Below are 57,671 nucleotides of genomic sequence, written 5' to 3'. Positions count from 1 at the left end.
CTCGACGGCGAGCACGACGACCCAGAAGAACCAGTAGAGCCAGCCGATGCTGAAGCCGGCCCAGCGGCCGAGCGCGCGGTCGGCGTAGGCGGAGAAGGAGCCGGAGGACGGCCGGGCGGCGGCCATCTCGCCGAGCATCCGCATCACGAAGACGACCATGGCGCCGACGAGAGCGTACGAGAGCAGGATCGCGGGACCGGCGGCGGCGATGCCGGAGCCGGAGCCGACGAAGAGACCGGCACCGATGACGCCGCCGATGGCGATCATCGACAGGTGGCGGTTCTTGAGACCGGCCTTGAGACCGTCGGAGGAGTGCGGTGCCCCGGGGGTACCGGTCTCCTCGCCGTCCTTCGTCAGGGTCGGTTGCGTGTTCATGAACGCTTCCTTGCGTGTGGGGGGCGCTCGGGTCGCGAGCCCGAGCATTGAACACCGGGAACGGGGGTGATCGGAAGACCTCATTCCGGATCGTTGCCTGGACCACTTCGCGAGAGTCGAAGGTCCGTACCAGGCCGGGTGAAGGTCCCGACCCCGCTGCCTGCTACCCGGCCCCGGACATGCCACACTCGGTTTCATGCGCGTCTACATCGGTTCCGACCACGCCGGCTTTGAACTCAAGAACCACCTCGTCGAGTGGCTCACGGCACACGGCCACGAGCCCGTCGACTGCGGTCCCCACATCTACGACGCCCTGGACGACTACCCGCCGTTCTGCCTGCGTGCCGCCGAGAAGACGGCCGCGGACCCGGACAGCCTGGGCGTCGTCATCGGTGGTTCGGGCAACGGCGAGCAGATCGCCGCGAACAAGGTGAAGGGGGTGCGCGCCGCCCTCGCCTGGAGCGAGCAGACCGCCGCCCTCGGCCGCGAGCACAACAACGCCAACGTGATCTCCGTCGGTGGCCGGATGCACACCCGGGAAGAGGCGACCAAGTTCGTCGAGATCTTCCTCAGCACCCCGTACTCCGGTGACGAGCGTCACACCCGCCGGATCGACATGCTCACCGCGTACGAGAACACCGGCGAGCTCCCCCCGATCCCGGCCCACCACCCGCAGGAGCCGACCGCCTGATGCCCGAGGGGCACACGATCCACCGACTGGCCGCCGACCACCGGGAACGGTTCGGCGGCCGGTCCGTGCGGGTGACCAGCCCGCAGGGCAAGTTCACGGACTCCGCGGCACTGCTCGACGGCGTCGTGCTCGACACCACCGAGGCCCACGGCAAGCACCTCTTCCTCGGCTTCGCCGGCATGGGCTGGGTCCACATCCACCTCGGCCTCTTCGGCAAGGTCGGCTTCGGCGACGCGCCCGCCCCGCCGCCCACCGAAACGGTCCGGCTCCGCCTCGCGAACCCCGAGTCGTACGTCGACCTCCGCGGCCCCACCACCTGCGCGCTGATCACGGACGCCGAGAAGCAGGCGATACACGACCGCCTCGGCCCGGACCCGCTCCGCGACGGCGACGACCCCGACCGGGCCTGGCGCCGCGTCTCGAAGTCCCGCACCACGATCGCCGCGCTGCTCATGGACCAGAAGGTCATCGCCGGTGTCGGCAACGTCTACCGCGCCGAGGTCCTCTTCCGGCACGGCATCGACCCCTACCGCGCGGGCAAGGACCTCACGCGCGGTGAATGGGACGCGATCTGGGCGGACCTCGTGGCGCTCATGCGCGAGGGCGTCCGCCTGAACCGCATCGACACGGTCCGCCCCGAGCACACCCCCGAGGCGATGGGCCGCCCGCCGCGCGTGGACGACCACGGCGGCGAGGTCTACGTCTACCGCCGCGCCCACATGCCCTGCCACCTCTGCGCGACGGAGATCCGCACGGCGGACCTGGCAGCCCGGAACCTCTTCTGGTGCCCGGGCTGCCAGCGGCGCTAGCGGGCGCGCCCCGCTAGAACGGGTGCGGCAGCCACGGCGCGACCGGTGATCCGAACGCCACCGAGGCCTCCACCAGCGCCCCCTCGCGCAGCTCCCGCACCCGTCCGGCTCCCGCCAGCGACACCAGTGAGATGCCGCCCAGATAGGCCGCGCCCAACTCCCGTACGGAAAGCGTCAGATCCGCCGGATCCGAGGTCCGGACGCAGGTCGCGCCCTTCTGGTCGCCGGTCAGCCGCCACCGCCCCTCGTTCCACGGACAGAACGCGTCCTCGACCTCGAACACCACGTCCACCGGCGCCTGGTACGTCCGCGCCTCGAGCGCCGCACCGACCTCCACCAGCCGCACGTGCAGCACGTCCCGCAGCTTCGACTCGCACCGGCGCACATCGCTCACCAGATGCTGCCAGCCGTCGTCCACCGGCCGACTGTGGATCCGTACCTCCGAGGTCAGGTCCACCGAGCAGAGGAACCGCCACAGCGCCGCCTCGGCCAGCGGGTCGAGCCCCATCAACTGGTGCACGTTCACTGCTCCGTTGGCCCCCGCGTACGACCAGTCCGGCTTGATCGCGTAGTGCGCGAAGCCCACGACCTCCCCGTCCCGCTCCGCGAGCACGCACTGCCGGGGCGACGCGCCCTCCCGATCGCCCGCCGGGTCGATCAGGGGCAGCCGCTCCCACCCCGGCCGCCGCGCGAGCATCCCGGGACGTGTCGGCACCAGCCGCGCGTACACCGCCTCGCACACCGCGGAGGACTCCGTCAGGTCCGCCATGCGCAGCGAGACCCCGTCCGTACCCTCCGGCACCGTCAGCCGCACCCGGTTCGTGTCGATCGTCGCGCGCACCGTGTACGAGCCGACGCCGTACCCGAACCGCCCGTAGATCTCGGGTTCGGATGCCGTCAGCACGGCCAGGGACTCGCCCGCCGCCCGCAGGTCGTCCAGCTGCCGCCGCATCATCGACGTCAGGATCCCGCGCCGCCGGTGCGTGCCGGCCACGCTCACCATCGTCACGCCCGCGGCCGGGACCGACGCCCCGCCCGGCACCGTGAGCCGGAACGTGAAAGCCCCCGCCGTACCGACACACAGGTCACCGTCCCAAACCCCCAGAGAACGGTCGAACTCGGTCAGGTCCCGCCACAACTGCCGTTCCTCCGGCGCCTCGGGCACACCCCCGAAGGCGAGTTCGAGGACTCCGTACCAGCGGTCCCACTCGGTCGGGTCGAGAACCCGCAGTTCAGTAGTCATATGCCATCGATATCAGCGGCGCCCGCCCGGGGCGACCCGATTTCACGCACATTGTCACAGGGGTACCCCTGCGCGATGTCGGACGGGATGGATAGGGTCCAGGCCAATGGGACACCGCGGCGGAGTGAAGACGTACGCGGCCCGGATGCGCCGACGCGCCCGCCGGGCCCGCATCGCGCTGCGCAGATCCGGCGTCGACTACTTCCGCGGGGACGGCTCCGACTGGCTCGCCTTCGCCGGTCTCCTGCTGATGATTCCGGCCATCGCCTTCGGCACGATCCTCGACCCGGTCTGGTGCGCGCCCGCCGCCCTGGTGCTGCCGATCGTCGCCGGCGGACTGCTGCTGCGCCCCGCCAGCCTGCTCGGTCTGTACGCGGCCGCCGCCGGCGCCCTCATCGTCGAGTCCATCGTCCTCGGCCCGTACACCCAGGGGCCCGCGCGCGTGACCCCCGGCACCGTCCTGGTGGTCGCCGCCTGCGGACTCTTCGGACTGCTCATCGCCCAGTTCCGGGCCCGGGTCGGGGTGCCCTGGCGGCGCGGCGGCACCATGCTCTTCGACCTGCGCGAGCGCATCCGCGTCCAGAGCGCCCTGCCGCGGCTCCCTCAGGGCTGGCACCGCGAGATGGCCCTCCGCCCGGCCGGCGGCCAGTCGTTCTCCGGCGACTTCGTCGTCGCCGCCCGCACCCACGGCGGCCGGACCCTGGAGGTCGTCCTCACCGACGTCTCCGGCAAGGGCATGGACGCGGCCTCCCGCTCCCTGCTGCTCTCCGGCGCCTTCGGCGGACTCCTCGGCTCGCTCCCGCCGCACGGCTTCCTGCCCGCGGCCAACGGCTATCTGCTCCGGCAGAACTGGGACGAGGGCTTCGCGACCTCCATCCACCTCGTCCTCGACCTGGAGTCCGGCGACTACGAGCTCTTCTCCGCCGGCCACCTGCCCGCCCTCCAACTGCACGCGGGCAGCGGGCGCTGGGAGGAGAAGGCCGCCGACGGGCCCCTGCTCGGCGTCTACGACGGTGCCGAGTTCCACCCGGACAAGGGATCACTGCGCCCCGGCGACGTCCTCATGCTCTTCACCGACGGCCTCGTCGAGGCCGCCGACCGGGACATCGCCGAGGGCATCGACCGCCTCACCGGCGAGGCCGACCGCTGCGTCGTGGAAGGCTTCGACGGCGTCGCCTGGGACCTGATCGAGGCCGTCGCCAAGGACGTCAACGACGACCGGGCCCTGCTGCTGATCTCCCGCCGCGCCTGATCCGCGTCCGCCGCGGCGGCGTGATCTTCTCCACGACGATTCGTCACCAGGCAGCGGGGGCAGGGGGGTTGGTGGCACGATGGAGACAGCGGGGGGTGTTCCGGGACACGGGCTCCCTGGTGGGCAAGGCGGGACCGACCGAGGGTGTGATCAGTTGTGGCCATTTCACTGTCTGTGGTGTTGCTGTTGGCAATCATCATGGTGGTGCTGATCCGCGGGGGGAGCCTCAAGGGCGGCCCTGCCGTGGTCGCGGTCCTCTTCGGCTTCTTCCTCGCCTCCACCGGCATGGCCGACGACATCCAGCGCTTCCTGGACTCGATAACGCAGACGGTCGCCTCGATCAAGTTCTGAGACAGGCCCCGGGAACGCCCCGAGGGCGGACACCGGGGCAGCTCCCGGGCGACCCTCAGGCCGCGGCGGTCTCGGCCGACGCCGGGGACTTCGCCGCCCGCTTCGTCCGCCGGCCGCCACCGGAGGCCGACGCGGGCCCGGCCGCCGCCGTGCGCGACTTCGCCGGTGTCGCCGACTCGGCCGCCTGGCTCCTCTTCGAGGCCCTCGACGGTGTGCTCCTCGCCGCCGTGCCCCTCGCCGCCGTGCTCTTCGACCCCGCAGCCTTCGCCGGCTCGGCCGACTTCGACGGCGCGCTCTTCCGGGCGCGGCCCGTCGGCCACTTGAACTCGATCTCCAGCTCGATCTCCCCGCCCGACACCTCGAATTCCAGCTCGCAGCGGAGCTCGTCGGGGATGCGCAGGCTCAGGGTCCCCGCCCCCAGCTCCAGCTCGGCCTCCCCGCCCTGACGCAGGGCGGCGGCGAGCGCGGTCAGCTGGTCCGCCGCCTCGGCGCGGGACAGCGAGCGCTTCTGCTCGAACTTCAGGTCCTTCATGGACGGCCTCCGGTGCGGAGAAGGACGGGGTGTGATCTCAGCCCAGTCTGCGGCCGTCCGCCCGACCCGGCATCTCGCACGGCCCGGGGACACCCCGTGAAACAGCTCGGGGCCGGTCAGGAGAAGAAGACTCCTGACCGGCCCCGAGCTCATGGAGCGGGTGACGGGAATCGAACCCGCGTAGCTAGTTTGGAAGACTAGTGCTCTACCATTGAGCTACACCCGCACAGCATCGCGCCGCAGGTCACGAGGACCGCGGCACGAAGAGCATGGTAGCGGTTCGGGGGCCCTTCGCGCACACCCCGAAATCAGGGGGCGCCGCACAGTCCCCGTCCATGTACCCTACGTGTCGCACCGACGGGGTGTGGCGCAGCTTGGTAGCGCGTCCGCTTTGGGAGCGGAAGGCCGTGGGTTCAAATCCCGCCACCCCGACCATGACGATCACGCGCACAGCTCGCGCGCTCTTGATCACGTTGTGGGCGTCATCCCGCTTGCGGTTACTATGCAAGCTGCGTGCCCGTGTGTCTTTCTGACCGGGCCGACCCGCCGGAACCGCCACACGCGGCGCCGGTGGATTCCAGGAATCAGCCACAAGGAGACCGAACCGTGAAGAGCGCCGTGGAGACCCTGAACCCGACCCGGGTTCGGCTCACTGTCGAGGTGCCCTTCGAGGAGCTCAAGGACAGCCTCGACGCGGCGTACAAGAAGATCAACCAGCAGGTCACGGTCAAGGGCTTCCGTAAGGGCAAGATCCCGGCTCGCGTGATCGACCAGCGGTTCGGCCGCGGCGCCGTGCTGGAAGAGGCCGTCAACGACGCGCTCCCGAAGTTCTACACCGAGGCCGTCAACGAGGCCGAGGTCAACCCGCTCGGCCAGCCCGAGGTCGACATCACCGAGCTGAAGGACGGCGAGCTGCTGGCCTTCACCGCCGAGGTCGACATCCGCCCGACGCTCGAGATCCCGGACTACTCCGGCATCGAGGTCACCGTCGACCCGGTCGAGGTCACCGACGAGGACGTCGAGAAGTCCGTGGAGCAGCTCCGCGAGCGCTTCGCCTCGACCTCCGCGGTCGAGCGCGCCGCCCAGGACGGCGACGTCGTCACCATCGACCTCGAGGCCAAGGTCGAGGGCGAGGTCCTGCCCGACGGTGTCGCGAGCGACGTCTCGTACACCATCGGTTCGGGCGAGCTGCTCGACGGCATCGACGAGGCCGTCAAGGGCCTGGAGGCCGGCGGCGAGGCCACCTTCACCTCGCAGCTGAAGGGCGGCTCCGCCGAGGGCAAGGACGCGGAGGTCACCGTCAAGGTCACCGCCGTCTCCGCCCGTGAGCTCCCCGAGCTCGACGACGAGTTCGCGCAGATGGCGTCGGAGTTCGACACCCTCGACGAGCTCAAGGCCGACAGCCGCAAGCGCCTCGAGAACATGAAGCAGTTCGACCAGGCCACCCAGGCCCAGGAGCGCGTCCTCGACGAGCTCCTCAAGCTGGTCGAGGTCCCGATGCCCGAGAAGCTTCTCGAGGACGAGATCAACACCCGCAAGCACAACCTGGAGCACCACCAGCTCGGCCAGATGGGCCTCGACCTCGCGAAGTACCTGGAGATCCAGGGCAAGACCGAGGAAGAGTTCCTGGCCGAGACCAAGGAGCAGGCCGAGAAGGGCATCAAGACGCAGTTCATCCTCGATGAGCTCGTCAACAAGGAGAAGCTCGACGTCTCCCGCGAGGAGCTCACCGAGCACCTGTTCCGCCGTGCCGCCTCCTCCGGCATGAGCCCCGACCAGTTCGCCCAGGCCGTGGCCGAGGGCGGCCAGGTTCCGATGCTCGTCGGCGAGGTCGCCCGCGGCAAGGCCCTCGCGGTCGTCGTCGAGGCCGCCAAGGTCGTCGACACCAACGGTGAGGTCGTCGACCTCTCCGACGACGAGGACGAGGTCGAGGCCTCCGCCGAGGCCGTCGAGGCCGTCACCGGCGAGGCCGAGGTCTCCGAGGACAAGTAAGGGGCCCTCCGCCCCGCGCGGACCCCGCTCCACGGGCCCGTACGCACTCCAGTGCGTACGGGCCCGTGGACGTACGAGGACCCGGCCATGCGCCCCCAACTACCTTGCGCTCCCAGCGAACAGTTCGGGAACCGGGATGGCGTTGTCCTACCTGCGCGTTAGGGTCCATGAAGAGAGGGCAGTGCCCTCGGTACGAGACGCTGAGACGGCCCTGGCCGTCGGAGACGAGCAGGTGGATACGTGACGAATCTGAAGCCTTACGCCGCGGGTGAGCCGTCCATCGGTGGCGGCCTCGGCGACCATGTCTACAACCGGCTGCTCGGCGAGCGGATCATCTTCCTCGGCCAGCAGGTCGACGACGAGATCGCCAACAAGATCACCGCCCAGATGCTCCTCCTGGCCGCCGAGCCGGACAAGGACATCTACCTGTACATCAACAGCCCCGGCGGCTCGGTGACGGCCGGCATGGCGGTCTACGACACCATGCAGTTCATCCCGAACGACGTCGTCACCATCGGTATGGGCATGGCGGCCTCCATGGGTCAGTTCCTGCTCACCGCCGGCGCCCCCGGCAAGCGTTTCGCGCTGCCGAACACCGACATCCTGATGCACCAGGGCTCCGCCGGCATCGGTGGCACCGCCTCCGACATCAAGATCCAGGCCGAGTACCTCCTTCGCACGAAGAAGCGCATGGCCGAGATCACCGCGCAGCACTCCGGCCAGACCGTCGAGGCGATCATCCGCGACGGCGACCGCGACCGCTGGTTCACCGCGGACGAGGCCAAGGAGTACGGCCTCATCGACGACATCATCACCCACGCCGCAGGTGTTCCGGGCGGCGGCGGCACGGGCGCCTGAGCCCCGTCCGCCCGCCCCAGAGCCCCAGCCCACCGAACGCCACCAGGACGGTGAACACCCAGATGCAGAACAACCTCTCCGCGAGCGGCCTCTACACCGGCGCGCCGATGGACAACCGCTACGTCGTGCCGCGCTTCGTCGAGCGCACCTCGCAGGGCATCCGCGAGTACGACCCGTACGCCAAGCTCTTCGAAGAGCGCGTGATCTTCCTCGGCGTGCAGATCGACGACGCGTCCGCCAACGACGTCATGGCGCAGCTCCTGTGCCTGGAGTCGATGGACCCGGACCGTGACATCTCCATCTACATCAACAGCCCCGGTGGCTCCTTCACCGCGCTGACGGCGATCTACGACACGATGCAGTTCGTGAAGCCGGACATCCAGACGGTCTGCATGGGCCAGGCGGCCTCCGCCGCGGCCGTGCTGCTCGCCGCCGGCACCCCCGGCAAGCGGATGGCCCTGCCGAACGCCCGCGTGCTGATCCACCAGCCGTCCGGCGGCACCGGCCGTGAGCAGCTCTCCGACCTGGAGATCGCCGCCCGCGAGATCCTGCGCATGCGCAGCCAGCTCGAGGAGATGCTGGCCAAGCACTCCTCGACGCCGATCGAGAAGATCCGCGACGACATCGAGCGCGACAAGATCCTCACGGCCGAGGACGCCCTGGCGTACGGCCTGGTGGACCAGATCGTCTCGACCCGTAAGAGCACGGCCGCCGCGGCAAACTGACGCCCGACCTTCCCGTGGCACGGTACGTGTGGCCGAATCGCGACCATGTGAACCGTGCCAAGGGGGGCCCGAACGGGGGGCCCGGCAAGGTACCGTCGAATATGAGGCACCAGGAGTCGCTGAACCAGGCGCTCCCAGGCGAAGGGGAAGCACCTCGTGGCACGCATCGGTGATGGCGGCGACCTGCTCAAGTGCTCGTTCTGCGGAAAGAGCCAGAAGCAGGTGAAGAAGCTCATCGCGGGACCCGGTGTGTACATCTGCGACGAGTGCATCGACCTCTGCAACGAGATCATCGAGGAAGAACTCGCGGAGACGAGCGAGGTGCGCTGGGAGGAACTCCCCAAGCCCCGCGAGATCTACGAGTTCCTCGAGGGGTACGTCGTCGGGCAGGAGCCCGCGAAGAAGGCCCTCTCGGTCGCGGTGTACAACCACTACAAGCGCGTCCAGGCCGGCGAGAACGGCGGCGGGGCGGGGCGGGACGACGCCATCGAGCTGGCGAAGTCCAACATCCTGCTGCTGGGCCCCACGGGCTCCGGCAAGACGCTCCTGGCCCAGACGCTGGCGCGCATGCTCAACGTTCCGTTCGCCATCGCCGACGCGACGGCGCTGACGGAGGCCGGCTATGTCGGCGAGGACGTCGAGAACATCCTGCTCAAGCTGATCCAGGCCGCCGACTACGACGTCAAGAAGGCCGAGACCGGGATCATCTACATCGACGAGATCGACAAGGTCGCCCGTAAGAGCGAAAACCCGTCGATCACCCGCGATGTCTCCGGCGAGGGCGTGCAGCAGGCCCTCCTGAAGATCCTGGAAGGGACGACGGCCTCGGTGCCGCCGCAGGGCGGCCGGAAGCACCCCCACCAGGAGTTCATCCAGATCGACACGACGAACGTGCTCTTCATCGTGGGCGGCGCCTTCGCCGGCCTCGAGAAGATCATCGAGTCGCGGGCGGGCGCCAAGGGCATCGGCTTCGGGGCGACCATCCGCTCCAAGCGCGAGATCGAGGCGAGCGACCAGTTCCAGGAGGTCATGCCGGAGGACCTGGTGAAGTTCGGGATGATCCCCGAGTTCATCGGTCGCCTGCCCGTCCTCACCTCCGTCCACAACCTGGACCGCGAGGCGCTCCTCCAGATCCTGGTCGAGCCGCGGAACGCCCTGGTCAAGCAGTACCAGCGCCTCTTCGAACTCGACGGCGTGGAGCTGGACTTCGACCGCCCGGCCCTGGAGGCCATCGCCGACCAGGCGATCCTCCGCGGCACCGGCGCGCGAGGCCTGCGAGCGATCATGGAGGAGGTCCTCCAGTCGGTGATGTACGAGGTCCCGTCCCGCAAGGACGTGGCCCGCGTGGTCATCACGGCGGACGTCGTCCGCAACAACGTGAACCCGACGCTGGTCCCGCGGATCGTGAAGAACGACGGCAGGCACGAGAAGTCGGCCTGAGCCGTACACGCAGCGAGAGGCCCGGTTGGTTCGATGAACCAACCGGGCCTCTCTGTGCGCGCGCCGTGCGTTGGACATGGGGAAGGGCGATCAAGCCAATCCCTCGATCCGCCCTTGACGGCGCCCGCAGCCGAATCAAACAATTGGGTCAATTGTTCGAGTTGTTGAGATGTGTGAGGGATGCTCGTGCTCCGGTCCAAAGTCCAGCGGGTGCTGGTCGCCACGTGCGTAGTTGGTGCTGCCGCAATCCTGCCGGTCACGACTGCTGCTCCTGCCCAGGCGTCGATAGTTGACTGCCAGACCTACCTGCACTACGAGGGATACAAGGTCGGCCCGAAGGTCACCAAAGCCTGCGGCCTCGGTCAGTGGTGGCAGTACGGCAGCTGCCTGGGGTTGCTCCTGCAGGCGGGCGTGAGGCAGGAGCATGCGACCACGGCCTGCAACGTGGCGTAGGTGGGAACTCCCTTGTCTTCATGGTGATGCCCGGCGAGTTCGAGGAACTGGCCGGGCATCAACGCGTTCACTCCGACGTCAGGCCTTGCTGCGCGAAGCCTTGTACTGCTGTGCCGTCAGCTCGGCGACCTGGTCCAGGGTGAAGCCCTGGCCGCCGGTCAGCATCGTCGACGGGTCGATCGCGTTGACCACGCCCACTGTGCCGTAGTCCGCCCAGATGCACGTGGGCACCGTGAACGACTTCGGGCCCGGAGTGGTCTCCGTCTTGATGCTCTCGAGCGTGAGGTTCTGGCACTTCATCAGCGCGCCCTCGAACCCGGCGGGCGTCTTGCTCTCGGGGCTGCCGACCGGGGTCACCTTGACGTCCTCGGTCTTGGCTCCCTGGTTCTTCCCGTAATTGGCGAACGCGGCGTCGATCGCTTCCTCCGGGTCGGCGACCTCGCCCCACATCCCGTTCAGGCTCATGTTCTTGCTCTTGAGGGGATCGGTCGAGTCACCGGACTTGTACGAGGCCTGGGCCTGCTGCGGGTTCTTGATCCCCATGGCGTCGGCGGCGACCTTCTGCTCGGCGCTCAGCTCGCCGCTCTTGCCGGTACCTTCCTTCTTGTACTCGCCGATCGTCGCCGCTGGAGTGATCTTGTACCCCTTGGTGTCGTCGGCCACGGCACCGTTGCCGCCCCCGCCCAGCACGAAGTACGCGCCCACGCCGATCGCCGCCACCACCGCGACCGCGCCGATGATCCAGCCCGCCTTCGACTTCTTCGGGGCCGGCGGGTGGGGGACGTAGCCGCCGGGGCCCTGGGGGGCGCCGTACGGGGGCTGCTGGCCGTACGGGCCGGGCTGCTGGGGCTGCTGGGGGTAGCCGTACGGCGGCTGCTGCGGCGGGACGCCCTGCGGGGCCTGCTGGGGGTAGCCGTAACCGGGCTGCGCGCCGTACGGTCCCGGCTGCTGCGGCTGCTGCCCGTACGGTCCCGGCTGCTGGCCGTAGGGCCCGGGCTGCTGCGGCTGCTGGCCGTACGGGCCCGGCTGGTTGTAGCTCATCGACAGGTTCCCCTCACAGGATGTTTATGCCTCCGAACATCCTGGCGGAACGGCGGGGGCGTCAGTGCGGCGGGGGCCACACCGTTACCGAACCAAAGCGTTTCAGGACAGCACCGGGACACCCCTAAACTGGCCCCGTGACCGAGAACACTCAGCAGCAGACAGCGCCCATCACCGAACTGCCGACGACGTACGCGCCGGCCGAGGTAGAGGGGCCGCTGTACGAGCGCTGGGTAGAGCGCGGCTACTTCGAGGCGGACGCGAAGAGCGACAAGCCCGCGTACACGATCGTCATCCCGCCGCCGAACGTCACCGGCTCGCTCCACCTGGGCCACGCCTTCGAGCACACGCTGATCGACGCCCTCACCCGCCGCAAGCGCATGCAGGGCTTCGAGACGCTGTGGCAGCCCGGCATGGACCACGCCGGCATCGCCACCCAGAACGTCGTCGAGCGTGAGCTCGCCAAGGAGGGCAAGTCCCGCCACGACCTGGGCCGTGAGGCCTTCGTCGAGCGCGTCTGGGAGTGGAAGGCCGAGTCCGGCGGGCAGATCGCCGGCCAGATGCGGCGCCTCGGCGAGGGCCTCGCGTGGAGCCGTGACCGCTTCACCATGGACGAGGGTCTCTCCCGCGCGGTCCAGACGGTCTTCAAGAAGATGTTCGACGACGGTCTCATCTACCGCGCCGAACGCATCATCAACTGGTGCCCGCGCTGTCTGACGGCCATCTCCGACATCGAGGTCGACTACCAGGACGACGACGGCGAGCTCGTCTCCATGAAGTACGGCGAGGGCGAGGACACCATCGTCGTCGCCACCACGCGTGCGGAGACGATGCTCGGTGACACCGCCGTCGCCGTCCACCCCGACGACGAGCGCTACGCCCACCTGATCGGCAAGCAGATCAAGCTGCCGCTGACGGACCGGACCATCCCGGTCGTCGCCGACACGCACGTCGACCCGGAGTTCGGCACCGGCGCCGTCAAGGTGACCCCGGCGCACGACCCGAACGACTTCGCCATCGGCCAGCGCCACGACCTGGAGTCCATCGAGGTCCTCGACGAGCGCGGTGTGATCACCGTCCACGGCCCCTTCCAGGGCCTGGACCGTTTCGAGGCGCGCTCCGCGATCGTCGCCGCCCTGCGGGCCGACGGCCGGATCGTCGCCGAGAAGCGTCCGTACGTCCACTCCGTCGGCCACTGCTCGCGCTGCAAGACGACGCTGGAGCCGCGTCTGTCGCTGCAGTGGTGGGTCAAGGTCGAGACCCTCGCCAAGGCCGCGGGCGACGCGGTCCGCGACGGCCGCGTCGACATCCACCCGGCCGACATGTCGCAGCGGTACTTCGACTGGGTCGACAACCTCAACGACTGGTGCATCTCGCGCCAGCTGTGGTGGGGGCACCGCATTCCGGTCTGGCACGGCCCGAACGGCGAGCTGGTCTGCGTCGGACCCGACGACGAGGCGCCCACGGGCGAGGGCTGGACGCAGGACACCGACGTCCTCGACACGTGGTTCTCGTCCGGCCTGTGGCCGTTCTCCACGCTCGGCTGGCCGGAGCAGACGCCCGATCTGGAGAAGTTCTATCCGAACTCCGTCCTGGTCACCGGCTACGACCTCATGTTCTTCTGGGTCGCCCGGATGATGATGTTCGGTCTGTACGCGATGGACGGTCAGCCGCCGTTCCGCACGATCGCGTTCCACGGCATGGTCCGCGACGAGTTCGGCAAGAAGATGTCGAAGTCGTTCGGGAACACGGTCAACCCGCTGGACTGGATGGACAAGTACGGCTCCGACGCCCTGCGTTTCACCCTGGCCAAGGGCGCCAACCCGGGCGTCGACGTCCCGATCGGCGAGGACTGGGTCCAGGCGTCCCGGAACTTCGCCAACAAGATCTGGAACGCGACCCGCTTCGCGATGATGAACGGCGCCACCATCGAGGGTCCGCTGCCGGACGCCTCCGAGATGTCGGCGACCGACCGCTGGATCCTGTCCCGGCTCAACGAGACGGTCGCGCAGGCCGACGCGTACTACGAGGACTTCCAGTTCGCCAAGCTGGCCGACACCCTCTACCACTTCGCGTGGGACGAGGTCTTCGCCTGGTACGTCGAGCTGTCGAAGACCACGTTCTTCGCGGGCGGCGAGGGTGCCAAGGTCTCCGGCCGGGTCCTCGGCGAGGTCCTGGACGTCATGCTGCGGCTGCTGCACCCGATCGTCCCGTTCGTCACCGACACCCTGTGGACGACCCTCACCGGTGGTGAGTCCCTCGTGGTCGCCGACTGGCCGAAGGACAGCGGCTTCCGCGACAAGGCCGCCGAGCAGGAGATCGAGCTCGTCCAGCGGGTGGTCACCGAGGTCCGCCGCTTCCGCAAGGAGCAGGGTCTCCAGGACGCCCAGAAGGTGCCGGCGCGCCTCACCGTCGAGGGCACCCCGCTGGTCGCGCACGAGTCCGCCATCCGCCAGATCCTGCGCCTCCAGCCGGAGGGCGAGGGCTTCGCCGCCACCGCCTCCCTGCCGGTCGCCGGCGCCACGGTCGCGCTCGACCTGTCGGGCACGATCGACGTGGCCGCGGAGCGCAAGCGTCTCGCGAAGGACCTCGCGGCCGCCGAGAAGGAGAAGGCCCAGGCGAACGGAAAGCTCGGCAACGAGGCGTTCCTGGCCAAGGCCCCGGACAACGTGGTCGACAAGATCCGTGGCCGCCTCGCCAAGGCGGACGAGGACATCGCCCGCATCGAGGCCCAGCTGGCGAACCTGCCGCAGGCCTAGGACGGCTCGCCGAAGGGGCCCGGAACCGTGTCACGGTTCCGGGCCCCTTCGCGTACGCCTGCCGGTACACCGTCCCGTCCGCCTCGCGGCGAGCGGCCACGCGGCGAGCGGTGCGGCTGCGAAGGGCAGCTGCTTCTGTGAAGCGTGGTGCACGGTTCCGACGCAAACAGGAATACGGACGAAGTGCCCGATCTCACATCAGACGGGACTTCAGGTCCGCGTCGTCGGGACGAAAGACCTTGGATGATGGAAGGCATGCTCCGCCTCCCCACCGTCCCCGCGCTGCGCCGATGCGTGGACCGGTGGGCGGTCTCGCCCCGCGCCCTCGACGTCGTCGCCGCGCTCAGCGCCTTCGGTCTCATGTGCCTGGACGTGCCGGGGCTCGCCCGCGCCGACAACTCCCTGACCGGCGTCACCGCCACCCTGGTCCTCGCGGCCGGCGCCGCCACCCTGGTCCTCCGGCGCCGACTTCCCTGGGTGCCGTACCTGGTGGCGCTCGTCCTGATGGGCTGGCTGCACGAGCTGACCATGATCCAGTTCGCGCTGTACTCGATCGGCCGGTACCGGGGGCGCCGTGCCGCCGTCGTCGCCACCCTGCTGTACGTCGGCGTCGCCTACGGCCTCTTCCTGACCCCCGGCTGGCCCGCCCGGCACGGCGACACCCTGAGCGACTTCCTGAGCCTGGTCGTCCCGATCGGTGTCCTCGCGGCGGGCGTCGGCATCGCCGCGTACCGCCAGGACCTCGTCCGCGCCCTGGAGGTCCAGCGGCGCGAGGCCGCCGCCCGGCAGGCCGTCCAGGAGGAGCGGATCTCCGTCGGCCGGGACGTCCACGACCTGGTCGGCCGCGAACTGACCGTGCTCGCGGTGCGGGCCGAGGTCCTGGCCGTACGGGCCAGGGGCGACGGCCACCAGAAGGACTTCGAGGAGCTCGCGGACACCGCCCGGCGCGCCCACCTCATGCTCAACGAGACGATCGTGCGCCGCGCCGACCGGGACGTGGCCACTCCCGGCCTCGAAGGGCTCGCCGAGCTCGCCGGGGAGAGCGAGCGGATGGGCAGCCCCGTCGAGCTGACGGTCGCCGAGGAGGCGAAGGCTCTCTCGCCGCTGCGGCAGGCGGCCGTCCACCGGGTCGTGCGGGAGTGCCTGACGAACGCCGCGAAGCACGCCCCCGGGCTGCCCGTGACGGTCACGATCACGGTGGAGGGCCCCGACCTGCGCATCGAGGTCCGCAACCCGCTGCCGAAGACCCCGCCGGACCCGGCCCCGGTCTCCACCGGCACCGGGCTGTTCTCGATGGAGGAGCGGGTCACCAGCATGGGCGGCACCCTGAAGGCCCGCCGGGAGGCCGGCGGCTACGAGGTGACGGCGCTGCTGCCGACGGGCCTGCGGCGCTGACTCCGGGGGCTGGCCACCCGCTGAGGCGCGGTCAGCGCACCGTCTCCGCCTTCCCCAGCACCCGCTGCAGCCCGTCGAAGTCCTCCACGCACCGCCCCGACCCCAGCACCACGCAGTCCAGCGGCCGGTCCGCGACGAAGACGGGGATGCCCGTCGCCGAGGCCATCCGCAGGTCGAGACCCGGCAGCAGCGCCCCGCCGCCGGTCAGCACGATGCCGTGCTCCATGACGTCGCCGGACAGCTCCGGCGGGCACTCCTCCAGGGTGACCCGTACCGCCGAGATGATCGCCTCGACGGGCTCGTCGAGCGCCGCCCGCACCTCGGGCACCGTCAGTTCCACCGTCCGGGGCAGTCCGCTGACCTTCTCCCGGCCGCGCACGGTGAAGGTCTCGCCCTCGCGCTCCTCCTCGCCCGGCACCGGCCAGGCCGTGCCGATGGCGACCTTGACGTCCTCTGCGGTCCGCTCGCCGATGAGCAGCGAGTGCCGCTTGCGGACGTAGTCGGTGACGGCCGCGTCGAGACGGTCGCCGCCCACCCGCAGGGACTGGGCCGTGACGATCCCGCCGAGCGAGATCACCGCCACCTCGGTCGTACCGCCGCCGATGTCGACGACCATCGAGCCGCGCGGGGAGGAGACGGGCAGCCCGGCGCCGATCGCCGCCGCCATCGGCTCCTCGATCAGATGGACCGCCCGCGCGCCGGCCGAGAGCGAGGCGTGCACGATGGCCCGCCGTTCGACCTGGGTGACCCCGCTCGGCACGCACACGACCATCCGGGTGCGGGGCCGGCGGCGGCCGGGGACCGCCTTGCGCACGAAGTGCCGGATCATCTCCTCGGCCGCCTCGTAGTCGCTGATCACGCCGTCCCGCAGTGGGCGGATCGCGGTGATCGAACCGGGCGTGCGGCCGATGGTCTCCTTCGCCTCCGTACCGACGGCGAGCGCCTGCCGCGAGCCCTCCTGCACCGCCACCACCGACGGTTCGTCGAGCACGATGCCCTGGCCCCGTGCGTAGAGGAGCGTGTTGGCCGTGCCGAGGTCGATCCCTATGTCCATGATCGCCAAGTTTGCCCGGCCGGTCCGGCGGACGGTGGACCGAAGGTCCCGAATGGGGTGGGTCCAATGTCCTGTCGGTACCGCTCCGTAGACTGGGGCCCGTGAGCGAGCCGAGCGACCCGAGTGACCAGTTCGACGACATCGTCGACGCCGAGACCGACCGAGACCCCGACCTGGCGGTGATCGAGGCCGGCAGCCGCACCCTGCGCACCCAGGGCGGCCGGCCCCAGGGCGACCCGGTGCCCAGCCGCCCCGAGGACCCGGAGCTCGACAAGGCCCTGCGCGAGGTCGAGACCGAGCTGTCCACCCGCTGGGGCGAGACCAAGCTGGAGCCCTCGGTCACCCGGATCGCGGCCCTGATGGACGTCCTCGGCGATCCGCAGCGCGCGTACCCCTCGATCCACATCACCGGCACCAACGGCAAGACGTCGACGGCCCGCATGATCGAGGCCCTGCTCGGCGCCTTCGAGCTGCGCACGGGGCGGTACACGTCGCCGCACGTGCAGACCATCACCGAGCGCATCAGTCTGGACGGCGCCCCGATCTCCGCCGAGCGGTTCGTGGAGACGTACCAGGACATCAAGCCTTACGTGGAGCTGGTCGACGCCCGCGAGGAGTACCGGCTCTCCTTCTTCGAGGTCCTCACCGGAATGGCGTACGCGGCCTTCGCCGACGCCCCGGTCGACGCGGCCGTCGTCGAGGTCGGCATGGGCGGCACCTGGGACGCGACGAACGTCATCGACGGCTCCGTCGCCGTCGTGACCCCCATCGACCTGGACCACACGGACCGGCTCGGCACGACGACCGCCGAGATCGCCGGCGAGAAGTCCGGGATCATCAAGCAGGGCGCGACCGTGATCCTGGCCCAGCAGCCGGTGGACGCGGCGCAGGTCCTGCTGAAGAAGGCCGTCGAGGCGGACGCCACCGTGGCCCGCGAGGGCATGGAGTTCGGCATCGTCGCCCGCGAGGTCGCGGTCGGCGGCCAGCTCCTCACCCTGCGCGGTCTGGGCGGCGAGTACGACAACATCTTCCTGCCGCTGCACGGCGCCTACCAGGCGCACAACGCGGCGGTGGCGCTGGCGGCGGTCGAGGCCTTCTTCGGGATCGGCGCGGAGCACGCGCGGACCCTGGACCTCGACACGGTCCGGCAGGCCTTCGCCCAGGTGGCCTCGCCCGGCCGGCTGGAGATCGTCCGCTCGTCCCCGACGGTGATCCTGGACGCCGCGCACAACCCGCACGGCGCACGGGCGACGGCGGAGGGCGTCAGTGAGGCCTTCGGCTTCTCGCGGCTCGTCGGCGTGGTCTCCACGAGCGGCGACAAGGACGCCAAGGGCCTCCTGGAGGCCTTCGAGCCGATCTTCGCGGAGGTCGTCGTCACGGCGAACTCCAACCCCCGCGCCACGGACGTCGACGCGCTCGCCGCCCTGGCGGTCGAGGTCTTCGGCGAGGACCGGGTCGTCGTGGAGCCGCGGCTGCCCGACGCCCTGGAGGCGGCCATCACGCTCGCGGAGGAAGAGGCCGAGTACGGCGGCGCGGGTGTCCTCGTGACCGGTTCGATCTTCACGGTCGGGGACGCCCGGCTGCTGCTGCGAAGGGGCTGACCCGATGCGTACGCTCTGTTCCTCGACGCTCATCGGCGAGTTCTTCGTGATCGGGTTCGCCGGTCTCGTCGCGATGAAGGACGACAGTCTCGCGATGTCCACGGTCTGGTGGGTCTGCGGTGTCGCGATGGCCGTCTCGGTGCTGCTCTGTGGGATGGTCACCCGCCCCGGCGGCGTGCAGCTCGGCTGGGCGCTGCAGATCGGCCTGATCCTCAGCGGTTTCGTCGTGCCGACGATGTTCTTCCTCGGGGCAGTTTTCGCCGGTCTGTGGTGGGCTTCTGTTCACTATGGGCGACGGATCGACGACATCAAGGCACGGTGGGCCGAGGCCCAGGCCGCAGGGGCCTCGGCAGGGCCTGACGCTGCGTAATCGAGGGGCGTGCGGGGCCTGTAGCCTCGGAGGTCCCGCACACCGCTTTTCCGAAGGAGTTCCCCCGTGAGCCAGCGCACGCTCGTCCTGCTCAAGCCCGACGCCGTCCGCCGTGGCCTGGTCGGCGAGATCATCGGCCGTATCGAGCGCAAGGCCGGCTGGACCCTGGCGGCCCTGGAGCTGCGCGAGCTGGACCAGGAGACCCTGGAGCAGCACTACGGCGAGCACAAGGGCAAGCCCTTCTACGAGCCGCTGATGGGCTTCATGGCCTCCGGCCCCGTCGTCGCGCTCGTCGTCGAGGGCGAGCGGGTCATCGAGGGTGTCCGCCAGCTGGCCGGTCCGACCGACCCGATCGCCGCCGCGCCCGGCTCGATCCGCGGCGACTTCGGCACCATCGTCCGGGAGAACCTGATCCACGCCTCCGACTCGGAGGAGTCGGCCCTGCGCGAGCTGAAGATCTTCTTCCCCGGTCTCGTCTGAGCCGACCCGACTTCGCTGACTCGGCGTCAGCCGAACGCAGCAGCCTGTGGGGCGACCGAAGGAATTCGGTCGCCCCCAGGCATATGAACGCCGATCCCGGGAACGGATCGCCGCGTCCTACCGTCACCTGTACAGAGGTGGACCACCGCGCGGTATCCGGGCGGGCGGCACTACGATGGAAAACTCCACGCCGCACCACCTTCAGCCACCCACTTCAGCACGGTTTCGCCTGCCTGAGCAGCCGTCAACGCTCGCTGGGGAAGGCCCGAAGCATCCTCATGGGAAACAAGGGGAACTCAATGTCGTTCATCGGCCGTGACATGGCTATCGACCTCGGGACTGCCAACACGCTGGTGTACGTCAGGGGGCGTGGCATCGTCCTCAACGAGCCGTCCGTCGTCGCGATCAACACCAACACCGGCGGCATCCTCGCGGTGGGCGCCGAGGCGAAGAAGATGATCGGCCGGACACCCGGCAACATCGTCGCCGTCCGGCCCCTGAAGGACGGCGTGATCGCCGACTTCGAGATCACCGAGCGGATGCTCCGCTACTTCATCCTGAAGATCCACAAGCGTCGCTACCTGGCCCGCCCGCGGGTCGTCGTCTGCGTGCCCTCCGGCATCACGGGAGTGGAGCGCCGCGCCGTCATCGAGGCCTCGACGCAGGCCGGCGCCCGTCAGGTGCACATCATCGAGGAGCCCATGGCGGCGGCCATCGGCTCGGGCCTCCCGGTCCACGAGGCCACCGGCAACATGGTCGTGGACATCGGCGGCGGCACCACCGAGGTCGCCGTCATCTCCCTCGGCGGAATCGTCACGGCACAGTCGATCCGGGTCGCCGGCGACGAGTTGGACAACGCGATCATCCAGCACATCAAGAAGGAGTACTCGCTCCTCCTCGGTGAGCGCACCGCCGAGCAGATCAAGATCACCATCGGCTCCGCGTACGACCTCGACAAGGACGAGCACACCGAGATCCGCGGTCGCGACCTCGTCTCCGGACTGCCCAAGACCGTGGTCATCTCGGCCGCCGAGGTCCGCAAGGCCATCGAGGAGCCGGTCAACGCCATCGTCGACGCGGTGAAGACCACGCTCGACAAGTGCCCGCCGGAGCTCTCCGGTGACGTCATGGACCGCGGCATCGTTCTCACGGGTGGCGGCGCCCTGCTCCGCGGCCTCGACGAGCGCCTCCGCCGCGAGACCGGAATGCCGATCCACATCGCCGAGGACCCGCTGGACTCGGTGGCGCTCGGCTCCGGCAAGTGCGTGGAGGAGTTCGAGGCCCTCCAGCAGGTCCTGGACGCCCAGCCGCGCCGCTAGCACCACCCGCACGGCCCATGCGGGCACCACCGCACAGCCGTACGACCGCACAGCCGAACAACCGAACCACGAGGAAAGGCACGGCCGCCGCACGTGAGGGACACACGAGAGAGCCGGCTGCTCCTGGTGCTGCTGATCGCCATCGCGTTCGCACTGATCACGGTGGACATCCGCGGCGGTCAGGAGTCACCCGTCGACGGTGCCCGGCAGGCCGCAGCGGCGGTCTTCGGGCCCGTCGAGAACGGTGTGGCGGCCGCCGTCGACCCCATCGGCAACGCCATAGGCGCGGTCAGGGACTCCGGCGAACGGCACACCCGGATCGCCGCCCTGGAGAAGGAGAACGCCGCGCTCAAGGCGGAGCTCGGCAGCGACGACCGCAACCGCAACCGGCTGCGCGAGCTCGACTCCATCCTGAAGACCGCCGGCGCCGGGCAGTACGGCATCAAGGGCGCCCAGGTCATCGCCATAGGAGCGGCCCAGGGCTTCTCCTGGACCGTCACCGTCGACGTGGGCGCGCGCGACGGCATCAAACGGGACATGACCGTGCTGAACGGCTCCGGGCTCGTCGGCCGCGTCACCACCGTCGGCCCCTCGACCTCCACGGTCCTGCTGGCCAACGACCCCGACTTCACCGTCGGCACGCGCATGGAGAAGTCCGACGAACTCGGCTTCGCCACCGGCCAGGGCGACCGCCCGCTGCTCGTGCAGCTCCTCAACGGCAAGGCCAAGGTGAAGCCGGGCGACCGGCTCGTCACCTTCGGCTCGCGCGCCGACAAGCCGTTCGTGCCGGGCGTCCCGGTCGGCGAGGTCGTCCGGGTCGACCCCGCGGGCGGCGGCCTGACCCGCAACATCTACGTCCGCCCGTACGTCGGCTTCACCAAGCTCGACATCGTCGGCATCGTCGTCCAGGCCCCCCGCGCCGACCCGCGCGACATGGTCCTCCCGCAGAAGCCGAAGCCCGCGCCGACCGTCACCGTCACGGTGACGCCGACGCCGACGTCACCGGACGGGCAGCAGGCCGCCGACGGACAGCGGAACCAGCAGGGCCAGAACCAGCAGAACCAGCAGGGCCGGGACCAGGGGGACGCGACACCGTGAAGTTCAACCGGATCCTTCTCTCCGCCACGCTGATCGTGGTGGCCCTGGTCGTGCAGGTCTCCGTGCTCGCCCGGCTCCAGCTCCCCGGCGCCGTCCCCGACCTGGTCCTGCTCACCGTGGTCGGCCTGGCCCTGGTGTACGGACCGGTCAGCGGCTCGCTCATCGGCTTCAGCGCCGGCCTCCTCGCCGACCTGGCCCCGCCCGCCGACCACGCCGCCGGCCGCTACGCCCTCGTGCTCTGCGTCATCGGCTACCTCGTCGGCCTGGCCCGGCCGGAGAACGGCCGACTGACCTCGGCGACCGGCCCGATGGCCGTCGTCGTCGCGGCCGCCGTCGGCTCCACCCTGCTGTACGCGGGGGTGGGCGCCCTCGTCGGCGACACCGCCGCCCGCCATGTCGGCCTGGGGTTCCTGCTGTTCACCGCGGCCGTGTACGACCTGCTCCTCGCGCCCTTCACGGTGCCGCTCATCATGGCGCTGGCCCGCCGCGCGGAGAACGACCCGCTCGCCGACGCCGGCGGGGGCAACGGCGCCGACGTCGCCTCCGGCTGGCTCTCCTCCGGCACCGGCCTGAGGATCGGGAACCAGCGCGGCGGCCTGCGGGTGAAGACCGCCCGGAGCCGCGCCTCACGGGCCGGACGTATCAAGGGAGTCAAGCGACTGTGACCGAGGGGGCCCCGACCGTATGAGCAACATCCCCGAGACAGGGCGGACCCCCCGGGTCCAGATCCGGCTCGTCGTCATCCAGATCCTCGTCTTCTCGCTGCTGTTGACCCTGGGGGGCCGGCTCTGGTACCTCCAGATCCGCAACGGCAAGGAGTACACGGACGAGGCGAAGAACAACCACGTCCAGCAGGTCGTGCAGCCCGCCGTGCGCGGCTCCGTCCTCGATGCCCGCGGCGTCCCGCTCGCGGACAACGAGACCCGGCTCGTGGTCTCCGCGTCCCGCACCGAGATGATGAAGATGAAGGACCGCGGCAAGGCGGTCCTGACCCGGCTCGCCGACGTCCTCGACATGAAGCCCGACGACGTCGTCAACAAGATCAGGCTCTGCGACTCCAAGACCCCGAAGCCGTGCTGGAACGGTTCGCCCTACCAGCCGATCCCGGTCACGGACGAGGCCACCACCCAGCAGGCCCTCCAGATCCGCGAGCGCGCCGAGGACTTCCCCGGCATCACCGCCGAACCCACCGCCGTACGCCGCTACCCGGCGCCCGGCAAGGCCCGCACCTCGCAGGTGCTCGGCTACCTCTCGCCCGTCACCGACAGCGAGATCGAGAAGGCCAAGGACACCGACTCGCCGTTCCTCCGCTCCGACCAGATCGGCCGGTCCGGTCTCGAGCGCACCTACGACAAGGAACTGCGCGGCAAGGCCGGCGTCACCCGCTACGAGGTCGACAACCTCGGCCGGGTCATCGGCCAGGCCAAGAACGACCCCGCCATCCCCGGCTCCAACGTCGTCACCTCCATCGACGCCCGCGTCCAGGCGGTCGCCGAGTGGGAGCTGCACAACGCGATGGTCGAGGCCCGCAAGGTCCACGACAAGAACACCAGCGAGAACTACAAGGCCGACTCCGGCGCCGTCGTGGTCATGGAGAACAAGACCGGCCGGATCGTCGCCATGGCCTCCCAGCCCGACTACGACCCCAACGCCTGGGTCGGCGGCATCTCCGCCAAGGACTACGCGGCCCTCACCGGCAAGGACTCCAACTTCCCGCTCCTCAACCGGGCCATCCAGGGCCAGGCCGCCCCCGGCTCGATCTTCAAGGTCATCCCGACGACCGCCGCCGTGAACGCCGGATACGACTTCAACGGGCGCTACCCGTGCCCCTCCTCGTACTCCATCGGCAACCAGGTCTTCAAGAACTTCGAGTCCCAGGGCCACGGCTCCATCACCCTCGGCCAGGCCCTCGAGGTCTCCTGCGACACCGTCTACTACGCCCTCTCCCACCAGCAGTGGCAGAAGGACGGCGGGATGAAGCCGAAGAAGGACGCCAAGGACTGGTTCTACAAGACGGCCCATCAGTTCGGCCTCGGCGCCGAGACCGGCATCGACCTCCCCAACGAGGTCACCGGCCGTGTCCCCGACCGGAAGTGGAAGCAGGACTTCTGGGCGGACAACAAGGACTACTGGTGCCGCATCGGCAAGAAGGGCGGCACGTACGTCCAGCAGCTCTCGTACGAGAACTGCCTCGAAGGCAACCTGATGCGCGCCGGTGACTCCGTCAACTACTCCATCGGGCAGGGCGACACCCTCGTCACCCCCATCCAGATGGCCACCATCTACGCGGCCATCGCCAACGGCGGCACCCTCTGGAACCCCACCGTCGGCAAGGCGATCGTCAGCCCCGACGGCAAGAAGGTCACCGAGATCAAGCCCAAGGCGCACGGCAGGCTCCCCATGGACAGCAAGACGCAGGCCTTGATAGAGGAAGCCCTCGCGGGAGTCGCCACCCGCGGTACGGCCGCCTGGCGGTTCGGCGGCTGGCCGCAGGACAAGATCCCGATGCACGCCAAGACGGGTACCGCCGAGGTCTACGGCAAGCAGACGACCTCCTGGTTCGCCACGTACACCAAGGACTACGCGATCGTCATGACGATCGCCCAGGGTGGTACGGGCTCCGGCGCCTCCGGTCCCGCCGTCCGCAACATCTACGACGCGCTCTACGGACTCGACGACGCCGGCAACCAGGACCTCAAGCGGGCTCTGCTGCCGCAGCCGCAGAAGAGCCTCCCGAAGATCGAGGCCGACGGCTCCATCGACCCCCCGAAGGTCAAGCCGTACGACCCGGAGATCGGGAAGGTCGACCCCGACGCGCCCCTGAACCCGCCGGACGGCACCCAGCAGCCCGACCCGAACGACCCGGCCGACCCGGCCGACCCGGGCCAGGCCGACCCCGACAAGCCCGACCAGCAGGAGCTCGCGGGCCCGCCCGCCGCCTGGCGGAGGGACTGAACCGATGACCGCACCCCACGGCTTCTCCATCTCCCGGTACGCCCCCGAGCGCGGCACGCTCGCCAAGCTGGCCGCCCGAGACTCGGTGGTCCGCCGGCTCGACTGGCCGATACTGCTCTCCGCGCTCGCGCTCTCCTTCATCGGGGCGCTGCTCGTCTGGTCCGCCACCCGCGGCCGCACCGAGCTCAACAACGGCGACCCGTACTACTTCCTCTTCCGGCACGTGCTCAACACCGGCATCGGCGTCGCCCTGATGATCGGCACGATCTGGCTCGGCCACCGCACCCTGCGCGGCGCGGTCCCGGTCCTCTACGGCCTCTCGATCGTGCTGATCCTCGCCGTGCTCACCCCGCTCGGCGCCACCATCAACGGCGCCCACGCGTGGATCGTCGTCGGCGGCGGCTTCTCGCTCCAGCCCAGTGAGTTCGTGAAGATCACGATCATCCTGGTGATGGCGATGCTGCTGGCCGCGAAGGTCGACGCGGGCGACCAGATCCACCCCGACCACCGCACCGTCGCCAAGGCCCTCACCCTGGCCGCGCTCCCCATGGGCATCGTCATGCTCATGCCGGACCTCGGCTCGGTCATGGTCATGGCGGTCATCGTGCTCGGCGTGCTGCTCGCGTCCGGCGCCTCCAACCGCTGGGTCCTCGGGCTGATCGGCGCAGGCGTCGGCGGCGCGGTCCTCGTCACCGCGCTCGGCATGCTCGACGAGTACCAGATCAACCGCTTCGCGGCCTTCGCCAACCCCGACCTCGACCCGGCCGGCGTCGGCTACAACACCAACCAGGCCCGGATCGCGATCGGCTCCGGCGGCCTCCTCGGCTCCGGGCTCTTCAAGGGCTCCCAGACCACCGGCCAGTTCGTGCCCGAGCAGCAGACCGACTTCGTCTTCACGGTCGCGGGGGAGGAGCTGGGCTTCGTCGGCGCCGGCCTGATCCTGCTGCTCCTCGGCGTCGTCCTCTGGCGGGCCTGCCGGATCGCCCGCGAGACCACCGAGCTCTACGGCACGGTCGTCGCGGCCGGCATCATCGCCTGGTTCGCCTTCCAGTCCTTCGAGAACATCGGCATGACGCTCGGCATCATGCCGGTCGCCGGACTGCCGCTGCCGTTCGTCTCGTACGGCGGCTCGTCGATGTTCGCGGTGTGGGTGGCGATCGGCCTGCTCCAGTCGATCAGGGTCCAGCGACCCATGACGGCCTAGAGGACGTCCGGCGGATCCCCCAGGGGATTTCCGGACAGGCTGATGGGCGTACTCCCGCGGAGTTCACTTCCCGTCTAGATTCGATTCATGGCGGACACGAAGCGAGAGATCGAGCGGAAGTACGAAGCCACCCCCCGAACCGGCCTCCCGGACCTGACCCGGGCGGCCGGGGTGGCCTCGGTCACCGACGAGGGCGTCACCGAACTCGACGCCGTCTACTACGACACACCCGACCTGCGGCTCGCCGCCGACGCGCTCACCCTCCGCCGCCGCACCGGCGGCGCGGACGCCGGCTGGCACCTGAAGTTCCCCGTCGCCTCCGGCATCCGCGACGAGATCAGAGCCCCGCTCTCGGACACGCTCCCGCGGGCCCTGGCGGGGCTCCTGCGCTCCCGCGTCCGGGACACCGAGGTCGTCCCCGTCGTCCGCCTCCGCTCCTCCCGTGACGTCCGCCACCTCCGCGACGGCGACGGCACGATCCTCGCCGAACTCTCCGTGGACACCGTCCACGCCGAGGGCCTCACGAGCGGGGGAGAGGCCGCCTGGACCGAGATCGAGGTCGAACTCGCCGACGACACCGACCCCGCCGTCCTCGACGCCGTCGAGAAGCGCCTCAGGAAGGCCGGCATCCGGCCCTCGGACTCCCCGTCGAAGCTCTCCCGCGCGCTCGCCGAGACGGGCGTGGAGCCCGAGGCGCCCGCGGCCGTGCCGGAGCCCCCCGGTGCGCCCGGCACCGCCGGAGCCGCCGTCCTCGCCTACGTACGGGAACAGGTCGAGGCGATCGTCGCGTACGACCCCGCCGTACGGCGCGACCTGCCCGACGCCGTCCACCAGCTGCGCGTCGCCTGCCGGCGGCTGCGCAGCGCCTTCAAGACGTACCGGAAGGTCCTCGACCGGAAGACCACCGACCCGATCGGCGAGGAGCTGAAATGGCTCGCCGGAGAGCTCGGCGTCGCCCGCGACCACGAGGTCCTCGACGAACGGCTGCGCGCCCGCCTCGACGAGCTGCCCCGCACCCTGGTCCTCGGCCCGGCCAAGGCCCGGCTGCGCCGCCGTGACGCCGCCCACGGCAGGACAGCCCGCCGCCAGGCCCTCGCCGCCCTCGACTCCGCCCGCTACCTCGCCCTCCTCGGCGCCCTCGACGCGCTCCTCGCCGGCCCGCCGCTGCGCAAGGACGCCGCCGGCGACGCCCGGACGGTCCTCGCCCGCGCCGTCCGCAAGGACCACGCCCGTCTCGGCGGCCGGATCGGGCACGCCCTCTCCCTCGAACCCCAGCACGAACGCGACCTCGCCCTCCACGAGGCCCGCAAGGCCGCCAAACGCGCCCGCTACGCCGCCGAGGCCGCCCGTCCCACCCTCGGGAAGCCCGCGAAGCGGCTGGCGAAACGCGTGAAGGCCGTCCAGAGCCTGCTCGGCGAGCACCAGGACGCCGTCGTCGCCCGGGGCACCCTGCGGGAGCTCGCGATCGTGGCCCACGGGGCCGGCGAATCGGCCTTCACCTGGGGACTTCTGTACGGACACGAGGAAGCCGCCGCGGCCGCCGCCGAACGGGAGCTCCCCGAGGTCTGGGCCAGGGCCTCGGCCCCGGGACTCACGGCGTCCCTGACCCACTGAGCACCGGGGTACGCTTGAGAGTCGCCCCCCTGCCAGCTCACGAAGGTTCGAGATGTCTGCTGCCGAGTCTGTCTTCCCGCAGCTCGAAGCTCTGCTCCCGCACGTGCAGAAGCCGATTCAGTACGTCGGTGGAGAGCTGAACTCCACGGTCAAGCCGTGGGAGTCCGCCGATGTCCGCTGGGCGCTGATGTACCCGGACGCGTACGAGGTCGGTCTGCCCAACCAGGGCGTCATGATCCTGTACGAGGTGCTCAACGAGCGCGAGGGCGTCCTCGCCGAGCGCACCTACAGCGTCTGGCCGGACCTCGAAGAGCTGATGCGGGAGCACAAGGTCCCGCAGTTCACGGTCGACAGCCACCGCCCCGTCGGCGCGTTCGACGTCTTCGGCCTGAGCTTCTCCACCGAGCTCGGCTACACGAACATGCTCACCGCCCTCGACCTGGCAGGCATCCCGCTGGAGGCGAAGGACCGGACCGTCGACCACCCGATCGTGCTCGCGGGCGGCCACGCGGCCTTCAACCCCGAGCCGATCGCGGACTTCATCGACGCGGCGATCATCGGCGACGGCGAGCAGGCCGTCCTCGACATGACCGAGATCATCCGCGCCTGGAAGGCCGAGGGCCGGCCGGGCGGCCGCGAGGAGGTCCTCTTCCGCCTCGCGAAGACCGGCTCGGTGTACATCCCGCGGTTCTACGACGTGGAGTACCTGCCGGACGGCCGCATCGGCCGTGTCGTGCCCAACAGGTCCGGTGTGCCGTGGCGCGTCTCCAAGCACACCGTCATGGACCTCGACGAGTGGCCGTACCCCAAGCAGCCCCTCGTGCCGCTCGCGGAGACCGTCCACGAGCGCATGTCCGTCGAGATCTTCCGCGGCTGCACCCGAGGCTGCCGCTTCTGCCAGGCCGGCATGATCACGCGCCCCGTGCGGGAGCGAAGCATCACCGGCATCGGCGAGATGGTCGAGAAGGGCCTCAAGGCGACGGGCTTCGAGGAGGTCGGCCTCCTCTCGCTGTCCTCCGCGGACCACTCGGAGATCGGTGAGATCGCCAAGGGCCTCGCCGACCGGTACACGGAGGACAAGGTGGGCCTGTCCCTCCCGTCCACCCGTGTCGACGCCTTCAACGTGGACCTGGCCAACGAGCTGACCAGGAACGGGCGCCGCTCCGGCCTCACCTTCGCCCCCGAGGGCGGCTCCGAGCGCATGCGCAAGGTCATCAACAAGATGGTCTCGGAGGAGGACCTCATCCGGACCGTCTCCACCGCGTACGGCAACGGCTGGCGCCAGGTGAAGCTGTACTTCATGTGCGGCCTGCCGACGGAGACCGACGAGGACGTCCTCCAGATCGCCGACATGGCGATGAACGTGATCGCCGAGGGCCGCAAGGTCTCCGGCCAGAACGACATCCGCTGCACCGTCTCCATCGGCGGTTTCGTCCCCAAGCCGCACACCCCCTTCCAGTGGGCCCCGCAGCTGTCGGCCGAGGAGACGGACGAGCGGCTGCGCAAGCTCCGCGACAAGATCCGCGGCGACAAGAAGTACGGCCGTTCCATCGGCTTCCGCTACCACGACGGCAAGCCGGGCATCGTCGAGGGCCTCCTCTCCCGCGGCGACCGCCGCATCGGCGCGGTCATCCGCGCGGTGTACGAGGACGGCGGCCGCTTCGACGGCTGGCGCGAGCACTTCTCGTACGACCGCTGGATGGCCTGCGCCGAGAAGACGCTGCCGGAGATGGGCGTCGACGTCGCCTGGTACACGACCCGCGAGCGCACCTACGAGGAGGTCCTGCCCTGGGACCACCTGGACTCCGGTCTCGACAAGGACTGGCTCTGGGAGGACTGGCAGGACTCGCTCGACGAGACCGAGGTCGAGGACTGCCGCTGGACCCCGTGCTTCGACTGCGGCGTCTGCCCGCAGATGGACACCCACATCCAGATCGGCCCCACCGGCAAGAAGCTGCTGCCGCTGTCGGTCGTGAAGTAGCCACGCGGGACCGCGCGAAGGACCGCACCGCGGACCGCGCGGAGACCACGAAGAGGCGCCCGGAGCGAATCCGCTCCGGGCGCCTCTTCGTGCGTGGGGCCGCCGGCCTAGTGGTCGGCGCGCGCCTTGGCGAACTCGTCCTCGTCCGCCCGCCTCGGCGGGACCGATCCGGTGGCCTCGGCCACCCGCGGCGCCGGGGCCGGGGTGCGCTCGGCCACGGGCACCACGGCCGGCCGCAGCCGCTCCTCGCCGAGGAAGACCCGGCGGACGACCCGCTCGGCCGCGAAGCCGTCGTCCCAGGAGCAGAAGCGCTCCCGGAAGGCCTGCCGCAGGGCGGCGGCCGGCTCGGCCTCCCAGGCGCCGCCGCGGAAGGCCTCGATCAGCTCGTCCTCGGTGGTGGTGATCACACCCGGGGTGTCACCCGGCTCGCCCGAGAGCAGGTCGAAGGTCACACCGCGGCAGGTGCGGTACATCTCCCAGTCGTCGGCGTACGTCACGATCGGCCGGTCGAGGTTGGCGTAGTCGAACATGATCGACGAGTAGTCGGTGATCAGGGCGTCCGAGGCCAGGCAGAGCTCCTCCACCGACGGGTGCCGCGACACGTCGATCAGGGCGCCCCGCTCGGCGAGGGCGTTCAGCTCCGGGTCGCCGCCGTAGAAGTAGTGGGCGCGGACCAGCAGGACGAAGTCCGGGCCGAGTTCGCGGGCGAAGCGCGCGAAGTCGAGGCGCGGGACGAAGGAGTCCTTCTGGTGGTCGCGCACGGTGGGGGCGTACAGGATCGCCTTCTTGCCGTGCCCGATGCCGAGCTCGCCGCGGATCCGGCGGACGTCCGCGGCGGTGGCGCGGTAGTAGACGTCGTTGCGCGGGTAGCCGGTGTTCAGGGTCTGGAAGGCGGCCGGGTAGACCCGCTCCCAGTGCTCGGTGGAGTGCAGGTTCGACGAGACGCTCCAGTCCCAGCGGTCCACCCGCTCCAGGAGCTTGTCGAAGTCCATGCTGCGGGCGACGGCCGGGTACTGCTGCTGGTCGAGGCCCATCCGCTTGAGCGGGGTGCCGTGATGGGTCTGCAGGTGGACCTGGCCGGGGCGCTTGATCACGGAGTCCGGGTAGTTCACGTTGTTGACCAGGTACTTGGCCCGGGCCAGCGCCTTCCAGTAGCCGAAGGTGGCCGGGGCGATCCGGGTCAGGCCGGCCGGCACGCTGCCCGCGTACGCCTGGTTGACGACCCACACACCGCGCATGCCGGGTGCGAGCTTCTTGGCGGCCTCGTGCACGGCGAGCGGGTTGCAGCCGGGAGTGCGGCCCCAGTACGCCGAGTAGACGGCGAGGTTCTCGTCCAGCGGGAGGCGGCGCTGCACACCGTAGTAGGCGCGCAGGGCCTTGCGGCCGCCCCAGCGCTTGGTCCGGCCGAGGGCGCCGAAGGCCGTCTCACGGGTGCCGTTGACCGCCTTGAGGGCCTCGAACGCGGCGTACGAACCGGTCCGCATCACCTTGAACTTCAGGCCGAGCATGCCGGGCGGCGGGGTGAAGCCCGCGGGCTCGTTCCGGCGGTAGGTCTCGCCGGCCTGCTTCAGGTAGGCGCGCCGGTGGCTGCGGGGTATTCGGAAGCCACGGGCGAAGGTGAAGAGGAAGTGGGCGACCATCCGCTCGAAGACGAGCCTGCGGTACGCGTCGAGGCCGGGACGGCCCTCGAGGTAGTCGAAGACCCGCTGGTACTGGTCGAAGATCACGAAGTGCTTGCGCGGGGAGCTGCTGCGCATCGAGCTGCCCTGGCGGCGCTGGCGGTACTCGACGACCACGTACTCCAGACCCGCGACGCGCTCGGCGGCCGCCATGGTCGTGTAGACCATGAGCGCGTCCTCGTACAGCCCGTCGGTGAACGAGTAGCCCTCGCCGGTGAAGAAGTCGCGGCGGTAGAGGCGGTTCCACACCACGGCGAAGATCCGCAGCAGTTCGAGCTCGTCGACGGGGCTGACCACCCGGTCGCGGATCGCCGCCAGGTACGGACCGGTCTTGCTGGTCTCGACGCTGCCGTCCACATGGGTGCGGACGTGGTCGAACAGCAGGATCTCGGGGTCCTGGGCCTCGTCGAGGCGGTCGGCCATGGCCTGCAGGGAGCCGGGGCGGATCGAGTCGTCTCCGTCGATGAAGAGCAGGTAGTCGCCGCGGGCGTGCTCGACGCCCGTGTTGCGGGCGGCACCGATGCCGCCGTTCTCGGCGCGGTGGACGGCGCGCACCCGCGGGTCGCGGGCGGCGAACTCGTCGATGATGGCGCCGCTGCTGTCCACGGAGCAGTCGTCGACCGCGATGACCTCGAAGTTCTCGTAGCCCTGCGACGTCACCGACTCGAGGCACTCACGGATGTAGCCCTCGACCCCGTAGACCGGGATGATCACGCTGAATCTGGGGGTAGCTGCAGCCGCCATGCCTTGTCGTCTCCTCAGTCGAACCGCTCAGATGAAGTATGACAGGAGCCCCTTCGCGCCCCCGAGGCCGCGGGCGGCCGCCCCGGCGTCGTTCCTTCCCACGTCACCGCCGCTTTCGCCCCCCTGGGGGCCTCTCTGTCCGATCGGTGACCGGAAGACGAGGGGGTGATGCCGGACACAACGGCAGGAAAACGGCTGTGGTACGGATCGTCTATTCTGGAGTGCTGCGGCGGCCGGGGGGTCGCCGCAGAGTCGTATAGGCCGAGCGGAACCAGGTCTTGCCGAGGGCTGGGCGGGTTTTTCCCGGAGGGCGGAGACGCCCTCGTCGGTCCGCAGGAAAACCGAAGAGCACGCCCCGTCACCCCTCAGGCGCTCGAGCTTGTCGAGCGGGTCTGAAACGGAAAGGAACGCAGAACTACATGGCACCCCGGCTCAGCGTCATCGTCCCGATCTACAACGTGGCGCAGTACCTGCCCGCCTGCCTCAACTCGTTGGCCGTGCAGACCTTCCAGGACCTGGAAGTTCTCATGATCGACGACGGCTCCACCGACGAGTCCCACGCGATAGCGGCGGAGTTCGCGGCCAAGGACGCCCGTTTCCGGCTGATACGCAAGGAGAACGCCGGCCTGGGTGCCGCCCGTAACACGGGCCTCGACAGCCTGGCCCCGCAGAGCGAGTTCCTGGCGTTCGTCGACAGTGACGACATGATCCCGCCGGACGCCTACCGGATGATGATCAGCAGCCTGGACGAGACCGGCTCCTCCTTCGCCACCGGCAACGTCGAGCACATCAACTCGACCAAGGTGTGGCAGTCCCCGATGCACCGGTTCCTTTCCCGGGGCGCGGTCAAGCGCACGCACGTCAGCAGGAAGCGCCAGCTCCTCACCGACCGGATCGCCTGCAACAAGGTCTTCCGCCGTGACTTCTGGGAGCAGCACGCGCTGCGCTTCCCCGAGGGCGTGCTGTACGAGGACACCCCGGTCATCGTGCCGGCCCAGTACCTCGCCGAGTCCGTCGACATCATCAGCCAGGCCACCTACTACTGGCGGCTGCGCGAGGGCGAGGCGAGCCCCTCGATCACCCAGCGCCGCAACGAGCCGAAGGCCGCCCGCGACCGGGCGTCCGCGGTGGAGTCCGTGAGCCGCTTCTTCGCCGCGCAGAAGGACCCCGTCGCCGACTCGCTCAAGCGTGAGTACGACCACACCGTGCTCACCGGCGACCTCCGCATCTTCCTCAACGTGCTGCCCGACGGCGACGAGGAGTACCGCGCCGAGTTCCTGCGCGTGGCCAACAAGTACCTCGACCAGGTCGACATCAAGGCCCTCGACCGGCTGCCCACCGCGCTGCGCGTCAAGTGGCTGCTCGTCCGCAAGCACGCCATGGCCGAGATCCTCGAGTTCATCGAGGCGGAGCGGCTCGGCGAGCCCGTCGAGCTCGGCGGCGTCATCCGCAAGTACGCCAAGTACCCCTCGCTCGAGTCCCACGCGAACCTGCTGCCCAAGAAGTTCCTGCGGGTCGACAAGGACCTCCAGCTGCGCTCCCCGCTGAAGGAGCTGTCCTGGGAGGACGGCAAGCTGCGGCTGGCCGGTCACGCCTGGATCGACCGCGTCGACCAGACGAGCAAGCGCAGCGTCGTCAAGCTGCTCCAGCTGAAGAAGGACGGCACCCAGCGCCGCATGCTGCTGCCGCTGGCCAACCTCTTCAACCCCGAGGCCACCACCGGCTCCGGCCACAAGGGGCGCGGTCACAGCTTCGACTGGGCCGGCTGGGAGACGGTCATCGACCCGGCCCGGTTCCGCAAGGGCGACCAGTGGCAGGAAGGCCTCTGGCACGTCGGCATGCGCGTGCTGTCCGGCGGTCTCGTGCGCTCCCGCTCCGTGCACTCGTACGGCTCCGACCGCCTCACGTACCCGCCCTACCAGTGGCTCGACGACGACTACCGGATGGTGCCGGAGATGCGGCGCGCGGCCCTCAAGCTGCGCATCGAGAAGGTCCCGGTCCTGATCACCGGCTTCGAGCGGTCCGGCGACGACATCCTGGTCGAGGGCGACCTCCGCGAGACCCTCGCCCCGGGAGCCGAGATATCCCTGCGCGTCGCCAACCAGAACAGTGGTGAGGTGCTCCTCTACCCGGCTGAGGTCCTCCCGGCCGTCGGCGGCCGTACGCCGCTGCGGGTCCGCGTTCCCCTGCGGGACGTCGCCCTGCTGCCGGAGCACCTGGACACCGCCGCGGCCCGCGCCGCGGGCGGCGCCGACCCGGCGAAGCTGATGCGCCGCAACTGGAGCACGCAGATCCAGATCGACGAGCCGGAGAAGACCCCGCGCAAGGTCCGGGTCGTCGTCCGGGACGGTCTCGCCGACCTCCAGATCCGGTTGCCCGAGACGTTCGGCGAGGAGGCCTCGCTGAACGAGGTCGCCATCCTCTCCGGTGCCAACGCCTACCTGAAGTTCTCCGGGCGTCCGCTGCGCGCCACGATCACCGGCGTCTCCGAGGCCGACGGCACGTTCACGATCCGCGGCACCGCGCCCATCGAGCTGTCGGGCCACCACCTGGTCGTCAGCGCCAAGAACCGCTTCGACGAGAAGACGGTCCCGCTGACCGTCCTCCCGGACGGCGGCTTCGAGACGACCTTCCGTCCCTCCACGATGTCGGGCGCCCACGGCAGGCTGCCGCTGAAGGCCGGCCGCTGGGTGTTCCGCCTGGACGGTGCGGAGGGCGAGCCGTCGATCCCGCTCGTCGTGGACCGCCTCGCCGCCACCCAGTTCCCGCTGGAGGGCAGGCACAACGGTCGCGAGTACCAGCTCGAGGTCCACTGGCAGGACCACCCGCAGCTCAACTGCATGACGGACCTCACGGCCATGGAGAAGGGCGCGAACCGCCAGTACCAGCTGCGCCAGGAGGTCTACGAGGCCGGCCGCGAACTGCCGCTGCGCGACTCGGTGCTGTACATCAGCTACAACGGCAAGCAGTACTCGGACAGCCCGCGCGCCGTCCACGAGGAGCTGCTGCGCCGCGGTGCGGACGTCGAGCACCTGTGGCTGGTCCGGGACGGCCAGGTCGAGCTCCCCGACACGGTCAAGGCCGTCAAGTTCCAGGGCCGGGACTGGTACGAGGCGCTGGCGCGCTCGCGCTACATCGTCACCAACGCCCACCTCCCGCACTGGATCAAGCGGCGCGAGGGCCAGGTGATCGTGCAGGCCTGGCACGGCACGATGCTGAAGAAGATCGGCCTGGACATCGACGCGCCGAAGTTCGACCCGAACTACCACGAGCGGCTGGTCCAGGAGGCGGCGAACTGGAACATCCTCGTCTCGTCGAACCGTTTCAGCACCCCCATCCTGAAGCGCGCCATGGGCTACAACGGGCTGATCGCCGAGACGGGTTACCCGCGCAACGACTACCTCTACGCCGAGGACCGCGACGAGCGGGCCCGTGAGGTGCGGGAGAAGCTGGGTCTTCCCGAGGGCAAGAAGGTCGTGCTGTACGCGCCGACCTGGCGCGACGACCTCTCGCACAGCCGCGGCCAGTTCAAGTTCGACCTCCGGGTCGACCTCGAGGACGCCCGCCGCCGGCTCGGGGACGACCACGTCTTCCTCATCCGGCGCCACTCCAACATCGTGGACAGCATCCCCGGTGCCGGGAACGGCTTCGTCTTCGACGTCTCCGAGTACCCCGACATCGCGGACCTCTACGTGGCCGCCGACATCATGATCACGGACTACTCCTCGGTCATGTTCGACTACGCGCACCTGCGTCGCCCGATGCTGTTCTTCACGTACGACCTGGAGCACTACCGGGACAAGCTGCGCGGGTTCTACTTCGACTTCGAGAACGACGCCCCGGGCCCGCTGGTCGACAACTCGAACGACCTGCTCCAGGCCATCCGTGAGATCGACGAGGTGGCGGCCGAGTACCAGGAGAAGTACGACGAGTTCCACCACCAGTTCTGCGACCTGGACGACGGGCACGCGTCCGGCCGTCTCGTCGACCTGATGTTCAAGATCGCCGAGGAGGGCGCGCCGCTGTAGGCGGCGCTCCGCCGGGCATACGGAGAGCCCCGGTCCGCAGGTCTCCCTGCGGGCCGGGGCTCCGTCGTGGCGGGCCGTGCTCCGCGTCGTGGCGGGCCGGGGCCCGCCTACCGGTCGCCGGTCACTTCTTGTCGATGATCTTCAGCGAGAGCTGGCCGTTGCTGGCGAAGTACGGGCGCAGCTCGTGCTTGACGCCACCGGTGACGGCGGCGGGGACGGTCGCGGACAGCCGGTTGCGCCAGCCGCTCTTCGCCTTGGTGTCCGCGGCGGCCGCGACCGGGGTGCCGGAACCGTTCACCACCGGGTACGGGTAGGTGAAGACGGTCATCGGGGTGAGCACGTCGGTGGCCAGCTTGCAGACGCGGACCCGGGCGGAGTCACGGTCCGGCAGCAGCCACAGGTCCCAGATGTCCTCGGTGCCGGACTGGTGGAAGCGGGCCGCGGCGGCGTTGTCCAGGGAGGCCGTGAACCGTCCGGCGGCGCCGGGCTTCACCGGGACGGTGAAGTTCTTGTCGGCCTCCTTGCGGTGGACGGCCTCGATCACGCTGCCCGTGCCGGGCTCGACGCCCCAGGCCGCGGCGTCGATGACGATCGAGGTGGCGCCGGCGTGCACGGCCGCGACCTCGACGTGCTGGGCGCGCACCCGGCTCTGCACCCGCAGGGTGCCGTCCGTGTGGTCGTGCGGCAGCAGCAGGGACAGGGCGGGGCCCTCGGTGCGGGGCAGCTTCAGCGACAGGATCTGGAGGGTGTCGCAGCCGGCCGACCGCAGCGGCATGTCGAAGCCGGCGGCGCGGATCGTCAGCTCCCAGTCGCCCTCGACGAGCGTGCCGAGCGCGGGGACGAGCGCCTCGCCGCCGATGAGGGGGAGGACGACCTCGTCGGCCTTCTTCCGGATGTCCTTGCAGACCAGCACGGCGTCGCTGCCGGCGGGCAGCCCCTCGACCTTCACCCGGACGTCGCCCTGCGGGGTGACCACGGCGGCGGCCGTGCGGGGGATGGCCCGGCGGGCCCGCATGGTCTCCACGAGCTGCTCGAAGCGGGTGACCGTCTCGGCCTCCTGGAAGCGGACCACGTTGGCCACCGCGGCGGCCGCCATCTTCCGGCGCAGGTCCTCGTCGGCGATCAGCTTCTCGATGTGCTCGGCGAGCGCCTTCTTGTCGCCGAGCGGCACGACGTAGCCGTCCTCGCCCTGCGTGATGATGTTGCGCGGGCCGTGCGGCGCGTCGTACGCGACGACCGGCAGGCCGGCCGCCATCGCCTCGACGGTGACGTTGCCGAAGGCCTCCAGGCGGGAGGGGAGGACGAACACGGACGCCTTGGCGAACTCCGGGGTGACCGGGGTGGCCGGGCCCATCAGGAAGACCTGGTTGTTGCTGCCCGAGTCGTTGATCTTCTTGCGCAGCTTGCCGTGCTCGGGGCCGGAGCCGTAGATCCGCAGGCTCCAGTCCGGGTGGCGCGGAGCCACGCTGGAGAAGGCCTCGATGAGGTCGTCGAAGCCCTTGTGCGGCTTGAGCAGGCCGGCCGTGACGACGATCTTGTTGTCGCCGGTGGACATCTGGCCCTCGTGGGCCGGGATGCAGTTAGGCATCGGGGAGAGCAGGTGGCTCACGCCGGGGACGACCCCGGCGATGGTCCGGCACTCGTCCGGCGTCGGCGCGGTGATCGCGTCCATCTTCGGGTACGCGTCCTTGAAGAGCGCGTCCCGGATGTGCGGGCCGTACTGCGCGGGCCGCGAGTGCTCCATGGCGACCTTGAGGAAGTCGCGGTCCGCGTAGGCCAGCATGATGGTGATCTTGGGGTTGTTGCTGACGACCACGTCGGCGTCGGTGGTGGCCAGGTACTCCATCAGCCGCCGCTCGGCGAGGCGGCTGATCCACGGCTTCTTGTCCGTGGGCTCGTTCGGGTAGATGTGCGGGAACGTCTCGATGTGCGGGTCGTCGCCGTCGTACGTGTGGGAGTGCTTCCGCATGTCGCTGAGCGCGAGGGTCTTCACCCGGGGGTCGAGCGGGAAGAACGCCTGGTCGCGGTTGCGGCGGAGGGAGACGAGCTCGACCTCGTGGTGGTCCGCGAGCGCCTTGGCGAGGTTGTGGATCGCGCTGACCACCCCTCCGATGTGGCAGCGATCGACCAGAAGAAAGGATATTTTCATACCAAGCCTCAGCGTGTCGGGGGTATGCGGGGGACGGACGTACAGACTCAGGCTACGGGGCCACCCTTCCAGGCGGTGCCCGTCAGTCCGGTTACGGCGGCGCCCACCGTAGCGCCACGACGGGCGAACCCCGAACGGACCGGGAAGAAACCACAGGTGCACGCCGTGCGTCTCCAGGCACATGCACCCGGAGAGAACAGCCCGCCCACCGGAGCCCGAGGGCTGCCTGACCGCGGCCATCAGGATTCCCGTACGGATCGTGGTGCTGGTCCTCGTCGTCCCCCTGCGCCTCGGGTGGGACGTCATCCTCCTGTGCGGCGCGTTCCTGCGCAGGACGCTCCGCCCGGTCGGCCGGGCCCTCGGCCGGTTCCGCGACGCGGTGCTCGCCCCGGTGGGCCGCGCCGTCGCCCGGACGGCCGAGTGGGTCGCGACCGCGTGCTGGTGGCTGGCCGCGACGCTGTTCAAGACCGTCTTCCTCTGGCCGTGGCTCGGGCTCTGGCGGTACGTGGTCGTGCCGGTCGCCGTCCACGGGATCGCGGCTCCCACGGCCTGGCTGTACCGGACCGTCCTCACCCCGCTCGGCCACGGCCTCGCACGCGGCACGGCCTGGGCGTACGCCCGACTGCTCGCCCCGCTCGGCCGTGGCACCGGTCGGCTGCTGTGGGCGGTGCTCGTCTGGCCGTGGACGGCCCTGTGGCGGTACGCGGTCGTGCCCGTCGCGACCTGGACGTACCGCTGGATCCTCACACCCCTCGGCCACGGCCTCTCCTGGCTCGCCAGCGGCGCGGGCAAGGGTCTCGCCCTGCTGGGCAGGGGCTTCGCGCTGCTCGGACGGGGTCTCGCGCAGATCGGGCGGGGGCTCGGGTGGCTGCTGCGGATACTTCTCCTCACCCCCCTCGTCCTCCTCTACCGCTGGGTCCTCACCCCCGTCGGCCACGGCCTCTCCTGGCTCGCCAGCGGCGCGGGCAAGGGCTTCATCCTGCTGGGCAGGGGCTTCGCGCTGCTCGGACGGGGTCTGGCGCAGATCGGGCGGGGGCTCGGGTGGCTGCTGCGGATACTTCTCCTCACCCCCCTCGTCCTCCTCTACCGCTGGGTCCTCACCCCCGTCGGACGGGCCCTCGCGGTCGTCGCACGCGAACTCGCCGACGCGCTCGTGGTCGCCTGGCGCGTCGCCGGGTACGTCACCAGGGCCGTCGGCCGCGCCCTGAAATGGCTCGCACGCCACCTGATCGGCCGACCCGCGACCTGGCTCTACCGAAGCGTCTGCACCCCGGTCGGGCACCTCGTGCGGGACGCCGTGTGGCGCCCCGCCAGGAAGGCCGCCGTCGAGACCGGCCGCGCGGTGTCCGCGGCCCTCGCCTCGGCCCGCGCGACCGTGGCCGCCGCCCGCCGCGACGCGTGGCGCGCCCTCTTCGGAGGACCCCGGGAGCCCGAGCCCGTGCCCGGCATCCCCGGTCGGGCGCGTAACCTGGGAGGTGCTGCATCACGACAGACCGTTCCCGGCGCGGCGGCCGAGTCCGAGATCTCCCTGCACAAGGGGGGATGAGCCGGCTGCCCCCGAGAGAGCCCCCGTACATTCGTGGACGGCGCGACCCCCGCGCCCGCCCCGCACCGAGGAGAAGAACCACTGGGCAAGCGACAGCCCGAAGGCCCGCCGCCCGCACCGGCGGTGCAGCGCATCCGACTGCGCTACACCAAGCGCGGCCGCCTCCGGTTCACCAGCCACCGTGACTTCCAGCGCGCTTTCGAGCGTGCGCTGCGCCGTGCCGAGGTGCCCATGGCGTACTCGGCCGGCTTCACCCCGCACCCCAAGGTGTCGTACGCCAACGCCGCCCCCACGGGCACGGGCTCCGAGGCCGAATACCTGGAGATCGCCCTCACCGAGGCGCGCGACCCGGAGACCCTGCGGGTCCTGCTCGACGAGTCCCTCCCGGCCGGCCTCGACATCACCGACGCCGTCGAGGCCCGGACCTCGGGCCTCGCCGACCGGCTCACCGCCTCCATCTGGGAGCTGCGTCTCGAAGGCGTCACCGTCGAGGACGTGGAGAAGGCCGCCGAGACGTTTCTCGCGGCCGAGACCGTGGAAGTACAGCGCAAGACCAAGAACGGCGTCCGCACCTTCGACGCACGCTCCGCGGTCACCGAGCTGACGGCAGCCGCTCCCCAGGGTGATCCCCAGGGTGATAGGCCGCTGGACAGCGCCTGTGCGATACTGCGGCTGGTTGTTCGGCACGTGACACCTGCCGTACGACCCGACGACGTCCTGTCCGGTCTCCGAGCTGTGGCCGACCTGGCGCCGCCGGTCCCCGCTGCGGTGACCAGGCTGGCGCAGGGGCTCTTCGACGAGGAGTCCGGCACGGTGACCGACCCGCTCGCGCCCGACCGCGAGGCAGTCAAGGCCGCATCTACCACGGCCGCCGCGACCGCCTCTGCGACGGCGCCGGGTGAGGGCACCGCGTAAGGAGCGGTCGTTGTAGCGCAGCCCTCGTACTCGGGAGCCACCTGGGTCGGGCAGCGCACTGACCAGGAGACTTTCGCCAGGCCGTACGCACAGTGCGTACGGAACCGGCGAGCCAGACACAGAGCTCCCGTGCGGCGCCCGCGCCCCGGACGGCGGCACCGCGCCCCAGGCGCGACCGTGCCGCCGGACCGGACCAAGACGCGGCGCCCGGGAGCGTGACGGGAGAACCCCGCATGCTCGAGTCCAACGAAGACACCAACGCCCCCGGTGACAAGCTGCCGCCGCGCCGCAGGCGCCGCGCCGCTTCCCGCCCCGCCGGTCCGCCGGTGACGGGTGCGAACGCCGAGACCGCAGAGACCACAGCGGCCACGCCGGCCACCGAGTCCGCGGCCGTCGAGGCCGCCCCGGCCGAGACCGAGGCCGCACCCGCGCCGCGCGCCCGCCGCCGGGCCACCCGCAAGGCCACCGCACCGGCCGCGGAGACCGCGGCACCCGCCGTGGAGACCGCGGAGCCGGCCGTGGCGGCCCCCGCCGCCGAGGCCGTCGCCCCCGAGGCCGTCGAGGAGGCCCCCGAGGCCGCCCCGGCCCGCCCGCGCCGCCGCGCCACCCGCAAGGCCACCTCGCCGGTGACCTCCCCGGCCGTCGCCGAGGCCCCCGAAGAGACCACCGCGGTCACGCCGGCCGAACCGGTCGCCGAGGAGGCCCCCGAGGCCGCCCCGCCGGCCCGCGCCCGCCGCCGCGCCACCCGCAAGGCCACCGCCCCGGCCGGCGCGCCCGCCGCCGCCGAGGAGACCGCGGCCGTGACGCCCGCCGCCGCGCCCGCCGAACCGGTCGCCGCGCCCGCCCCGGCCGCCGAGGTCACGGACGAGGCCGCCGCGCCCGCCCCGCGTACCCGCCGCCGTGCCACCCGCAAGGTCACCTCGCCCGAGGCGACCACCGAGGCGGCCACCGAGGCCGCCGCCACCGGCGAGTCGCTGCCGCCGGCCGCCGTCGCGCAGATCACCGCCGACGAGGCCGAGGTCGCCGCCGCCGAGACCGCCGCCACCCGTGGCCGCGGCCGCCGCCGCGCGAGCTCCCCGCAGTTCACCTCCGAGCCCGCCCCGGCCCGCGAGTCGCGCCGTGCCGCGCGCCCCTCCGTCGCCGTCTTCCAGGCCCCGGTCTTCACCGAGCCGATGTTCCAGACCCCGGAGACCGCCGCCGCTGCCGCTGCCGCCGCCCCGGTGGAGCCGGAGGAGGACGAGACGGTCGAGGAGATCGAGCTCGTCGAGGCCGAGACCGAGGTCGAGGAGACCCCCGAGCCCGCCGAGCGCCCCGAGGGCTCCCGCCGTCGCCGCCGTCGCCGCGGCGAGCCCGTCGCCGTCGAGCCCGTCCCGGCCACCGTCGCCGACGAGCCCGAGGTCGAGGCCGCCGCCGACGAGGTCGAGGAGGCCGACGACGCCGAGGACACCGACGAGTACGAGGACCGCCCGTCCCGTCGCCGCCGCCGTGGCGGCCGTCGCCGTCGTCGCGGTGAGCTGACCGAGGTCGAGGAGTCCGAGGACGGCGAGGAGCCGCGCTCCGACGACTCCGACGAGACCGACGAGTCCGAGGACGGCGAGGAGGAGCACGACGAGGCCGAGGCCTTCGGCGGCGGCTCCAGCAGCTCCCGTCGCCGTCGTCGCCGCCGCCGTCGCAGCGGGGACGCCTCCGCCGACGTCGAGGGCGCCGACGAGGAGGGCGTCCGTACGGTCGTCAAGGTCCGCGAGCCCCGCCCGGCCCGTGAGAAGGCCGAGCCCGGCACCGGCGCCGACGAGGTCCAGTCCATCAAGGGCTCGACCCGCCTGGAGGCCAAGAAGCAGCGCCGCCGCGAAGGCCGCGAGCAGGGCCGCCGCCGCGTCCCGATCATCACCGAGGCCGAGTTCCTGGCCCGCCGCGAGGCCGTCGAGCGCGTCATGGTCGTCCGCCAGAGCGGCGAGCGCACCCAGATCGGCGTCCTCGAGGACAACGTGCTCGTCGAGCACTACGTCAACAAGGAGCAGGCCACCTCCTACGTCGGCAACGTCTACCTGGGCAAGGTCCAGAACGTCCTGCCGTCCATGGAGGCCGCCTTCGTCGACATCGGCAAGGGCCGCAACGCCGTCCTGTACGCCGGCGAGGTCAACTTCGAGGCGCTCGGCATGGGCCACGGTCCGCGCCGCATCGAGACCGCCCTCAAGTCCGGCCAGTCGGTGCTCGTCCAGGTGACGAAGGACCCGATCGGCCACAAGGGCGCCCGTCTGACCAGCCAGGTCTCGCTGCCCGGCCGCTACCTCGTGTACGTCCCCGAGGGCTCGATGACCGGCATCAGCCGCAAGCTCCCGGACACCGAGCGCGCCCGCCTCAAGACCATCCTCAAGAAGATCGTCCCCGAGGACGCGGGCGTCATCGTGCGCACCGCCGCCGAGGGCGCGAGCGAGGACGAGCTGCGCCGCGACGTCGAGCGACTGCAGGCGCAGTGGGAGGACATCCAGAAGAAGGCGAAGAGCGGCAACGCCCCGACGCTGCTCTACGGCGAGCCGGACATGACCGTCCGGGTCGTCCGCGACATCTTCAACGAGGACTTCTCCAAGGTCATCGTCAGCGGTGACGAGGCGTGGGAGACCATCCACGGCTACGTGCACCACGTCGCCCCGGACCTGACCGACCGCCTGTCCAAGTGGACGAGCGAGGTCGACGTCTTCGCGACGTACCGGATCGACGAGCAGCTCATGAAGGCGCTCGACCGCAAGGTCTGGCTGCCCAGCGGCGGCTCGCTGGTGATCGACAAGACCGAGGCGATGATCGTCGTCGACGTCAACACCGGCAAGTTCACCGGCCAGGGCGGCAACCTCGAAGAGACCGTGACGAGGAACAACCTCGAAGCGGCCGAGGAGATCGTGCGCCAGCTCCGGCTGCGCGACCTCGGCGGCATCGTCGTCATCGACTTCATCGACATGGTCCTGGAGTCCAACCGCGACCTGGTGCTGCGCCGCCTCCTGGAGTGCCTGGGCCGGGACCGGACCAAGCACCAGGTGGCCGAGGTCACCTCGCTCGGCCTGGTGCAGATGACCCGCAAGCGGGTCGGCCAGGGCCTCCTGGAGTCCTTCTCCGAGACCTGCGTCCACTGCAACGGCCGCGGTGTCATCGTGCACATGGAGCAGCCGACCACCGCCGGTGGCGGGGGCGGCGGCAAGCGCTCGAAGAAGCGCGGCCGCGGCGGCGCCGAGCACGTCCACGAGCACGAGCACGCCGAGGTCACCGAGCCCGTCGAGACGGACGCCGAGACCGCCGAGGTCGAGACCGAGGCCGAGGTCGCCGCCGAGCTGGCCGCCCCGGTGGCCCTGCCCGAGCCGATCGCCGCGGACGAGGAGCTGTACGGCTCCATCGCCGAGGCGGAGGCCGCCGCGACCCGCGGCCGTGGCCGCCGTCGGGCGACCCGCCGGGTGTCCGCGCCGGCCACCGCGCGACCGGTCGTGGAGACCGAGGCCGTCGAGTTCGAGGCGAAGCCGAAGGCCGAGCCGGAGCCGGAGCCCGTGGCGGCGCCGGAGCCGGTCGTCGCGCCGGAGCCCGTCGTGGCCCCGGTCGCCGAGACCGTCGCCGAGCCGGTGGCCGAGGAGACCGCCGCCCCGGCCCCGCGCGGCCGTCGCCGTGCCACCCGCCGGGTGACCTCCCCGGTCGTCTCGACCACGGAGGCCGCCGCGCCGACCGTCGAGCCGGTCGTCGAGACCGCCCCGGAGCCGGAGCCGGAGCCGGAGCCGGAGCCCGTCGCGGAGCCGGTCGCCGAGCCCGTCGTCGAGGAGGCCCCCGTGGCCACCCCGCCGCGGGCCCGCCGCCGGGTGGTCCGCAAGGCCACCGCTCCCGCCGGTTCGCCCTCGGGCGCCGAGGAGGCGGCCGTCGTCGTGGTGACCACGGCCCCGGCCGAGGCCACCGAGAGCGCCCCGCAGGCCGCCGAGGCCGAGGCCGAGGCCGAGCCCGCCCCCGTCAAGAAGACGGCGGCGCGCAAGACCGCGGCGAAGAAGACCACGGCCAAGAAGGCCGCCACCAAGAAGACGGCGGCGACCAAGAAGACCGCGGCGAAGAAGACCACCACCAAGAAGGCCCCGGCCAAGAAGGCGGCGGAGAAGACCGCCGCCCCGGCCCAGGACTGACCGGTGGGTGCGGGCCGCCCCCTCACCGGGGGCGGCCCGCACCGAACGGGCGAATTTGACCCCCTGCGGCAGCCGCCCGTAACCTAGACCGTCGGCGTGTCTATCGATGCGCCGCGCCTCTGAGCACCTCCCTCCCGCTCGTCGGGAGAGGCCGCTCGTCCGATTCCGGAACGCCGCGGGCCCTCGGGTCCGTGTGAGTGGCTGGCTTCAGAGGTTTCGATCCCGAGTGAGAGAGAGATCCGCGTGTACGCCATCGTGCGCAGCGGTGGTCGCCAGCACAAGGTTGCTGTCGGCGACATCGTTGAGGTTGACAAGATTTCCACTGCCAAGGTTGGCGACACGGTCGAGCTCTCGACCCTGCTCGTTGTCGACGGCGACGCCGTGACCAGCGACCCGTGGGTCCTGGCCGGCATCAAGGTCACGGCCGAGGTCGTGGACCACCACAAGGGCGCCAAGATCGACATCCTGCGCTACAAGAACAAGACCGGCTACCGCCGTCGCCAGGGTCACCGCCAGCAGTACACGGCGATCAAGGTCACCGGTATCCCCGCGGCTGCGAAGTAAGAGGGACTGAGACATGGCACACAAGAAGGGCGCATCGTCCACCCGGAACGGGCGCGACTCCAATGCCCAGCGGCTCGGCGTGAAGCGCTTCGGCGGTCAGGTCGTCAGCGCGGGTGAGATCCTGATCCGCCAGCGTGGCACCCACTTCCACCCGGGCTCCGGCGTCGGCCGTGGCGGCGACGACACGCTGTTCGCCCTGCAGGCCGGTTCGGTGCAGTTCGGCACCCACCGTGGCCGCAAGGTCGTGAACATCGTTCCGGTCGCCTGATCGGTTCATTCTGCGGAGGCGGACCTCACTTCCCGGTCGGGAAGCGGGTCCGCCTTTCGCGTGTTACTAGATAGACATTCCACACGTATTCAGATGGAGGCACAACCATGACCACCTTCGTGGACCGCGTCGAGCTGCATGTCGCCGCGGGTAACGGAGGCCACGGCTGCGCCTCCGTTCACCGGGAGAAGTTCAAGCCGCTCGGCGGACCCGACGGCGGTAACGGCGGCCGTGGCGGCGATGTGATCCTGGTCGTCGACCAGGCGATCACCACGCTCCTCGACTACCACCACTCGCCGCACCGCAAGGCGACCAACGGCCAGCCCGGCGCCGGCGACAACCGCTCGGGCAAGGACGGCCAGGACCTCGTCCTGAACGTGCCCGACGGCACCGTCGTCCTCGACAAGGAGGGCAACGTGCTCGCCGACCTCGTCGGCCAGGGCACCACCTTCGTCGCGGGCCAGGGCGGCCGCGGCGGCCTCGGCAACGCGGCGCTGTCCTCCGCGCGCCGCAAGGCCCCCGGCTTCGCGCTCCTCGGCGAGCCCGGCGAGGCCCGGGACATCGTCCTGGAGCTGAAGACCGTCGCCGACGTGGCGCTCGTCGGCTACCCGAGCGCCGGCAAGTCCTCGCTCATCTCGGTCCTCTCGGCCGCCAAGCCGAAGATCGCGGACTACCCCTTCACCACGCTCGTCCCGAACCTGGGCGTCGTCACGGCCGGCTCGACCGTCTACACGATCGCCGACGTGCCGGGCCTGATCCCGGGCGCCAGCCAGGGCCGTGGCCTGGGCCTGGAGTTCCTGCGCCACGTCGAGCGCTGCTCGGTCCTGGTGCACGTGCTGGACACCGCGACCCTCGAATCGGACCGTGACCCGGTCACCGACCTCGACATCATCGAGGAGGAGCTGCGGCAGTACGGCGGTCTCGAGGACCGGCCGCGCATCGTCGTCCTCAACAAGGTCGACATCCCCGACGGCCAGGACCTCGCGGACATGATCCGCCCGGACCTGGAGGCCCGCGGCTACCGGGTGTTCGAGGCCTCCGCCGTGGCCCGTCTCGGCCTCAAGGAGCTCTCCTTCGCCCTCGCCGGCATCGTCGCCGAGGCGCGCGCGTCGAAGCCGCAGGAGGAGGCGACCCGTATCGTCATCCGCCCGAAGGCCGTCGACGACGCGGGCTTCACGGTCACGTACGACGAGGCCGAGGACGTGTACCGGGTGCGCGGCGAGAAGCCGGAGCGCTGGGTCCGCCAGACCGACTTCAACAACGACGAGGCCGTGGGCTACCTGGCCGACCGCCTCAACCGCCTCGGCGTCGAGGACCAGCTGATGAAGGCGGGCGCCCGCGCGGGCGACGGCGTCGCGATCGGCTCCCTGGAGAACGCGGTCGTCTTCGACTGGGAGCCCACGATGATGGCCGGCGCCGAGATGCTCGGCCGCCGAGGCGAGGACCACCGCCTGGAGGCCCCGCGCCCGGCGGCTCAGCGCCGCCGGGACCGTGAGGCGGAGCGCGACGACGCGCAGCGCGCGTTCGACGAGTTCGACCCGTTCTAGCGGGACCCGTGGGGGAAGGGCGGTGGGGCTGTTCTTCGCCGCGCCCCCTCCCCGCCCTCCGGTTCGTCAACCGAACGGCCTCTCTCACCCGTCCTGTTGGACGGGTCGGGCAGAGGCCGTTCGGGTGTCCGGGGGACCGTAGCATCCTCGATGTGAGCAGCATCACGTCCACTGAGGTGGCAGGAAAGCTCGGCGTCGTCGTCATCGCGCACAACGACGAGGCGCTGGTGGGTGACGCGATCCGGTCCGTGCTCGACCAGGGACCCGTCGTCGCCGAGGTCGTGGCCGTCGACGACGGATCGAGCGACGGTACGGCCCGGGTCCTCGACGAACTGGCCGCGTTGCACCCCCGGTTGCGGGTCGTCCACCGCACCGTCAACAGCGGCGGCTGCGGCACCCCCCGCAACGACGGCTTCCGGGCCGTCACCGCACCCATCGTGATATTCCTCGACAGCGACGACGTCCTGCCCGAGGGCGCTGCCGAGACCCTGGTGGCGGCGGCCGAGCGCCACCACACCCCCGTCGCCGTCGGCGCCTGCGTGCGGCGCGAGCTGCCCGAGGGACGCGACGTGCGCTGGCAGCCCGCGCTCTACCGCGAGCCCGCCGTCCTGGAGACCGCGGACGACCTCCTGCCGCTCGTGCACGACACGCTCTGCGTCAACAAGGTCTACGACCGCGCGTTCCTCGCCGAGCACGGCATCCGCTTCCCCGACGGCCGCTGCGTCTACGAGGACTTCCTCTTCACCGCCCGCGTCCTGGCCGCCGCGCCGCGCGTCGCGGTCGTCCCCGAGACCGTCTACATCTGGCACGTGCGCCGCGCCACCGCCCGGCTGTCGATCTCCCTCGACCGGGAAGGCATCGCCAACTGGCAGGCCCGGATCGCCGCCCACCGCACCGCCGTGGAGACCTTCGAGGCGGCGGGCCGCAAGGAACTCGCCTCCGCCTGCCGCACCAAGTTCCTCGAACACGACCTGCGCCTGTACGCCCGTGACCTGAGGTCGCACGACATCGCGTACCGCACCGAGTGGTGGGAGCTCACCCGCGCGTACCTCGGGACCTTCGGGGAGGGCGCGATCGCCGCCGCGGCAGCCCCCGCCCGCTGGGCCGCCCGGTTCGTGCTGGCCGCCGAGGAGCCGCGGGACCTGGAGCGGCTCTCCCGGCTCACCGCCGACCCCTCCCGGCTGCTGCCGCCCCACGCCCTGAGCGGGGACACCGCCGTCTGGTCCGAGGACCTCCCGGTGGAACTGGACGGACTGGACACACTGCCGCTCGACGGCCTCCCGCTGCTCGTCGACGGCAACCTGCGCGCCGGAGCGACCGGCGGCGCGGGAGCGGGTTTCGGCGGCGAACTGCGCTTCACCGTCCGCGACCTGTACGGACGGCTGAGCGCCGCCGTTCCCCGTACCGCGCGGATCGACTTCCTGCCCCGGGGCGCCGACGTCCCCGCCCGTACCGAGCGGGCCGAGTTGGCCGAAGGGCCCGCCGGCTGGTCCGGTCGCGTCCCCGCCGGACTCACCGGACTGGCCCGCGAGGGCCGCAGCCGGGGGAACCGGGGCGTGCAGCTCTGGGACGTCCGGGCCACGGTGACCTGCGCGGACGGCGCGGTCTTCACGACGGCGCTCCGACTCCCGGCGGAACGGCAGCGTCGGTCGCTCGTGCCGAGCAGCCGGTACGGTGTACTGCTGGTGCGGCAGTACACGACGGCGAACGGATCGCTGGCGGTGCGGCTCGCGCCGGGTGTCCGTGACGGGCTCCGGGCGATCGGGGCAAAACTCCGCAGGATCTCCCGCAGCTCTCGTTGAAAGGGGTTTGGGGCTATGACTTATCTGATCACCGGTGGCGCCGGATACATCGGCTCCCATGTCGTCCGTGCCATGACGCAGGCCGGCGAGCGGGTCGTCGTCCTCGACGACCTGTCCACGGGATACGAGTCGCGGGTGCCGGAGGGCGTTCCCCTGGTGGTCGGCTCCACGCTCGACCGCGAGGTCCTGGACCGCACGATCGCCGAGCACGGCGTGACCGGCGTCGTCCACCTCGCCGCGAAGAAGCAGGTCGGCGAGTCCGTCGAGCTGCCGCTGCACTACTACCGCGAGAACGTCATCGGTCTCACGGTGCTCCTGGAGGCCGTCGCCGCCGCCGGCGTGCGTAACTTCCTCTTCTCCTCCTCCGCCGCCGTCTACGGCATGCCGGACGTCGACCTCGTCACCGAGGAGACCCCCTGCCTGCCGCTGAGCCCGTACGGCGAGACCAAGCTGGCCGGTGAGTGGCTGGTGCGCGCCGCGGGCGCGGCGCACGGCATCTCCACGGCCTGCCTGCGCTACTTCAACGTGGCCGGCGCGGCGACCCCCGAGCTGGCCGACACCGGGGTCTTCAACCTGGTCCCGATGGTCTTCGAGCGTCTGGACGCGGGGGAGGCCCCGCGGATCTTCGGCGACGACTACGCGACGCCCGACGGCACCTGCATCCGCGACTACATCCACGTCGAGGACCTGGCCGACGCGCACCTGGTCGCCGCGCGCAAGCTCACGGAGTGGGCCGAGGCGGGCGAGCCGCGCGACCTGACGGTCAACATCGGCCGCGGCGAGGGCGTCTCCGTCACCGAGATGGTCGAGCTGATCAACGAGATCACCGGCCACACGACCGAGCCGCTCGTCACCCCGCGCCGCCCCGGCGACCCCGCGCGGGTCGTCGCGGCCGCCGACCGCATCCACGCGGAGCTGGGCTGGAAGGCCCGTCACGACGTGCGCGACATGATCACCTCGGCCTGGGCCGGCTGGGTCGCGCGCCGCGGCGCGTCGGTCTGACCGGCTGACGGGGCGGTACGGAGCGGGTCCGCACCGCCCCCGTACCGAGCCGTCCGCGGAAGGGCCGCGGAAGGGCCGGGGAAGGGCCGGGGAATCGACTCCCCGGCCCTTCCCCGTGTACGGCGGTCCCGCGCGCGGCCCGTCAGCGCTCCAGGAAGGCGAACAGCGCCTCCCAGCGATCCGTGATCCGCTCGGCGGAGTACCGCTTCACGTTCTCGAAGGCCGCGTCGCCCATCCGGTCCCGCAGCTCCTTGTCGGTGATCAGCGTGCTGATGCGGCCGCCGAGTTCCACGGTGTTGCCGAGCCGCGCGAGCAGTCCGTCCTCGCCGTCCCGGATGATCTCGCGCACACCCGGCGCGCAGTCGAACGCGGCACAGGGCACTCCGGCCGCCATCGCCTCCAGGAGGGTGATCGGAAAGCCCTCGGCGCGTGAGGCCTGCGCGAAGACCGAGGCCCCGGAGAGCGCCCCGAGGACGTCGTTGGTGCGGCCCCTCCATTCGACGGAGCCGTCGAGACCGAGGTCGGTCGTGCGCTGCCGCAGCGACTCCTCCTCGTCCCCGGCACCGTAGATCCGCAGCGTCCAGTCGGGATGGCGGTGGGCGATCTCGGCCCAGCTGTCGAGCAGTATGTCCACGCCCTTCTCGTGCGAGAGGCGGCCGACGGAGACGACGGCCTTCTCGGTGCGCGGCACCGGCGCCGCGGGCATGAAGGGCAGGGCGTTGGGCATGTGGCCGACGTTGTCCATGCCGGCCCGGATCCAGCGGTCCGCGTCTCCGGGGGTGAGGACGAGCAGCCGGTCGACGTCCCGGTAGTGGCGCTTCACGCGGGCGAGCCGGGAGGCGGCCGCGCTCGCGGCGTACGACTCGTGGCTCATGCCGATGAGGACCATGCCCTTGGTGTCGGCGAGGGAGACCCATTCCATCGCCCACACCTGGGTGACGATCACGACGGCCCCGGGCCGGGCGGCGGCGAACAGGGCCGTCATCCGCTCGGCCCGCTCCCGCATCCCGGCGGCGCGGAGCGCGTGCCGCCGCCGCTCGGCGGCGTTGAGCCGGCCTCTGAGGCCGCGCAGCGAGCGGACCTGCGGCGGGTGGGCGTCGTACAGCGTGGTGGTGGGGTACGGCAGGGGTTCGGGGAAGTCGTGCTCGCGTCCCTCGGGGGCCGGCCGGATCCCGATGACGTGCACCCGGTGGCCCCGGTCGGTGAACGCCCGGGCCATCTGGTGCGTCCAGGTCGTCACCCCGCCCATCTCGTCCACGCTGTTGGAGACGATGAAGATGTCACGGCCGTCGCCGGCGGGGGACGCGGGCGTCCCAGGGGTCTCGTTGGTCACTTCCCGCTCCCGGTGAAGAACGTGGTGACGATCCGGCGGGCCGCGTCGCCCCGGTCGTACTCGCTGAAGTCCGCGTTGAACCGCTGCCTGGCCGCCGCGTACTTGCTGTCGGCCTCGTCCGGCAGGTTGGCGATCACCCCGAAGAGCTCGTCCTCCGTGGCCACCACGGGACCGGGGGCGTGTTCCTTCAGGTCGAAGTAGGTGCCCCGGTTCTCCCTGGCGTACTCCTCGTAGTCGTACGCGAAGAAGACCATCGGGCGGTCGAGCAGCCCGTAGTCGAACATCACGGACGAGTAGTCGGTGATCAGCCCGTCCGCGAGGGCGAGCAGCGGGGTGACGTCGTGGAGGCGGGACACGTCGACGACCCGTCCCCGGACCGCCGGCGGCAGCGACACGCTGTTCAGGTAGTGCGTCCTGATCAGCAGCGTGTAGGTGTCGCCGAAGCGGTCGGCGAACTCCTCGATGTCGAAGGGGGCCTCGAAGGCGCGGACCTTGCCGCCGGGCGCCGCCCGGAACGTCGGCGCGTACAGCAGGATCTTCTTCTCCGGGTCGATGCCCAGCTCGGCCGCGAGCGGTCCGCGTTCCCGGCGGCCCGTCCTCGCCTCCTCGCGCCGTGCCTCGACGAGGCTGTCGTTGCGGGGGTAGCCGACGGGCAGCAGCACCTCGTCGCGGAGCCGGAAGGCCCGCGCGAGGGTGCGCCGGTCGTGCTCGCCGCGGATGAGGAAGTGGTCGAAGCGGTCCAGGGCCTGCTGGAAGGAGGCCTGGGCGGCGAGGCCGCGCGACTTGGTGTGGGGCTCGTCGAAGCCCATCCGCTTGAGGGCCGTGCCGTGCCAGGTCTGGATGTACGTCGTCCCCGGCCGCTTGGTGAGCCGCAGCGGGAAGCCCTGGTTGTCGATCCAGAACTCGGCCTGGGCCAGCGCCCGCAGATACGGCCAGCTCCAGCGCTTCACCAGGGTGGCGTCCTCGGGGAAGCCGGTCGGTTTCGCACCCGAGTACGACCAGACGGCCCCGAAGGTGACGCCCTGGCGGCGCATCTCCTCGTAGACGGCCCGCGGGCTGTCGCTGTACTGCTTGCCGAGGTGGCTCTCGAAGACCACCAGGCCCTTGCGGATCGGGAGCCGGCTGTAGACCTCGTGGTAGACCCGCAGCTTGGTCTCGCCCGAGTTCAGGTCCTTCTTCGCCCTGAGCAGGCGGCGCAGGCTCGTCTTCGCCAGCCGGGCGGTGCGCCCGTGCATGGCGCCCTCGATCATCGCCGTGGTGCGCACGGCGGCCCTGCCCTCGGCGGTGAGGACGTAGGACAGGTTGCCCTTCCGGGTGACCTGGGGCACGAACCGGTCGGACACCAGCTTGGTCAGCCGGGGGCGGATCCGCAGGCTGTCGGCCTCGTCGACGGGGGCGCCGCCGACGGACACCCGGGTCCGCAGGTCCTGGCCGTCGACCGTGAGGATCAGCCGGACGTCCCAGACGGCGTCGATGATGCCGAGCGGGCGGACCGTGCGGGCGATGTCCGCCTCGCCCTCCCACTCGATCCAGGCACCGGCGTGCCGGAGCGTGGCGACCGGGATGCGGGCGGTCCTGCCGCCGACGCTGCGGCGGGCCGAGAACTCGAGGACCGCGCCGAGCTCCGCGTCCGGGCGGATCCGGCCCAGCGGGTTGACGACGCGCCCGGCGAGGCGGACGACCCCGTCCCTGCCGGAGTACGAGGTCAGCCGGTTGCCCAGGGCGAGTGAGGTCAGCGGTTTCGCGTCGTAGTGGGAGGAGGTGACGTCCAGGATCTGGCGGCCCTGCTCGGTGTCCAGGTGCTCGGCGCACCAGTAGACCTGTCCGTCCCGCTCGGCGAGCGGGACGGTGAGCCGGCCCGGGTTGGTGAGCGCGTCGGTGGCCGGGAGCAGGTTGGGCCAGTCCTCCTTGCTCAGGAGGTAGGCGCAGATGGCGTGCATGCGCTGCACCTCCTCGTACGCCCGCGGGTCGATCTCGGCGAGGTAGCCGTTGGCCAGCCGGGCGAACTCGCGCCGGTAGTCGTCGCCGAGCAGCGGCAGGTCGCGCAGATGGAGGACGAGGTCGTGCTTGAGGAACTTGATGTCCTTGCGGTACTTGAGCTCGTCGTAGCCCTTGCTCTCCAGGAGGGCGTCCACCCGGCGGTGGATCTCCATGCGGTGCACGAAGTTGGCGATCTCGTGGCGCCGGTTGCTGATCGACTTCGCGGCGGCCTTCTCCTGCACGTTCCAGTAGTAGACGTGGTTCGGGATCAGCGTGATCCGGCGCGCGGCGACATAGGCCTGGGCCGAGAAGAGCAGGTCCTCGTAGTGGATGCCGACGGGGAACTCCAGGCCCTGTTCGAGGAGGAACGCGCGCCGGTAGCACTTGTTCGTCGACAGGGTGTCGAACACCAGCAGGTCGGACAGCTCGGTGATCGACTCGATCGTCCGGGTCCGGGCGTAGAGCCAGGGGTACCACTCGGTGGTCTTCTTGTGCCGGCTGTCGAGGTGGACACGGACGCACAGGCCGGAGACCAGGTCGGAGCCGGTGCTCTCGGCGGCGTCGAGCATGTTGCGGCAGGCGTTGCGCTCCAGCACGTCGTCGCTGTCGAGGAACATGACGTACGTGCCGGTGGCGTGCCGGATGCCGTGGTTGCGAGGGGCGCCGCAGCCGCCGCTGTTCTCCGGCAGCTGGAACGCCCGGACCCGGTCCGGGTTCTCGGCGGCGAGAGCCTGGGCGACCGTGAAGGTGTCGTCCTTGCTGCAGTCGTCGACGATGACGACCTCGACGCCGTGCAGGGTCTGCTCCAGCACCGACCGGACGGCCGCCGGCAGACGCTCTGCGTCGTTGTAGGCGATGACGACCACGGAGACGTCAGGCACGTGCACCTCGATTCACTTGTCGTTCGTCCACTCCTCCTCAAACTACCTGGTGTTCACCATCCGTTACGCAATGTCACCCTTCGCAGAGGCGTTCGGTCAGGGCCGGTTGATCCGGTCCACGCCGTAGTACCCGGCCGTACACCGGGCGGCCCAGTCCTTCTCGTACACCTTCGTGAAGAAGGGTTCGGCGAGCACGCCGATGTGCAGCGGGCGGTACGTGACCTCGTCGCGGCCGGCCGCCACCTCCGCCCGGATCCGGGCGTCCTGCCGGTCCCAGGCCAGGCTGCGCGCCACCGTCTGTGTGGTCAGCGTCCGCACCGCGGGCACCAGGGCCACCGTGCTCGCCACGGCGACGGCGCCGGTGGCGACCAGGGCCGCGAGCCGGGCCGCGCGCACACCGGGGGGTGACGACGGCGCCGCGAGCCCGGGGCCGTCCCCGGCGGACGCCGCCGACGGCGCCGCGAGCCCGTGCCCGAGGCGGTACCCCAGCCAGGCCCCGTAGCCGCAGAGCGCCAGCAGGAACGGCACGACGAAGCTGGTCCACGTGCGCGCGTACGTCCAGCCGGTCGCCCCGTAGCCGCTGCGCAGCCCGTACGCGGCGACCAGGCTCCCCAGCACGATCAGCGGCAGGGGCAGCACCAGGACGGCGACGCGAAACGTTCCGCCCGAGGCCCGGCCGGCCCCGGCGTCCTCGCCGTCGGCCCGCACGTCCTCACCGCGTGGGCGGCGGGCCGACAGGGCCACCGCCAGGCCGAGGAGCACCCCGGCGGCGAGCGCGCCGACGTACGCCCACTGCCCGCCGATCGTCTCCCAGATCCGGTACCAGTCCCGCACCGCCTCCCCGACCCCGGACAGGGTCAACGGCTCCTTCGGCTGCTGGGCGCGCCGCCAGCGGGCCCCGGGGGAGGTGGTCAGCAGCACCAGTCCGATCACGAGGCCCAGGCACCACGCGGCGCACCAGGTCGACGCGAACCGGTCCCGCGTCCGGCCGAACCGGGGCAGGCAGAGCACACCCGCCGCCACGGCCATCAGCCCGGACATCGCGACGAAGGGCTCGCTGAGCATGCCCGCCGCCGTGCCGAGCACCGCCGCGGCGCCGACGGCGGTGCCCCGCGCCCAGCGCCGGCGGCTGCGGGCCGCCCACACGGCCGAGAGGACCGCCCAGACACCCAGGACGCTCGGAAGGGTGTGGGAGATGGTGGCCGGAGCCCAGAGCAGCACCTGGTACGAACGGGTCCCCGCGAAGAACAGCAGCGCCTCGAGCACCAGGACCGCCGCCGCGCCCGCCGCCGCGGGAAACGGCAGCCGGAGCGCCCGCAGCGTCGCGCGGGCGAGGAGGAACAGCCCCGAGCCGAGCGCGACCACGAGGAAGGCGGGCAGCAGCTTCGGCCCCCGCATGCCGTCGGAGTAGAGCAGCCCGGTCAGGAACGCGTTGGTGACACGTCCGTTCTGCGTGAGGTAGAAGTCCGACGTGATGCCGAGGACCCCCATGTCCCGGGTCTTCCACAGGGCGCACCAGTCGTCCGACGTGGGGCGTACGTACAGGCCGAGGAAGGCGCCGACCGAGAGCAGCGCGCCCGCTCCCGCGGCGATGACCAGCGCGATCCAGGGGAGTACCCGGCGGAGGCCGCGCGCCGGGTCGGTGTTCTGTTCCTCGTCGTCCGACATCCGTGCGTCACCGAGGTCCGACAGGGTCGTTCTACTCACGGGGCATTGCTCCAGGGGGCCGAGTTCCGTGGCACGAAGGCGCCGCCTCCGTGGCGTCGCCAAGGTATCGGCGCAACGGGTCTCTAGGGTGACAAAAGACAAGAAATGCCACGAGTACCACTATCTTCCCCGCATGCTTTGCCGCATGGACGACATGCCGACCGGGGGCGGCCACCCGGGCGACGCCGGACGGTCACCGCCGCTTCGTACCGTGACCGCGCTGCTCGAAGGCGAGTTCGGCGGCGGTCCCTCAGGACGTACTCTTGCCCATCCCTCTGGAGTGACCGTTCATGACCAGGCTTTCCGTCGTCGTCCCCTGCTTCAACGAGGAGGACGTCGTCGAACGCTTCGACGCGCGGATGCGCCAGGTGCTCGACACACTCCCCGTCGGATACGAGATCTGCTACGTCGACGACGGCAGCTCCGACGGAACGCTGGACAAGCTGCGCGAGATCGCCGTCCGGCACCCGCACCGCACCCAGTACGCCTCCTTCAGCCGCAACTTCGGCAAGGAGGCCGCCATGCTGGCCGGCCTGCGCAAGTCCACCGGCGACGCCGTGGTCATCATGGACGCCGACCTCCAGCACCCGCCCGAGCTCCTCGCACGCATGCTGGACCTGCACCACCAGGGCCACGACCAGGTCATCGCGCGCCGGACCCGCGAAGGCGACAAGAAGCTCCGCTCCGCGCTCAGCCGGATGTACTACCGGGCGGTCAACCGCTGGGTCGACGTGGAACTCACCGACGGCGTCGGCGACTTCCGCCTCCTGTCCCGCCCCGCCGTCGACGCGCTGCTCTCACTGCCCGAGTACAACCGCTTCTCCAAGGGCCTCTTCTCCTGGATCGGCTTCGACACCGTCACCTTCGACTACCAGAACGCCGCACGCGAAGGCGGTGAGACGAAGTGGAAGTTCAGCTCCCTGATCAACTACGGCATGGACGGGCTGATCTCCTTCAACAACCGTCCACTGCGCATCGCCCTCTGGCTCGGCATGACACTGACCGGCCTCGCCGCCCTCTACGCGGCCTGGGTCGTCGTCGCCGCCCTCACCCAGGGCGTCACCGCCCCCGGATACGTCACCCTGGTCGCGATCATCGCGGGACTCGGAGGCGTACAGATGGTGATGCTGGGACTGATCGGCGAGTACATCGGCCGCATCTACTACGAGACGAAGCGCCGTCCGCACTTCCTCGTCAAGGAGACCCACCGCTCCTTCGGACGCGGCGCGTCCGAGCGCGCGGCCGCCGAGCGGATCCGCGTCGTGGCCACCGACGGAGAGCGCTGATGGAAGCCGCGTCTCCCGCCGCGGGGCGCGGACGGCTCGCCGAGATCTTCCGCTTCGCGCTCGTCGGCGGCGTCAACACCGGCACCTTCTTCGGCTGTTACCTGCTGCTCCACCCGTGGATGCCGTACTTCGCCGCGTACTCCCTCGCCTTCGTCCTCAGCATGATCGGCTCCTTCTTCCTCAACACGTACTTCACCTACCGCACCCGGCCGACCTGGAAGAAGTTCGCCCTCTTCCCGCTCACCAACGTCACCAACTACCTGGTGCAGAGCGTCGGTCTGTACGCGCTCGTCACCTGGGCCGGAATGGACGACAGAATCGCGCCACTCGTCGCGGCCGTCGTCGCCATCCCCTTCACCTACCTCATCTCCCAGCGGATCCTCGTCCCCCGGAACAACGGACAGGACACCGACGGCTCCGGTCCAGGGAGCGAAACGGACGAGCGGCAGCCCTCCCGGCTCGCGTAGATTGCCTGGCAGTCGCGGCGGGAAACACGCGGCGCG

Annotated in this window: 42 protein-coding genes and 2 tRNA genes (1 of these 44 only partly in view); 33 read left to right on the top strand and 11 right to left on the bottom strand. The window is 70.8% G+C overall.

Annotated elements, in window-relative coordinates; translation table 11 throughout:
* Positions 1-375: the 5' end (the start) of an amino acid permease gene (locus ACIP84_RS19810; RefSeq protein WP_355966511.1), read on the bottom strand. Its footprint begins 1,086 nt before the window's first position; only the first 375 of its 1,461 coding nucleotides appear in the window; its start codon is at positions 373-375; its stop codon lies beyond the left edge, outside the window.
* Positions 376-571: 196 nt separating this feature from the next.
* Between ACIP84_RS19810 and ACIP84_RS19805 the strand changes: the two genes are divergently transcribed.
* Together ACIP84_RS19805 and ACIP84_RS19800 are read left to right on the top strand one after the other, a co-directional pair.
* Entirely contained in the window at positions 572-1,066 is a 495-nt protein-coding gene (locus ACIP84_RS19805; protein WP_355966514.1) for a ribose-5-phosphate isomerase, read from the top strand.
* Positions 1,066-1,875 (top strand): Fpg/Nei family DNA glycosylase, encoded by an 810-nt coding sequence (locus ACIP84_RS19800; RefSeq protein ID WP_401799009.1) that lies wholly within the window; start codon positions 1,066-1,068, stop codon positions 1,873-1,875. The genes ACIP84_RS19805 and ACIP84_RS19800 overlap by 1 nt, the downstream gene beginning before the upstream one ends.
* 13 nt (positions 1,876-1,888) lie before the next feature.
* Here the strand turns inward: ACIP84_RS19800 and ACIP84_RS19795 are convergent, their stop codons facing one another.
* Positions 1,889-3,118: a GNAT family N-acetyltransferase gene (locus ACIP84_RS19795; RefSeq protein ID WP_401799007.1), complete on the bottom strand. Its 1,230-nt coding sequence runs from the start codon at positions 3,116-3,118 to the stop codon at positions 1,889-1,891.
* 106 nt (positions 3,119-3,224) lie between these two features.
* Here ACIP84_RS19795 and ACIP84_RS19790 point away from each other — a divergent pair, with 106 nt between their 5' ends.
* Entirely contained in the window at positions 3,225-4,370 is a 1,146-nt protein-coding gene (locus ACIP84_RS19790) for a PP2C family protein-serine/threonine phosphatase (RefSeq protein WP_383592545.1), read from the top strand.
* A gap of 156 nt (positions 4,371-4,526) precedes the next feature.
* Complete coding sequence (locus ACIP84_RS19785; RefSeq protein WP_190156661.1) at positions 4,527-4,721, top strand: hypothetical protein; 195 nt, start codon at positions 4,527-4,529, stop codon at positions 4,719-4,721.
* Between the two features lie 55 nt (positions 4,722-4,776).
* On the opposite strand, the gene ACIP84_RS19780 is transcribed toward ACIP84_RS19785, so the two are convergent.
* Together ACIP84_RS19780 and ACIP84_RS19775 are read right to left on the bottom strand one after the other, a co-directional pair.
* Complete coding sequence (locus ACIP84_RS19780; RefSeq protein WP_401799004.1) at positions 4,777-5,253, bottom strand: amphi-Trp domain-containing protein; 477 nt, start codon at positions 5,251-5,253, stop codon at positions 4,777-4,779.
* 152 nt (positions 5,254-5,405) lie between these two features.
* Positions 5,406-5,479: transfer RNA gene (locus ACIP84_RS19775), tRNA-Gly, on the bottom strand.
* A gap of 132 nt (positions 5,480-5,611) precedes the next feature.
* Between ACIP84_RS19775 and ACIP84_RS19770 the strand changes: the two genes are divergently transcribed.
* The 6 genes from ACIP84_RS19770 (at position 5,612) to ACIP84_RS19745 (ending at position 10,721) form a co-directional block, all read left to right on the top strand.
* Positions 5,612-5,688 (top strand) — tRNA-Pro (locus ACIP84_RS19770).
* Positions 5,689-5,859: 171 nt separating this feature from the next.
* Positions 5,860-7,245 carry a trigger factor gene (tig, locus tag ACIP84_RS19765; protein ID WP_401799002.1) on the top strand — a complete coding sequence of 462 codons (1,386 nt, stop codon included), beginning with the start codon at positions 5,860-5,862 and terminating at the stop codon, positions 7,243-7,245.
* Positions 7,246-7,485: 240 nt separating this feature from the next.
* The gene (locus ACIP84_RS19760; protein ID WP_355966533.1) at positions 7,486-8,103 is read left to right on the top strand and encodes an ATP-dependent Clp protease proteolytic subunit; all 618 of its coding nucleotides are present in this window, start codon (positions 7,486-7,488) and stop codon (positions 8,101-8,103) included.
* 62 nt (positions 8,104-8,165) lie between these two features.
* Complete coding sequence (locus ACIP84_RS19755) at positions 8,166-8,828, top strand: ATP-dependent Clp protease proteolytic subunit (protein WP_401799000.1); 663 nt, start codon at positions 8,166-8,168, stop codon at positions 8,826-8,828.
* A 156-nt stretch (positions 8,829-8,984) separates the two neighbouring features.
* Positions 8,985-10,268 carry an ATP-dependent Clp protease ATP-binding subunit ClpX gene (gene clpX / locus ACIP84_RS19750; RefSeq protein ID WP_024755522.1) on the top strand — a complete coding sequence of 428 codons (1,284 nt, stop codon included), beginning with the start codon at positions 8,985-8,987 and terminating at the stop codon, positions 10,266-10,268.
* A gap of 210 nt (positions 10,269-10,478) precedes the next feature.
* Positions 10,479-10,721, top strand: coding sequence for a hypothetical protein (locus tag ACIP84_RS19745; RefSeq protein WP_355966537.1), 243 nt, complete (start codon positions 10,479-10,481; stop codon positions 10,719-10,721).
* Between the two features lie 78 nt (positions 10,722-10,799).
* Here ACIP84_RS19745 and ACIP84_RS19740 read toward each other — a convergent pair whose 3' ends face one another.
* Positions 10,800-11,762: a hypothetical protein gene (locus ACIP84_RS19740; RefSeq protein ID WP_401798997.1), complete on the bottom strand. Its 963-nt coding sequence runs from the start codon at positions 11,760-11,762 to the stop codon at positions 10,800-10,802.
* 137 nt (positions 11,763-11,899) lie between these two features.
* Between ACIP84_RS19740 and ACIP84_RS19735 the strand changes: the two genes are divergently transcribed.
* Together ACIP84_RS19735 and ACIP84_RS19730 are read left to right on the top strand one after the other, a co-directional pair.
* Positions 11,900-14,521, top strand: coding sequence for a valine--tRNA ligase (locus tag ACIP84_RS19735; RefSeq protein ID WP_355966542.1), 2,622 nt, complete (start codon positions 11,900-11,902; stop codon positions 14,519-14,521).
* 255 nt (positions 14,522-14,776) lie between these two features.
* Complete coding sequence (locus ACIP84_RS19730) at positions 14,777-15,916, top strand: ATP-binding protein (RefSeq protein ID WP_355966545.1); 1,140 nt, start codon at positions 14,777-14,779, stop codon at positions 15,914-15,916.
* A gap of 31 nt (positions 15,917-15,947) precedes the next feature.
* Here ACIP84_RS19730 and ACIP84_RS19725 read toward each other — a convergent pair whose 3' ends face one another.
* On the bottom strand, positions 15,948-16,970 hold the full coding sequence (locus ACIP84_RS19725) for a rod shape-determining protein (protein WP_401798994.1): 1,023 nt from the start codon (positions 16,968-16,970) through the stop codon (positions 15,948-15,950).
* A gap of 101 nt (positions 16,971-17,071) precedes the next feature.
* Here ACIP84_RS19725 and ACIP84_RS19720 point away from each other — a divergent pair, with 101 nt between their 5' ends.
* The 10 genes from ACIP84_RS19720 (at position 17,072) to ACIP84_RS19675 (ending at position 29,592) form a co-directional block, all read left to right on the top strand.
* Positions 17,072-18,571 (top strand): folylpolyglutamate synthase/dihydrofolate synthase family protein, encoded by a 1,500-nt coding sequence (locus ACIP84_RS19720; protein ID WP_355966550.1) that lies wholly within the window; start codon positions 17,072-17,074, stop codon positions 18,569-18,571.
* Between the two features lie 4 nt (positions 18,572-18,575).
* The gene (locus ACIP84_RS19715) at positions 18,576-18,941 is read left to right on the top strand and encodes a DUF4233 domain-containing protein (RefSeq protein WP_355966553.1); all 366 of its coding nucleotides are present in this window, start codon (positions 18,576-18,578) and stop codon (positions 18,939-18,941) included.
* A gap of 66 nt (positions 18,942-19,007) precedes the next feature.
* Entirely contained in the window at positions 19,008-19,421 is a 414-nt protein-coding gene (gene ndk, locus ACIP84_RS19710; RefSeq protein ID WP_329278755.1) for a nucleoside-diphosphate kinase, read from the top strand.
* A 299-nt stretch (positions 19,422-19,720) separates the two neighbouring features.
* On the top strand, positions 19,721-20,740 hold the full coding sequence (locus ACIP84_RS19705) for a rod shape-determining protein (RefSeq protein WP_030317599.1): 1,020 nt from the start codon (positions 19,721-19,723) through the stop codon (positions 20,738-20,740).
* A 93-nt stretch (positions 20,741-20,833) separates the two neighbouring features.
* Positions 20,834-21,838, top strand: coding sequence for a rod shape-determining protein MreC (mreC, locus tag ACIP84_RS19700; RefSeq protein ID WP_401798991.1), 1,005 nt, complete (start codon positions 20,834-20,836; stop codon positions 21,836-21,838).
* Positions 21,835-22,503 carry a rod shape-determining protein MreD gene (gene mreD / locus ACIP84_RS19695; protein ID WP_209494857.1) on the top strand — a complete coding sequence of 223 codons (669 nt, stop codon included), beginning with the start codon at positions 21,835-21,837 and terminating at the stop codon, positions 22,501-22,503. Before mreC ends, mreD begins: the two co-directional genes overlap by 4 nt.
* 19 nt (positions 22,504-22,522) lie before the next feature.
* The gene (gene mrdA / locus ACIP84_RS19690; RefSeq protein ID WP_401798988.1) at positions 22,523-24,793 is read left to right on the top strand and encodes a penicillin-binding protein 2; all 2,271 of its coding nucleotides are present in this window, start codon (positions 22,523-22,525) and stop codon (positions 24,791-24,793) included.
* A gap of 4 nt (positions 24,794-24,797) precedes the next feature.
* Entirely contained in the window at positions 24,798-25,997 is a 1,200-nt protein-coding gene (gene rodA, locus ACIP84_RS19685) for a rod shape-determining protein RodA (protein WP_030317586.1), read from the top strand.
* A gap of 87 nt (positions 25,998-26,084) precedes the next feature.
* The gene (locus tag ACIP84_RS19680; RefSeq protein ID WP_401798986.1) at positions 26,085-27,611 is read left to right on the top strand and encodes a CHAD domain-containing protein; all 1,527 of its coding nucleotides are present in this window, start codon (positions 26,085-26,087) and stop codon (positions 27,609-27,611) included.
* A 52-nt stretch (positions 27,612-27,663) separates the two neighbouring features.
* Positions 27,664-29,592: a TIGR03960 family B12-binding radical SAM protein gene (locus ACIP84_RS19675; RefSeq protein WP_355966567.1), complete on the top strand. Its 1,929-nt coding sequence runs from the start codon at positions 27,664-27,666 to the stop codon at positions 29,590-29,592.
* Positions 29,593-29,699: 107 nt separating this feature from the next.
* On the opposite strand, the gene ACIP84_RS19670 is transcribed toward ACIP84_RS19675, so the two are convergent.
* The gene (locus ACIP84_RS19670) at positions 29,700-32,015 is read right to left on the bottom strand and encodes a CDP-glycerol glycerophosphotransferase family protein (protein ID WP_401798984.1); all 2,316 of its coding nucleotides are present in this window, start codon (positions 32,013-32,015) and stop codon (positions 29,700-29,702) included.
* Between the two features lie 419 nt (positions 32,016-32,434).
* Between ACIP84_RS19670 and ACIP84_RS19665 the strand changes: the two genes are divergently transcribed.
* Entirely contained in the window at positions 32,435-36,043 is a 3,609-nt protein-coding gene (locus tag ACIP84_RS19665) for a CDP-glycerol glycerophosphotransferase family protein (protein WP_401798982.1), read from the top strand.
* Between the two features lie 121 nt (positions 36,044-36,164).
* Here ACIP84_RS19665 and ACIP84_RS19660 read toward each other — a convergent pair whose 3' ends face one another.
* Complete coding sequence (locus ACIP84_RS19660) at positions 36,165-38,147, bottom strand: glycosyltransferase (RefSeq protein WP_401798980.1); 1,983 nt, start codon at positions 38,145-38,147, stop codon at positions 36,165-36,167.
* A gap of 226 nt (positions 38,148-38,373) precedes the next feature.
* Between ACIP84_RS19660 and ACIP84_RS19655 the strand changes: the two genes are divergently transcribed.
* From ACIP84_RS19655 to galE, 8 genes are all read left to right on the top strand, one after another.
* Positions 38,374-39,738 carry a hypothetical protein gene (locus ACIP84_RS19655; protein WP_401798978.1) on the top strand — a complete coding sequence of 455 codons (1,365 nt, stop codon included), beginning with the start codon at positions 38,374-38,376 and terminating at the stop codon, positions 39,736-39,738.
* Positions 39,739-39,861: 123 nt separating this feature from the next.
* A complete protein-coding gene (locus tag ACIP84_RS19650; RefSeq protein WP_355960923.1) occupies positions 39,862-40,653 on the top strand; it encodes a TIGR03936 family radical SAM-associated protein in 792 nt (263 codons plus the stop codon).
* A 233-nt stretch (positions 40,654-40,886) separates the two neighbouring features.
* A complete protein-coding gene (locus ACIP84_RS19645; protein WP_401798976.1) occupies positions 40,887-44,798 on the top strand; it encodes an Rne/Rng family ribonuclease in 3,912 nt (1,303 codons plus the stop codon).
* A 243-nt stretch (positions 44,799-45,041) separates the two neighbouring features.
* Positions 45,042-45,362, top strand: a complete 321-nt coding sequence (gene rplU, locus ACIP84_RS19640; protein ID WP_015033583.1) for a 50S ribosomal protein L21 — start codon at positions 45,042-45,044, stop codon at positions 45,360-45,362.
* Between the two features lie 13 nt (positions 45,363-45,375).
* Positions 45,376-45,630, top strand: coding sequence for a 50S ribosomal protein L27 (gene rpmA, locus ACIP84_RS19635; RefSeq protein WP_073914109.1), 255 nt, complete (start codon positions 45,376-45,378; stop codon positions 45,628-45,630).
* A gap of 107 nt (positions 45,631-45,737) precedes the next feature.
* The gene (gene obgE, locus ACIP84_RS19630) at positions 45,738-47,177 is read left to right on the top strand and encodes a GTPase ObgE (protein ID WP_355960898.1); all 1,440 of its coding nucleotides are present in this window, start codon (positions 45,738-45,740) and stop codon (positions 47,175-47,177) included.
* A 152-nt stretch (positions 47,178-47,329) separates the two neighbouring features.
* Positions 47,330-48,979: a glycosyltransferase family 2 protein gene (locus ACIP84_RS19625; protein WP_401798973.1), complete on the top strand. Its 1,650-nt coding sequence runs from the start codon at positions 47,330-47,332 to the stop codon at positions 48,977-48,979.
* A gap of 15 nt (positions 48,980-48,994) precedes the next feature.
* Positions 48,995-49,981: a UDP-glucose 4-epimerase GalE gene (galE, locus tag ACIP84_RS19620; protein WP_355960892.1), complete on the top strand. Its 987-nt coding sequence runs from the start codon at positions 48,995-48,997 to the stop codon at positions 49,979-49,981.
* Between the two features lie 142 nt (positions 49,982-50,123).
* Here the strand turns inward: galE and ACIP84_RS19615 are convergent, their stop codons facing one another.
* The 3 genes from ACIP84_RS19615 to ACIP84_RS19605 all read right to left on the bottom strand — a co-directional run bounded on the left by ACIP84_RS19615 (position 50,124) and on the right by ACIP84_RS19605 (position 55,882).
* Positions 50,124-51,230 (bottom strand): glycosyltransferase, encoded by a 1,107-nt coding sequence (locus ACIP84_RS19615; protein ID WP_401799386.1) that lies wholly within the window; start codon positions 51,228-51,230, stop codon positions 50,124-50,126.
* 80 nt (positions 51,231-51,310) lie between these two features.
* Positions 51,311-54,181 (bottom strand): CDP-glycerol glycerophosphotransferase family protein, encoded by a 2,871-nt coding sequence (locus ACIP84_RS19610; protein WP_401798971.1) that lies wholly within the window; start codon positions 54,179-54,181, stop codon positions 51,311-51,313.
* Positions 54,182-54,271: 90 nt separating this feature from the next.
* Positions 54,272-55,882 carry a DUF6056 family protein gene (locus ACIP84_RS19605; protein ID WP_401798969.1) on the bottom strand — a complete coding sequence of 537 codons (1,611 nt, stop codon included), beginning with the start codon at positions 55,880-55,882 and terminating at the stop codon, positions 54,272-54,274.
* A gap of 290 nt (positions 55,883-56,172) precedes the next feature.
* On the opposite strand from ACIP84_RS19605, the gene ACIP84_RS19600 reads away from it, so the two are divergent.
* Together ACIP84_RS19600 and ACIP84_RS19595 are read left to right on the top strand one after the other, a co-directional pair.
* The gene (locus ACIP84_RS19600; RefSeq protein WP_355960884.1) at positions 56,173-57,168 is read left to right on the top strand and encodes a glycosyltransferase family 2 protein; all 996 of its coding nucleotides are present in this window, start codon (positions 56,173-56,175) and stop codon (positions 57,166-57,168) included.
* Entirely contained in the window at positions 57,168-57,635 is a 468-nt protein-coding gene (locus ACIP84_RS19595) for a GtrA family protein (protein WP_401798967.1), read from the top strand. The genes ACIP84_RS19600 and ACIP84_RS19595 overlap by 1 nt, the downstream gene beginning before the upstream one ends.
* The last annotated feature ends 36 nt before the right edge of the window (positions 57,636-57,671 follow it).

It is taken from the genome of Streptomyces sp. NPDC088707, assembly GCF_044752725.1.
Taxonomy (GTDB): domain Bacteria; phylum Actinomycetota; class Actinomycetes; order Streptomycetales; family Streptomycetaceae; genus Streptomyces.
Note: the sequence above shows the minus strand (reverse complement) of the source record. Positions and strands in the feature narration are given on the sequence as shown.

What these genes read in the sequence shown, in the direction of transcription:
- ACIP84_RS19740 (WP_401798997.1), bottom strand. Translation starts at nt 11,762, where the DNA reads ATGAGCTACAACCAGCCGGGCCCGTACGGCCAGCAGCCGCAGCAGCCC.
- ACIP84_RS19705 (WP_030317599.1), top strand. Translation starts at nt 19,721, where the DNA reads ATGTCGTTCATCGGCCGTGACATGGCTATCGACCTCGGGACTGCCAAC.
- rodA (WP_030317586.1), top strand. Translation starts at nt 24,798, where the DNA reads ATGACCGCACCCCACGGCTTCTCCATCTCCCGGTACGCCCCCGAGCGC.
- galE (WP_355960892.1), top strand. Translation starts at nt 48,995, where the DNA reads ATGACTTATCTGATCACCGGTGGCGCCGGATACATCGGCTCCCATGTC.
- ACIP84_RS19805 (WP_355966514.1), top strand. Translation starts at nt 572, where the DNA reads ATGCGCGTCTACATCGGTTCCGACCACGCCGGCTTTGAACTCAAGAAC.
- ACIP84_RS19715 (WP_355966553.1), top strand. Translation starts at nt 18,576, where the DNA reads ATGCGTACGCTCTGTTCCTCGACGCTCATCGGCGAGTTCTTCGTGATC.
- ACIP84_RS19790 (WP_383592545.1), top strand. Translation starts at nt 3,225, where the DNA reads ATGGGACACCGCGGCGGAGTGAAGACGTACGCGGCCCGGATGCGCCGA.
- ACIP84_RS19600 (WP_355960884.1), top strand. Translation starts at nt 56,173, where the DNA reads ATGACCAGGCTTTCCGTCGTCGTCCCCTGCTTCAACGAGGAGGACGTC.
- ACIP84_RS19755 (WP_401799000.1), top strand. Translation starts at nt 8,166, where the DNA reads ATGCAGAACAACCTCTCCGCGAGCGGCCTCTACACCGGCGCGCCGATG.
- ACIP84_RS19615 (WP_401799386.1), bottom strand. Translation starts at nt 51,230, where the DNA reads ATGGGCGGGGTGACGACCTGGACGCACCAGATGGCCCGGGCGTTCACC.
- ACIP84_RS19780 (WP_401799004.1), bottom strand. Translation starts at nt 5,253, where the DNA reads ATGAAGGACCTGAAGTTCGAGCAGAAGCGCTCGCTGTCCCGCGCCGAG.
- ACIP84_RS19795 (WP_401799007.1), bottom strand. Translation starts at nt 3,118, where the DNA reads ATGACTACTGAACTGCGGGTTCTCGACCCGACCGAGTGGGACCGCTGG.
- ACIP84_RS19675 (WP_355966567.1), top strand. Translation starts at nt 27,664, where the DNA reads ATGTCTGCTGCCGAGTCTGTCTTCCCGCAGCTCGAAGCTCTGCTCCCG.
- ACIP84_RS19665 (WP_401798982.1), top strand. Translation starts at nt 32,435, where the DNA reads ATGGCACCCCGGCTCAGCGTCATCGTCCCGATCTACAACGTGGCGCAG.
- ACIP84_RS19800 (WP_401799009.1), top strand. Translation starts at nt 1,066, where the DNA reads ATGCCCGAGGGGCACACGATCCACCGACTGGCCGCCGACCACCGGGAA.
- ACIP84_RS19595 (WP_401798967.1), top strand. Translation starts at nt 57,168, where the DNA reads ATGGAAGCCGCGTCTCCCGCCGCGGGGCGCGGACGGCTCGCCGAGATC.
- ACIP84_RS19655 (WP_401798978.1), top strand. Translation starts at nt 38,374, where the DNA reads ATGCACCCGGAGAGAACAGCCCGCCCACCGGAGCCCGAGGGCTGCCTG.
- obgE (WP_355960898.1), top strand. Translation starts at nt 45,738, where the DNA reads ATGACCACCTTCGTGGACCGCGTCGAGCTGCATGTCGCCGCGGGTAAC.
- ACIP84_RS19725 (WP_401798994.1), bottom strand. Translation starts at nt 16,970, where the DNA reads ATGGACATAGGGATCGACCTCGGCACGGCCAACACGCTCCTCTACGCA.
- rpmA (WP_073914109.1), top strand. Translation starts at nt 45,376, where the DNA reads ATGGCACACAAGAAGGGCGCATCGTCCACCCGGAACGGGCGCGACTCC.
- ACIP84_RS19645 (WP_401798976.1), top strand. Translation starts at nt 40,887, where the DNA reads ATGCTCGAGTCCAACGAAGACACCAACGCCCCCGGTGACAAGCTGCCG.
- ACIP84_RS19670 (WP_401798984.1), bottom strand. Translation starts at nt 32,015, where the DNA reads ATGGCGGCTGCAGCTACCCCCAGATTCAGCGTGATCATCCCGGTCTAC.
- mrdA (WP_401798988.1), top strand. Translation starts at nt 22,523, where the DNA reads ATGAGCAACATCCCCGAGACAGGGCGGACCCCCCGGGTCCAGATCCGG.
- ACIP84_RS19730 (WP_355966545.1), top strand. Translation starts at nt 14,777, where the DNA reads ATGCTCCGCCTCCCCACCGTCCCCGCGCTGCGCCGATGCGTGGACCGG.
- ACIP84_RS19680 (WP_401798986.1), top strand. Translation starts at nt 26,085, where the DNA reads ATGGCGGACACGAAGCGAGAGATCGAGCGGAAGTACGAAGCCACCCCC.